50 protein-coding genes, 1 tRNA gene, 1 pseudogene and 1 riboswitch (1 of these 53 running past the window's edge) are annotated in these 57,671 nt (G+C 32.3%); of the genes and pseudogenes, 28 read left to right on the forward strand and 24 right to left on the reverse strand.

Annotated elements, in window-relative coordinates; all coding sequences use genetic code 11:
- Positions 1-45: 45 nt before the first annotated feature.
- A tRNA-Ser gene (locus HMPREF2897_RS09140) sits at positions 46-134 on the forward strand.
- Between the two features lie 390 nt (positions 135-524).
- On the opposite strand, the pseudogene HMPREF2897_RS13160 reads toward HMPREF2897_RS09140, so the two are convergent.
- The 4 genes and pseudogenes from HMPREF2897_RS13160 to HMPREF2897_RS09150 form a co-directional block, all read right to left on the reverse strand.
- Positions 525-720: pseudogene (locus HMPREF2897_RS13160) on the reverse strand (hypothetical protein).
- A 233-nt stretch (positions 721-953) separates the two neighbouring features.
- On the reverse strand, positions 954-1,484 hold the full coding sequence (locus HMPREF2897_RS09145; protein ID WP_070593039.1) for a GNAT family N-acetyltransferase: 531 nt from the start codon (positions 1,482-1,484) through the stop codon (positions 954-956).
- 320 nt (positions 1,485-1,804) lie between these two features.
- Positions 1,805-1,921: an SAR1012 family small protein gene (locus HMPREF2897_RS13290; protein ID WP_002486587.1), complete on the reverse strand. Its 117-nt coding sequence runs from the start codon at positions 1,919-1,921 to the stop codon at positions 1,805-1,807.
- Between the two features lie 103 nt (positions 1,922-2,024).
- Positions 2,025-2,240 carry a TM2 domain-containing protein gene (locus tag HMPREF2897_RS09150; protein ID WP_001831694.1) on the reverse strand — a complete coding sequence of 72 codons (216 nt, stop codon included), beginning with the start codon at positions 2,238-2,240 and terminating at the stop codon, positions 2,025-2,027.
- A gap of 229 nt (positions 2,241-2,469) precedes the next feature.
- On the opposite strand from HMPREF2897_RS09150, the gene HMPREF2897_RS09155 reads away from it, so the two are divergent.
- Positions 2,470-3,027 (forward strand): GNAT family N-acetyltransferase, encoded by a 558-nt coding sequence (locus HMPREF2897_RS09155; RefSeq protein WP_002458045.1) that lies wholly within the window; start codon positions 2,470-2,472, stop codon positions 3,025-3,027.
- 353 nt (positions 3,028-3,380) lie between these two features.
- Here HMPREF2897_RS09155 and HMPREF2897_RS09160 read toward each other — a convergent pair whose 3' ends face one another.
- The gene (locus HMPREF2897_RS09160; protein ID WP_002486594.1) at positions 3,381-4,319 is read right to left on the reverse strand and encodes a 1,4-dihydroxy-2-naphthoate polyprenyltransferase; all 939 of its coding nucleotides are present in this window, start codon (positions 4,317-4,319) and stop codon (positions 3,381-3,383) included.
- Between the two features lie 178 nt (positions 4,320-4,497).
- Here HMPREF2897_RS09160 and HMPREF2897_RS09165 point away from each other — a divergent pair, with 178 nt between their 5' ends.
- From HMPREF2897_RS09165 to menB, 4 genes are read left to right on the forward strand one after another with little or no spacing between them, the layout of a single operon-like run.
- Positions 4,498-5,859, forward strand: coding sequence for an isochorismate synthase (locus HMPREF2897_RS09165; RefSeq protein ID WP_002446132.1), 1,362 nt, complete (start codon positions 4,498-4,500; stop codon positions 5,857-5,859).
- Positions 5,846-7,519, forward strand: coding sequence for a 2-succinyl-5-enolpyruvyl-6-hydroxy-3-cyclohexene-1-carboxylic-acid synthase (gene menD / locus HMPREF2897_RS09170; protein ID WP_002446133.1), 1,674 nt, complete (start codon positions 5,846-5,848; stop codon positions 7,517-7,519). The genes HMPREF2897_RS09165 and menD overlap by 14 nt, the downstream gene beginning before the upstream one ends.
- Entirely contained in the window at positions 7,506-8,309 is an 804-nt protein-coding gene (gene menH, locus HMPREF2897_RS09175) for a 2-succinyl-6-hydroxy-2,4-cyclohexadiene-1-carboxylate synthase (RefSeq protein WP_002490059.1), read from the forward strand. The genes menD and menH overlap by 14 nt, the downstream gene beginning before the upstream one ends.
- Entirely contained in the window at positions 8,302-9,120 is an 819-nt protein-coding gene (gene menB / locus HMPREF2897_RS09180; protein WP_001831706.1) for a 1,4-dihydroxy-2-naphthoyl-CoA synthase, read from the forward strand. The genes menH and menB overlap by 8 nt, the downstream gene beginning before the upstream one ends.
- A gap of 349 nt (positions 9,121-9,469) precedes the next feature.
- Here the strand turns inward: menB and HMPREF2897_RS09185 are convergent, their stop codons facing one another.
- A complete protein-coding gene (locus HMPREF2897_RS09185; protein WP_070593041.1) occupies positions 9,470-10,654 on the reverse strand; it encodes an aminotransferase class I/II-fold pyridoxal phosphate-dependent enzyme in 1,185 nt (394 codons plus the stop codon).
- Between the two features lie 142 nt (positions 10,655-10,796).
- Positions 10,797-11,804 (reverse strand): acyltransferase family protein, encoded by a 1,008-nt coding sequence (locus HMPREF2897_RS09190; protein WP_002486580.1) that lies wholly within the window; start codon positions 11,802-11,804, stop codon positions 10,797-10,799.
- Positions 11,805-11,957: 153 nt separating this feature from the next.
- Between HMPREF2897_RS09190 and HMPREF2897_RS09195 the strand changes: the two genes are divergently transcribed.
- Entirely contained in the window at positions 11,958-12,377 is a 420-nt protein-coding gene (locus HMPREF2897_RS09195; protein WP_001831691.1) for a MarR family transcriptional regulator, read from the forward strand.
- 238 nt (positions 12,378-12,615) lie between these two features.
- On the opposite strand, the gene HMPREF2897_RS09200 is transcribed toward HMPREF2897_RS09195, so the two are convergent.
- The 4 genes from HMPREF2897_RS09200 to HMPREF2897_RS09215 form a co-directional block, all read right to left on the reverse strand.
- A complete protein-coding gene (locus tag HMPREF2897_RS09200) occupies positions 12,616-16,623 on the reverse strand; it encodes an N-acetylmuramoyl-L-alanine amidase (protein ID WP_070593043.1) in 4,008 nt (1,335 codons plus the stop codon).
- A gap of 240 nt (positions 16,624-16,863) precedes the next feature.
- Entirely contained in the window at positions 16,864-17,286 is a 423-nt protein-coding gene (locus HMPREF2897_RS09205) for a GNAT family N-acetyltransferase (RefSeq protein ID WP_002475754.1), read from the reverse strand.
- A 554-nt stretch (positions 17,287-17,840) separates the two neighbouring features.
- A complete protein-coding gene (locus tag HMPREF2897_RS09210; RefSeq protein ID WP_002458054.1) occupies positions 17,841-18,311 on the reverse strand; it encodes a DUF2538 family protein in 471 nt (156 codons plus the stop codon).
- A 47-nt stretch (positions 18,312-18,358) separates the two neighbouring features.
- Positions 18,359-19,597: an LCP family protein gene (locus HMPREF2897_RS09215; RefSeq protein WP_002490056.1), complete on the reverse strand. Its 1,239-nt coding sequence runs from the start codon at positions 19,595-19,597 to the stop codon at positions 18,359-18,361.
- A gap of 806 nt (positions 19,598-20,403) precedes the next feature.
- Here HMPREF2897_RS09215 and HMPREF2897_RS09220 point away from each other — a divergent pair.
- A complete protein-coding gene (locus tag HMPREF2897_RS09220) occupies positions 20,404-21,606 on the forward strand; it encodes a serine hydrolase domain-containing protein (protein ID WP_002446141.1) in 1,203 nt (400 codons plus the stop codon).
- Between the two features lie 156 nt (positions 21,607-21,762).
- On the opposite strand, the gene rihC is transcribed toward HMPREF2897_RS09220, so the two are convergent.
- The 7 genes from rihC to folD all read right to left on the reverse strand — a co-directional run bounded on the left by rihC (position 21,763) and on the right by folD (position 28,934).
- Positions 21,763-22,671, reverse strand: a complete 909-nt coding sequence (rihC, locus tag HMPREF2897_RS09225; protein WP_002446142.1) for a ribonucleoside hydrolase RihC — start codon at positions 22,669-22,671, stop codon at positions 21,763-21,765.
- 180 nt (positions 22,672-22,851) lie between these two features.
- On the reverse strand, positions 22,852-23,142 hold the full coding sequence (gene qoxD / locus HMPREF2897_RS09230) for a cytochrome aa3 quinol oxidase subunit IV (RefSeq protein WP_002446143.1): 291 nt from the start codon (positions 23,140-23,142) through the stop codon (positions 22,852-22,854).
- Complete coding sequence (gene qoxC, locus HMPREF2897_RS09235; protein ID WP_001831738.1) at positions 23,139-23,744, reverse strand: cytochrome aa3 quinol oxidase subunit III; 606 nt, start codon at positions 23,742-23,744, stop codon at positions 23,139-23,141. The genes qoxD and qoxC overlap by 4 nt, the downstream gene beginning before the upstream one ends.
- On the reverse strand, positions 23,734-25,722 hold the full coding sequence (gene qoxB, locus HMPREF2897_RS09240) for a cytochrome aa3 quinol oxidase subunit I (protein WP_002446144.1): 1,989 nt from the start codon (positions 25,720-25,722) through the stop codon (positions 23,734-23,736). Before qoxB ends, qoxC begins: the two co-directional genes overlap by 11 nt.
- Positions 25,722-26,846, reverse strand: a complete 1,125-nt coding sequence (gene qoxA / locus HMPREF2897_RS09245; protein WP_001831736.1) for a cytochrome aa3 quinol oxidase subunit II — start codon at positions 26,844-26,846, stop codon at positions 25,722-25,724. Before qoxA ends, qoxB begins: the two co-directional genes overlap by 1 nt.
- Before the next feature lie 536 nt (positions 26,847-27,382).
- Positions 27,383-27,700 (reverse strand): DUF5011 domain-containing protein, encoded by a 318-nt coding sequence (locus HMPREF2897_RS09250; protein WP_001831741.1) that lies wholly within the window; start codon positions 27,698-27,700, stop codon positions 27,383-27,385.
- A 373-nt stretch (positions 27,701-28,073) separates the two neighbouring features.
- Positions 28,074-28,934, reverse strand: coding sequence for a bifunctional methylenetetrahydrofolate dehydrogenase/methenyltetrahydrofolate cyclohydrolase FolD (gene folD, locus HMPREF2897_RS09255; RefSeq protein ID WP_002457465.1), 861 nt, complete (start codon positions 28,932-28,934; stop codon positions 28,074-28,076).
- 204 nt (positions 28,935-29,138) lie between these two features.
- Between folD and purE the strand changes: the two genes are divergently transcribed.
- Genes purE through purD form a run of 11 tightly spaced genes read left to right on the forward strand, consistent with a single transcriptional unit; the run spans position 29,139 to position 40,370 of the window.
- Entirely contained in the window at positions 29,139-29,621 is a 483-nt protein-coding gene (gene purE, locus HMPREF2897_RS09260) for a 5-(carboxyamino)imidazole ribonucleotide mutase (RefSeq protein ID WP_070593045.1), read from the forward strand.
- On the forward strand, positions 29,608-30,735 hold the full coding sequence (purK, locus tag HMPREF2897_RS09265; RefSeq protein WP_070593046.1) for a 5-(carboxyamino)imidazole ribonucleotide synthase: 1,128 nt from the start codon (positions 29,608-29,610) through the stop codon (positions 30,733-30,735). Before purE ends, purK begins: the two co-directional genes overlap by 14 nt.
- A complete protein-coding gene (gene purC, locus HMPREF2897_RS09270; RefSeq protein ID WP_002486585.1) occupies positions 30,736-31,440 on the forward strand; it encodes a phosphoribosylaminoimidazolesuccinocarboxamide synthase in 705 nt (234 codons plus the stop codon).
- Complete coding sequence (purS, locus tag HMPREF2897_RS09275) at positions 31,440-31,700, forward strand: phosphoribosylformylglycinamidine synthase subunit PurS (protein WP_002446149.1); 261 nt, start codon at positions 31,440-31,442, stop codon at positions 31,698-31,700. Before purC ends, purS begins: the two co-directional genes overlap by 1 nt.
- Position 31,701: 1 nt before the next feature.
- Positions 31,702-32,373, forward strand: a complete 672-nt coding sequence (gene purQ / locus HMPREF2897_RS09280; RefSeq protein ID WP_002475236.1) for a phosphoribosylformylglycinamidine synthase I — start codon at positions 31,702-31,704, stop codon at positions 32,371-32,373.
- Positions 32,366-34,555, forward strand: coding sequence for a phosphoribosylformylglycinamidine synthase subunit PurL (purL, locus tag HMPREF2897_RS09285; RefSeq protein WP_002496507.1), 2,190 nt, complete (start codon positions 32,366-32,368; stop codon positions 34,553-34,555). The genes purQ and purL overlap by 8 nt, the downstream gene beginning before the upstream one ends.
- The gene (purF, locus tag HMPREF2897_RS09290) at positions 34,534-36,018 is read left to right on the forward strand and encodes an amidophosphoribosyltransferase (protein ID WP_002446152.1); all 1,485 of its coding nucleotides are present in this window, start codon (positions 34,534-34,536) and stop codon (positions 36,016-36,018) included. Before purL ends, purF begins: the two co-directional genes overlap by 22 nt.
- A complete protein-coding gene (purM, locus tag HMPREF2897_RS09295) occupies positions 36,011-37,042 on the forward strand; it encodes a phosphoribosylformylglycinamidine cyclo-ligase (RefSeq protein WP_002446153.1) in 1,032 nt (343 codons plus the stop codon). The genes purF and purM overlap by 8 nt, the downstream gene beginning before the upstream one ends.
- Positions 37,042-37,608, forward strand: a complete 567-nt coding sequence (purN, locus tag HMPREF2897_RS09300) for a phosphoribosylglycinamide formyltransferase (protein ID WP_002475231.1) — start codon at positions 37,042-37,044, stop codon at positions 37,606-37,608. The genes purM and purN overlap by 1 nt, the downstream gene beginning before the upstream one ends.
- Before the next feature lie 16 nt (positions 37,609-37,624).
- Positions 37,625-39,103 carry a bifunctional phosphoribosylaminoimidazolecarboxamide formyltransferase/IMP cyclohydrolase gene (gene purH / locus HMPREF2897_RS09305; RefSeq protein WP_002475238.1) on the forward strand — a complete coding sequence of 493 codons (1,479 nt, stop codon included), beginning with the start codon at positions 37,625-37,627 and terminating at the stop codon, positions 39,101-39,103.
- Positions 39,104-39,128: 25 nt separating this feature from the next.
- Positions 39,129-40,370, forward strand: a complete 1,242-nt coding sequence (gene purD / locus HMPREF2897_RS09310; protein ID WP_002486589.1) for a phosphoribosylamine--glycine ligase — start codon at positions 39,129-39,131, stop codon at positions 40,368-40,370.
- 133 nt (positions 40,371-40,503) lie between these two features.
- On the opposite strand, the gene HMPREF2897_RS09315 is transcribed toward purD, so the two are convergent.
- From HMPREF2897_RS09315 to HMPREF2897_RS09325, 3 genes are read right to left on the reverse strand one after another with little or no spacing between them, the layout of a single operon-like run.
- Complete coding sequence (locus tag HMPREF2897_RS09315; RefSeq protein WP_002475234.1) at positions 40,504-41,310, reverse strand: energy-coupling factor transporter transmembrane component T family protein; 807 nt, start codon at positions 41,308-41,310, stop codon at positions 40,504-40,506.
- The gene (locus tag HMPREF2897_RS09320) at positions 41,303-42,706 is read right to left on the reverse strand and encodes an ABC transporter ATP-binding protein (protein WP_070593048.1); all 1,404 of its coding nucleotides are present in this window, start codon (positions 42,704-42,706) and stop codon (positions 41,303-41,305) included. Before HMPREF2897_RS09320 ends, HMPREF2897_RS09315 begins: the two co-directional genes overlap by 8 nt.
- Before the next feature lie 13 nt (positions 42,707-42,719).
- Positions 42,720-43,295: an ECF transporter S component gene (locus HMPREF2897_RS09325; protein ID WP_070593050.1), complete on the reverse strand. Its 576-nt coding sequence runs from the start codon at positions 43,293-43,295 to the stop codon at positions 42,720-42,722.
- 78 nt (positions 43,296-43,373) lie between these two features.
- Positions 43,374-43,476, reverse strand: a riboswitch (TPP riboswitch).
- A 336-nt stretch (positions 43,477-43,812) separates the two neighbouring features.
- Between HMPREF2897_RS09325 and HMPREF2897_RS09330 the strand changes: the two genes are divergently transcribed.
- Complete coding sequence (locus HMPREF2897_RS09330; RefSeq protein ID WP_070593052.1) at positions 43,813-45,588, forward strand: oleate hydratase; 1,776 nt, start codon at positions 43,813-43,815, stop codon at positions 45,586-45,588.
- Positions 45,589-46,004: 416 nt separating this feature from the next.
- Here HMPREF2897_RS09330 and graF read toward each other — a convergent pair whose 3' ends face one another.
- Positions 46,005-46,139 (reverse strand): glycopeptide resistance-associated protein GraF, encoded by a 135-nt coding sequence (gene graF / locus HMPREF2897_RS13060; RefSeq protein ID WP_001831711.1) that lies wholly within the window; start codon positions 46,137-46,139, stop codon positions 46,005-46,007.
- 151 nt (positions 46,140-46,290) lie between these two features.
- Here graF and auxA point away from each other — a divergent pair, with 151 nt between their 5' ends.
- The 5 genes from auxA to ptsP all read left to right on the forward strand — a co-directional run bounded on the left by auxA (position 46,291) and on the right by ptsP (position 51,805).
- Complete coding sequence (gene auxA / locus HMPREF2897_RS09340) at positions 46,291-47,583, forward strand: lipoteichoic acid stability factor AuxA (protein ID WP_070593053.1); 1,293 nt, start codon at positions 46,291-46,293, stop codon at positions 47,581-47,583.
- 307 nt (positions 47,584-47,890) lie between these two features.
- The gene (locus tag HMPREF2897_RS09345; RefSeq protein WP_002446163.1) at positions 47,891-49,063 is read left to right on the forward strand and encodes a class I SAM-dependent rRNA methyltransferase; all 1,173 of its coding nucleotides are present in this window, start codon (positions 47,891-47,893) and stop codon (positions 49,061-49,063) included.
- Between the two features lie 59 nt (positions 49,064-49,122).
- The gene (locus HMPREF2897_RS09350; protein ID WP_001831644.1) at positions 49,123-49,662 is read left to right on the forward strand and encodes a hypothetical protein; all 540 of its coding nucleotides are present in this window, start codon (positions 49,123-49,125) and stop codon (positions 49,660-49,662) included.
- Positions 49,663-49,817: 155 nt separating this feature from the next.
- Entirely contained in the window at positions 49,818-50,084 is a 267-nt protein-coding gene (locus HMPREF2897_RS09355; protein WP_001831726.1) for a phosphocarrier protein HPr, read from the forward strand.
- Between the two features lie 2 nt (positions 50,085-50,086).
- The gene (gene ptsP, locus HMPREF2897_RS09360) at positions 50,087-51,805 is read left to right on the forward strand and encodes a phosphoenolpyruvate--protein phosphotransferase (protein ID WP_002446164.1); all 1,719 of its coding nucleotides are present in this window, start codon (positions 50,087-50,089) and stop codon (positions 51,803-51,805) included.
- Between the two features lie 265 nt (positions 51,806-52,070).
- Here ptsP and HMPREF2897_RS09365 read toward each other — a convergent pair whose 3' ends face one another.
- Positions 52,071-52,307 carry a glutaredoxin family protein gene (locus tag HMPREF2897_RS09365; RefSeq protein ID WP_002446165.1) on the reverse strand — a complete coding sequence of 79 codons (237 nt, stop codon included), beginning with the start codon at positions 52,305-52,307 and terminating at the stop codon, positions 52,071-52,073.
- Between the two features lie 204 nt (positions 52,308-52,511).
- On the opposite strand from HMPREF2897_RS09365, the gene HMPREF2897_RS09370 reads away from it, so the two are divergent.
- Genes HMPREF2897_RS09370 through HMPREF2897_RS09380 form a run of 3 tightly spaced genes read left to right on the forward strand, consistent with a single transcriptional unit; the run spans position 52,512 to position 55,595 of the window.
- Positions 52,512-53,867, forward strand: a complete 1,356-nt coding sequence (locus HMPREF2897_RS09370; RefSeq protein WP_002490068.1) for a cytochrome ubiquinol oxidase subunit I — start codon at positions 52,512-52,514, stop codon at positions 53,865-53,867.
- Positions 53,864-54,880 carry a cytochrome d ubiquinol oxidase subunit II gene (locus tag HMPREF2897_RS09375; RefSeq protein WP_002446167.1) on the forward strand — a complete coding sequence of 339 codons (1,017 nt, stop codon included), beginning with the start codon at positions 53,864-53,866 and terminating at the stop codon, positions 54,878-54,880. The genes HMPREF2897_RS09370 and HMPREF2897_RS09375 overlap by 4 nt, the downstream gene beginning before the upstream one ends.
- A 55-nt stretch (positions 54,881-54,935) precedes the next feature.
- Complete coding sequence (locus tag HMPREF2897_RS09380; protein ID WP_001831652.1) at positions 54,936-55,595, forward strand: potassium channel family protein; 660 nt, start codon at positions 54,936-54,938, stop codon at positions 55,593-55,595.
- Positions 55,596-56,565: 970 nt separating this feature from the next.
- On the opposite strand, the gene rnjA is transcribed toward HMPREF2897_RS09380, so the two are convergent.
- Positions 56,566-57,671, reverse strand: the 3' portion of a protein-coding gene (rnjA, locus tag HMPREF2897_RS09385) for a ribonuclease J1 (protein WP_070593055.1). The gene runs 577 nt beyond the window's last position; the window shows 1,106 of its 1,683 coding nt (coding positions 578-1,683); its start codon lies beyond the right edge, outside the window; it ends in the stop codon at positions 56,566-56,568.

Below are 57,671 nucleotides of genomic sequence, written 5' to 3' on the forward strand. Positions count from 1 at the left end.
TTAACCGATCGGTCGTAGGTTCGAATCCTACCTGCGGAGCCATATGGAAACGTACTCAAGTTGGCTGAAGAGGCGCCCCTGCTAAGGGTGTAGGTCGCGAGAGCGGCGCGAGGGTTCGAATCCCTCCGTTTCCGTTCATTAGTAAAAATCAGTTTAATTCTGATTAACTAAATTACGCTAGAACGTTGATGTATCAACGTTCTTTTTCTTTATACAATAATAAAAAAGACAATTTCTATATTATTTCAATAGAAATTGTCTTTATTTACTTATCCTAGAACTTTATCTTCCGGACTCTTTCTATGCATATCTATGGTTTATATTCTATTGTCTTAAACTTAACCAAAAAATAAACATCAAAAGTAACAATAACAAACTTGATTTTTGTAAAATATAGATATCTTCAAATTTTTTAAATCATTCAAGCTAATATATAAGTATCTATCCTTATTTTAAAAAAGAACGTTATTCCTATATAGGATCAAGTCAAGAAGAAACTCGTTTTCAATCGTTTCAAAACCCTCTTAAATTTTGGGCTTACTTTTATTTATTTTTCCTACTTTTACAACTAAATAAATAGCATTAACAACCATCACAATAGTATATGGAATTAATATATGGATTATCAGATTGATATACAAAAATTAACCCAAGTAAAAAAATGGAATTTAAGATAGTTGCTATAAAATAACCTTTATCTAATACTGTGTTTTTATCCAAAATAAGAACTCCTTTTTTAGGCAATGTCAACATAACTGCTTTATTGACGTTGAGCCTTCGAAAACTCTTAACAAACTAAAAACTTGTTGAATCGTCGGCTTAATAGCTCACGCTATGCGACATTCGTCTTCAAGTTTAGTTAAGAATTCTTCTCAACATCAATAAATTTTCTCGGCATAAATGCCTAGTCTTTATCTATTCAGTAGATTTAAAAACTAAGATAAATAAATTTTTCATTCAAAAAAAGCATCTGAATATTGAATTATCCCAGAAGTTTTATCCAAAGCATTTTTCTTTAATTCAATAGCCATTAAAAATTCGTCTGGTACTTCAAAAGGGGCTTTAATACCCCAGTTAGAAGCTTTTTTAAACCCAAATTTTGGATAATACTCTGAGTGTCCCATCACTATAACCGAATCAAAATTAAGCTTTTCTGCTACTTCTAAAGATTTTTGTATCAAACTTTGACCTACGCCTCTATTTTGATAATTAGGTAAGACAGAAACAGGCGCTAAAGCTAATGATTCTATAGATTTCTCACCTTTAACAATAAAAATTTTAGATAACAATATATGACCTATAATTTTATCTCTATGTAATGCTACTAAAGATAAATCTGGAATAAACTCATCAGAATTTCTCAAACTCGCAACTAATCTATGTTCACTCTGATCACTATATTCTTCATTAGCAAACGCTTCTTTTACAACTTCTTCTGTAATCTTATAATCTTCCTTTTTTTCTTTCCTAATAAAAAAATTCATTCTCTTTCTCCTTATCCTAACTCTTATTTAAGTTAAAAGATTTATAAAATAAATATCGATTTATCCAAGAAATATATCAATTAATACTTTTAGAACTAGAAGATTTATCTAATAAAATTTATTTACATAACCTAGTTTTATTAGATAAATCAACAACTAATATTTTAGTAAATTAAGAATGATGGAAATAAGAAAACGTACCAAAGATGTAGTTCGATAAGTTGAGCAATTCGCATGTGTATCACAAGAAAAAAAGAATATTTTTGGCAACGGACAATATAAAAAAACGGAATTGCTAATCAATTCCGTTTTTAATATTTCTATTTGTGATTGTTTTTATTTCTATCGTTAGAATTTTTGGAAATAAGGTTTCGTATCATTTTGACAATATAACCGGAAACTAAAATTCTAATCACTCTTTTAACAATATTCTGCATGTTAACTCCCCTTATATTTTGTTTGATATCTTATACCCAGTTTTTGTAGGAGCTAAAAGTAAAATTTGTTTTTTTGGAAAATATGAAGAAATATTTTTAGATCTTATTTTTTATCAAAAGTTATGTAGCCGTATTCATCTGCTTTTTTAGTAAAAATAACAATGATAGCGTGAATGATTGCGACAACACTTGGAATGCCAGTCCAGAAAAAGACGAGATGTAGAATACCTTGTCCAACTTGGTCGGCATAAAATTTATGCACGCCCAGACCACCTAAAATCAATGCTACTATAATATAAATTGTTTTGTTAACTTTCATTATGTCTGCCTCCGTATGGTTAATTTAGTTTTTAGTCTTATCTTTATTTTTACAGATAATTATTTAGTTTATCAAAGTAAAAGTATTAAAGAAGATGTTATGATATAAAGTGAAGGTTTAAATTTATAGTGATTGTTTAATTTTAAGATGTCAACATCATGTCGTATTTATTTTTATTTAGAAATTGAGTATAAACTTTAGCTATCAATATCTAAAAGGGGAGTCAAATGTGATTAGAAAAGCGAAAACGAGTGATAATCGACAGATTGCAGAGTTATGTTATCTTATTTGGAGAGATATGGAATTAGATATTACCAAGGAAATAACTAAAGATCGTATTATTGAAGCGATAGAATTAAGTATTGTGAATGTAAGATACCGGTCGTTTTATGAGCATATTTGGGTATATGAGAAAGACGGGGTTGTTGCTGGATGTGTAATTGCTTATCCTGGGAAAGAGGAAATGGATTATGAACAACAATGGCTTAAGTTACCACTTGAAGAAGATATTCTTCAGTTAGGTACACCATTACCTGAAAAAGAATCATACGATGATGAAATATATATAGAAACAGTAGTAACGTCTCCAAAATATCGAGGACAAGGTATTGCAACACAACTTTTAAAGTATGTCATTTCCACTCATGCACATGAAAAATGGGGATTGAATTGTGATTATGATAATAATAAAGCACGCCATCTATATCACAAATTAGGGTTTAAAGAGGACGCGACAATTCATTTATATGGCCATCAATATTTTCATATGACATTGAATAATAAGTAACATCACATCATAATGAAAGGTGTGTGGTGTATATAAATGAGTACCCATTAATTTTGTTTACAGATTGAATTTTTATAAATGGTTTCAGTGGGTTATAAGTTATAAGCGTGTTGTCTAAACCTACTCCGAACCCCAACTTGCTTTGTCTGTAGAATTTCTGTTTGAAATTCTCTATGTTGGGGCCCCGAACCCCAACTTGCCTTGTCTGTAGAATTTCTGTTTGAAATTCTGGGTTTAGACAAATGTTGAAATAACTCGATATTAAGTGGGTTTTTAAATTAAATTGTTGTCTGTGTTTGCAATAAAAAAGCCTGGGGCATTGATTAATGTCCCAGACTCATTCGTGTGAAAGTTTAGATTGCACCTAAAAGTGCACTAATATAGATTCCTAATGCATACAATAAACCAAAGAATGTATTCGTTTTACCTGTCGCAGCCATCGCAGGCATCATTGTTTCAGGCGTATCATTTTTATTAAAACGTCTCACCGCTTTAATAGGCATTGGGAATGATAATAAGACTAACAAGTAAAATAATGATCCCGCAGGTTTAAAAAAGGCTGTAATGATGACAATGATATATGCGACGGCATACATTATTGCCATAAAAATAACTGAAGCACGTTTACCTAAAAGTATAGGCAAAGTTTTTCTACCGCTAGCCTTGTCTTTAATACGGTCACGAATATTGTTGCCCATATTGATTAAACCAATTGTGATGACTATTGGAATACTTAACCAAACGGCATATCCTTGAACATTACCGGTTTGTATGAAAAATGAAAGTAGTATGATAATCATACCCATAAATAATCCTGAAAATAGTTCACCAAAAGGTGTCCATGAAATTGGAATAGGGCCACCGGTATATAGATAGCCAATTGCCATACAAACAATACCTACTGGAATAATCCAGAATGAGCTTTGTATTGCTAAAAAGATACCTAAAAGTGCTGCAATGATGTAAAAAGCAATTGCTAAATTCATTACTTGTTTTGGACTCATACCATTACGTACAATAGCGCCACCAATACCCACAGAGGTATGATCATCAAGACCTTTTTTAAAGTCATAGTATTCATTAAACATGTTTGTTGCAGCTTGAATTAACAAACATGCAACTAACATAGCTAAGAAAAGACTAAATTTTAGATGGTCTTCGCTACCGAGTAAATATATTTTAGCTGCTGCAGTACCAACGAGTACAGGGACAACAGCGGCTGTTAAAGTATGAGGTCTCATCAATTGCCAGTACTTCTTAACAGTGGAATATTGTTGATATTGATCTGACATGATATGCACAACCTCTTATTTATATAGTTTTATCATCAACATTTTAAATGAAACACCAGTAAAGGTCAATCAACGTGAAAAATTGCATGTTTTGTTTAAGCATTAATAACTACATAAAAGATTAAAAATGATACAATGTAATAATGAGTAAAATTCGGAGGAGAAAGAAGTGAAAAAAATGGATGTGAATATAGACGAACAGGCAATCCTCGATAAGTTATATGAAAGTACAAAAGATTGGGTTTCAGTTGAAGTTGAATTAAATAAAACTATGAAACCTAGTGTGTTGTTTCATTTAACTGAAAAAGATGCTGGGGACCGTTTTTACATGCGCTTAAATGATAATTATTCTTCGTATTTTGGATATCATGCTATTCATAGGTTTAAAAACGACTTTGAGAATAAGCAATCCATTTTTAAGGACTGGGAAAAATTAAAAAATAATATTGAACTCATTCATCCACATAATAGATATCATCATCTTAGATTGTGTGGCGGTTTTCAATTTTCGAGTCACAAATCAGATGATGAATGGAGAGAATATGGTTTAAACCATTTTGTTTTACCTAAAGTATTAATTTCTAATGAAGGTACGCGTACTTATCTAACTTATACAACAGAGCGACAAGATTTCGATTTACAAGCTTTTAAAACTTTAGTGGCACATTTTGAACAAACAACCATGGATAATCCAGAGGAAACACTTGGAGATGTGACGCGTATGGAAGATATTTATAAGGATGATTGGCGTGAGCTTGTAAAAGAAGCGATTGATACGATTGACGACAATAAAAAAATCGTTCTCGCGCGTCGTCGTTTAGTTAAATTTGATAAAAAAATCAATATTCCATATGTTTTAAATCGGGCTCTTGAAAATGAAAAAAATAGTTATATATTTTTATTAGAAGCTAATCAGTCAATATTCTTTTCTCAAACGCCTGAGCAATTAATCAAAGTTGAAGATGGTGTTTTATCTACAAAAGCAGTAGCAGGTACCATTAAACGTACACATAATGAGCAAATAGATAATAAGAATATAGAAGCATTTCTTAAAGATAAGAAAAATTTAGGAGAACATCGTTTTGTTGTAGAGAGTATCTTAAATGATATTGAGCCTTTTGTACAGGATGTAGAGTACAATGAAACACCTAATATTTTAAAAAATGATCATATGTATCATTTATATACGGAAATCAAAGCTAATTTAAATGACGAATCATACATTGGTTTAATCGATCGTTTACATCCTACACCTGCGCTAGGTGGCTATCCTAAAGAAGAAGCACTTGATTTTATTGAGAATAAAGAGTTTGGTACTCGAGGTTTATATGGCGCACCGGTGGGCTATATTGATGTTTATGATGATTGTGAATTCATTGTTGCTATACGTTCTATGCTAATTAAAGAGCAACAAGCAACTTTATACGCTGGATGTGGCATTGTTAAAAATTCGAATCCTGATAGTGAAGTTGCTGAAACTGCAGTTAAATTCTCACCAATGATGAACGCCTTAGGAGTAGATAATAATGATGAATCATAGTGAAGCTTTAACTGAACAAGTATTTTCATTTGCTTCAGAGCTTTATGCTTATGGTGTAAGAGAAGTAGTAATTAGTCCAGGTTCACGTTCAACACCATTAGCACTTGCTTTCGAAGCACATCCAAGTATTAAAACGTGGATTCACCCTGATGAGCGAAGTGCTGCATTTTTTGCTTTAGGTCTTATTAAAGGTAGCGAAAAACCTGTAGCAATTCTTTGTACATCTGGAACAGCTGCTGCGAACTACACGCCCGCTATAGCTGAAAGTCAAATTAGTCGTTTGCCACTCGTTGTTTTAACGAGCGACAGACCGCATGAACTGCGCAGTGTGGGTGCACCTCAAGCAATTAATCAGGTAAATATGTTTAGTAATTATGTGAACTTTCAATTTGATTTGCCGATTGCTGATGGAAGTGAACATACAATTGATACAATTAATTATCAAATGCAAATTGCAAGTCAATATTTATATGGACCACACCGAGGACCGATTCATTTTAATTTACCATTTAGAGAACCACTAACACCAGATTTAAATCGTGTCGATTTATTAACATCTGTAACTAAAACGTTACCTCATTATCAGAAATCGATTTCGATAGATGATATAAAAGACATATTACAAGAAAAAAATGGTCTCATCATTGTCGGAGATATGCAACACCAAGCCGTCGATCAAATATTAACGTATTCAACTATATATGATCTGCCAATCTTAGCAGATCCCCTTAGTCAGCTTCGTAAGGAGAAACATCCTAATGTTATAACCACTTATGATTTATTGTATCGAGCTGGTTTAAATTTAGAAGTAGATTATGTCATACGTGTAGGTAAGCCAGTTATTTCTAAAAAATTAAATCAATGGTTGAAGAAAACCGATGCGTATCAAATTATTGTGCAGAATAATGATCAAATTGATGTATTTCCAACACCTCCTCATATATCTTATGAGATTTCAGCAAATGATTTTTTCCGTTCATTAATGGAAGAACCGCTTGTTGAACGAAAAAAATGGTTACAACAATGGCAATCACTTGAACAACAAGCACGCATTGAGATAAGTGATTACTTAAAGCATGCGACAGATGAAGCGGCATATGTGGGGAGTTTAATTCAAAAACTTACAAAAGAAGATACATTATTTGTCGGAAATAGTATGCCAATTAGAGATGTCGATAATTTACTGTTTGATAGTGAGGCATCTGTATACGCTAATCGGGGTGCCAATGGAATTGACGGAGTAGTTTCAACTGCGCTAGGTATGGCGGCACATAAGAATGTGACGTTGCTTATTGGTGATTTATCTTTTTATCATGACATGAACGGTTTATTAATGGCCAAATTAAATGAACTTCATATTAACATTGTATTAGTTAACAACGATGGGGGAGGTATCTTTTCATATTTACCTCAAAAACGATCAGCTACAAAATATTTTGAGCGATTATTTGGAACACCAACAGGCTTAAACTTTGAATATACTGCACTGTTATATGATTTTACATTTAAGCGTTTTGATAATTTGACTGACTTTAAATATGCTGAATTATCCAAAATGGGTTCTCACATGTATGAAGTTATGACCAATAGAGACGAAAATTTACATCAACATCAATATTTATATCAGAAATTGAGTGAGATTGTTAATGTTACATTATAATTTTTATGAATCTAAGAACCAAAGTAAGCAACTATTGGTGATGTTGCATGGTTTTATAAGTGATGCTACTACTTATCATTCACATATAGAACCCCTCGTAGAACATACGAACGTGTTAACAATTGACTTACCTGGCCATGGCTTAGATACCTCAAGTATGGATGATGTGTGGGATTTCCCGTTTATTACACGTCAACTTGATGAGGTTTTAATACAATATCAAACATATGATGTGTTTCTTCTAGGTTACTCTATGGGTGGCCGGGTAGCGCTTTATTATGCCATACATGGTAATGAAACGCTATCAGGGTTGCTCTTAGAGAGTACTTCAGCAGGTATTCAAGATGAGACGGATAAAGAGGAACGTGCCCAAGTAGATGCTGCACGTGCGAAAGTACTTGAAATTGCTGGTTTAGATATTTTTGTGAATGATTGGGAAAAGTTGCCACTTTTTCGTTCGCAGTATAATCTAGCTCCTGAGATACGCCAAAGTATTCGCAATAATCGCATGAATCAAGATGCTCATAGATTGGCCAAAGCCCTTCGTGATTATGGTACAGGTCATATGCCTAATTTATGGCCACATCTATCATCGATACGCATTCCTACTTTAATTTTAGTAGGAGAAAAAGATAAAAAGTTTGTTCAAATAGGACAACAATTAGAGAATCACTTACAAGATAGTCATAAAGTTCAAATTTCTAATGTCGGACATACAATTCATGTGGAAGATAGCACGGAATTTGATACAATAATATTAGGTTTTTTAAAGGAGGAGCAAAATGACTAGACAGTGGGAAACACTTAGAGAATATGATGAAATTAAATATGAATTTTTCGAAGGGATTGCCAAAGTAACGATTAATCGTCCAGAAGTAAGAAATGCATTTACTCCTAAAACAGTTGCTGAAATGATTGATGCATTTTCACGTGCGCGTGATGACCAAAATGTATCAGTAATTGTATTAACTGGTGAAGGGGACAAAGCATTTTGTTCAGGTGGAGATCAAAAAAAACGTGGACACGGTGGTTACGTAGGTGAAGATGATATTCCTCGTTTAAATGTATTAGATTTACAACGTTTAATTCGTGTGATTCCTAAACCAGTAATTGCAATGGTTAGAGGCTATGCAATTGGTGGAGGAAATGTACTTAATGTTGTTTGTGATTTAACAATCGCTGCAGACAATGCTATTTTTGGGCAAACTGGACCAAAAGTAGGATCATTTGATGCTGGGTACGGTTCTGGCTACCTAGCTCGTATAGTTGGCCATAAAAAAGCAAGAGAAATCTGGTATTTATGCCGTCAATACAATGCACAGGAAGCTTTGGATATGGGCTTAGTGAATACTGTAGTTCCATTAGAACAAGTTGAAGACGAAACAGTTAAATGGTGTAAAGACATCATGCAACACTCACCAACTGCTTTACGTTTCTTAAAAGCAGCAATGAATGCTGATACTGATGGTTTAGCTGGTTTACAACAAATGGCTGGAGATGCGACTTTACTTTACTATACTACTGATGAAGCGAAAGAAGGACGTGATGCGTTTAAAGAAAAACGTAATCCTGATTTTGACCAATTCCCTAAATTCCCATAAGCAATAGTTGAATAATAGACTGGTTTTGAAAATGCATATTATAATTACAATTCCAATCTAGTTAATGAATAGCAATTATTTAAAATCGCCTAAGATACGAATTGTGTCTTAGGCGATTTTATTATTTCATTGGAATTAATAAGTATAAGTAACAATTAGCAACATTGGTAGATATAAGTAATCACCAATGTTAAAAATTAAAATGTACTATTTAAAGTGAATGCTCTCGATTTGCAAGTGTAAATCTCAGATTAGCGCACACACTTGATACATTTAAACCTATTGTATTGTTATGTGGGATTGTTACTCTCATAAATTTCACTTCAGGAATAAATGTTTTCCAGACTATTTATATAGTTTGAGTGGTCATTTGATCTGGATAATGTTGGTGTAAATAATTTTCTAATCGATGCATTCCTTTTTTTAATGTTTCCATATCATAAGCATATGAAATTCGAATATACCCTTTGCCAATATCAGTGAATGAGGAACCAGGAACCATAGCTAAGTGTGCTTTCTCCAACACATCAACACAAAATGCAAAATCATTTTCCGTGAATTTTTTAATGCTAGGGAAGATGTAAAATGCACCTTCAGGTTGAGCAGTTAATTCGAAGCCTAATGATTCTAATTTTTTTTTCAGGTAATTACGACGTTCAATATAATCACGATTCATGTATAGAGGGGCATTTATCCCTTCATTTAAAGCGGTAGCACAAGCAATTTGAGCTGGTACATTTGCACAAATACAATTGTAAGCGTGCATAAAGGTTAATTTTTCAATTAAATATTCAGGACCAAGTAAAAAGCCGATTCGAATACCTGTTGCAGAATGGGACTTACTCAAACCACCTATCAGTAATAATTGATCTCGAATTTCTGGAAATTCAGCAAAAGATGTATGTTGTCCTTTAAACGTATTTTCAGCATAAATCTCATCACTGATAATAAAAATGTGTTTGTTTACAAGTGTATCTACTATATTTTTGACCTCGGAGCGTTCGAGTATTACGCCTGTTGGGTTGGTAGGGTAATTGAGAAGTATAGCTTTAGTCTTATGCGTTAGATGCGACTCAATCAGTTCAGGTGTTACTTTAAAATCTGATTGTGTAGTATCTATATATACTGGATTTCCACCTAGAGTTTCTACTAATGGGATATAACCAGCGTATATCGGTCCTGGAATAAGTATATCATCGCCAGGCTCAATAATGCTTCTTAACGATGTATCTAATGCTTCACTCGCACCATTAGTAACGATGATTTCTTCCTCACTATAAAAGAAATCGTATTTTCGTTTAAAATATTGGCTAATAGCTTGTCGTGTTTCAAATAAACCTTTGTTATGAGAATAACTTGTTTTATCGTTTTTGATTGCTTTGATATAAGCATTTTTGACCACATCTGGCATAGGAAAATCGGGTTGTCCAATTGTTAAATTAACACAATCGTCAATCGCTTTAATTCTATTAGAAAATTGACGAATACTAGGGGCTCTTAAAAATTTTGAACTTGAATTTAATGATAATTTCATTTGCTAAAACCTCTCTATATAAAAATACCAAAATGTAGTATTTAAATTGTTTAAATAGTCTCATAATTCTTTCAAATTATTACTATCATAACATATTTTAATCTCTACATTTTGGTGATTTACTGAATTGTTTTATGAAATTTTAATTTTTAAATTGAGAAGGCCTTTTTAAATTAATGAACGGATTCGTCCATTTGCAAACCCATTTTGAAGATAATATTAATACAATCACACTCGCACTGATAAATAAATAAAGATAGGTAAAGATAGAAATCTGATCCTTAAATGGATATAGACCAAACCCGCGAATGACTCCTATAACGATACCGTGTAATAAATAAACAAACATTGTGCGCTGTCCTATATAGGTATAAATACGCTTAGTTTGTGGCATTAGATTTAGAAATGCACACATAGTTAAAAGTATAATGACATAGAGTAATAAGCGTTTAAGAGGACTATAAACATCCTCTCCGTTACTTTCTAAAGAAGTATAAGGTGTACTTCCTAATAACCAATCTCCATTAATAGGATGGATTGTGTATCCTATAAAGAAGGTAATCAGAATGATTATTGAAATGGGAATCCATTTTTTATTTCTAAGTTTTTCGGTATGTGATTGTGTAACCAAATGTCCTATAAAGAAGATAGGGAAGAACACAATGGTTCTTGATATACTCATATAACTGTCGATATTGCCAGAGAAACCAGCTAATACAGAAACAAGTATGGATATGAATAGTACAATATACGGATTATACCTTCTCACTATAACTAAAACAACATGAAAGAAAAAAAGGGTGAGTAAAAACCATAATGCAAAAACTGGATTAAATGGATCTAATTGAATTGCATCTTCTTTACCAGTGAAATAGTAATAAAGTGAGAAAAACGCAAAAAATATTACATAAGGAAGAAGTAATTTTTTTGCAATTTTTTCTAAATAGTTAGGTTTATCTAAATTCTTAGCAAAGTAGCCTGAGATAAATAGAAAGGTAGGCATATGAAAGCTATATATTAATAAATATAAAGCTTGTAAAAATTTATCTTCAGATGTATAAGGTTGTAATAAATGTCCTAATACGACTAGAAATATCAATATTGCTCGAGCATTATCGAAAAAATAATCCCTATCTTTGATGGCTGTCATAAACGCTCTCCTTTTTTACAATTTAGACATACTCTAATGTAGTATAAAAATAGGTAATGATGCAACGAATTTGTGTAATGTGTATATTTGTATTGTATAATTTATAAATAAGGCATATAATATTATTAACTTAATATAGTGGAGTAGAACAACATGTATAAACAACTTGAAAAACTTATCACACTAACAAATAATGATTTGAATTTAGTTAATAGACGCTTTGGTCAACGAACTGACATTACTTCTGAACAATTAGAGTTACTACGTATTTTATATAATTATGATCGTTTATCTCAATACGATTTAACTATGAAGATTAGTAGGGAACAATCAATTGTATCAAGATGGATTAAAAAGTTAGTCCAAAAAGGTTATATCATGAGTCAACAATCTCATGAAGATTTACGATGTAAAGAACTAATATTAACTGAAGAAGCAAGGGCTTTAATTCAGCAAATTAACACGGCGAGATGCGAGTTAATTGAAGCGAGATGTCAATGTTTATCTTCAGACGAAATTGCAAGTTTAAATCAATTATTAAACAAACTTAATAGTAGACATATTTTCATCTGATATATACCAGTTTTTAATTATGATGTTAAGTGTAAAATACATTCAATTATATATAAACATATAAAGCTAAGCAACTGAATTGTAATATTAAATTACATATAAGTGTGCTTAGCTTTTTTTATTTGAAAAAGTTTAATATTTAGCATCTGTCATATTCGAAGTAGTGACATGATAAATAATCATCAAAAAAATAGGCAACTCTACTTTCATTAACTATGAGAGCTGCCTTACTTCATATTTATTTGTATGTTGGAATTTCGAAGTACTTACCGACTTCACCAATTTTATCATAAAATTGTTTTAATACTTGTGCGTTGACATTTGCCCAATTAATATCAGTTGCATATTGATGCGTACCGGGGCTTGCAGGATTCCAACGCATTTTATATAGCGTATTTTGTCCTGCTTTCACGTATGAATTTCCAATGAATTTAGCGCCACCAATGATTGCTTTAGAGACAGAAGTCCATCCAGCATTTTTAGCGTATTTAATACCATCTACAAGTGCATTATTGTCGAATGCACCAATTCCAAAGACATTATGGTATTTGTGATCTGTTTTAGTTGTGAATTTACCTTTTGAAACATCTCCGCCTTTAGCAAGTTGTGAAGTTCCATTACCTGTTTCTACTAAAGCATGTGAGATAAGATAAATTTCATTTAGACCATACTTACGTGCTGCTTGGCTAAATGCAGCACCTTGGTTTTCAAGTACACCTTTGCCTTTTAATAATTTATTGAGAGCTTGTGCTGACAAGTATTGTGGTTGATCTAAACGTAAGAATTGATATTTTAAGGATGAATCATTAGCTAAACGCTTTGTATCCATAGCATTTTTAATTTGACTATAATTGGCATTTGACCATTTCCAAGCCTCATTTTGTACTTGTGGTTTATATTTAAGACGAGATTGGATATTTATCGCGTTATTTAAAGTCATTCCAGTATATGCATATTTAATTTTTTCTTTAACTAAGTCAGTTGATTTTATCCAAACATATTTACCGTCTAAAAGTTGTCCATAGTACCATTTTACGCCATTAATATTTTTTTGCTTAATGACTGTGAAAGTTTGTTCATAATATGGTTTTAAAGAATATCGGTTTGCTTTTGTTGGATCCATATAGAAATAACTTTTACTATTATTGATAACAAAAGTATAGTTATATGGTGTTGCCTGAGCGTCAGTACTGTTTTGGATTAAATCCTTAGCAGCAATCCATCCTGTTCTGTTATTGACTGTTCCGTAAAGATATAAATCTTTGCCAACGTAAACAGCTTTGGAAGCATTAAATGCTTGATTGGCTAGCGTATTAGGTGCTAGTAATTGTTGGTTTTTAGTACCCCAAGCAATAGAATATAGACCATTATTTGTAGGTTTTACTGAATATTTACCTATAGACTGAGTTTGTTTTCCAATATTTTGAGTTGTCACATCATTAATGTTTACCCATCCTAATGGCGTATTACTTGTTCCATCTTGCAGTAGTACATACGTGTTATTACCTTCAGTACGTTGTTTATTGATAAGGAATGTACGGTTTGCGTATTTCGTACCACTTTTGGCTGTTTTATCATATACGGATGCTCTTATTCCAGAATTATTAGCTTTCACTTGAGCAATTTGATTTACAGTTTGTGTAGATGATTGTACTTGTTTAGGTGCTGGTGTTGATTGAGTAGACAAAGTTTGAACTTTTGATGGTGTAGTTAAATAGTATTTACTAATCCAACCAGATTTACCGTTCACTGTACCATAAAGATATGTTGCTTTATCAATTTGTTGTTGTTTAGTTGCTTTAAAAGTTTGATCGCCCTTACCTGAAACTGTTCCAGCCACTTGATTATATGTGCCCCAAGGTACTGTGTGGAATTTAACACCAGGTTTGACGTTGTATGTTTGATTGATTTTTACAGGTGATTTAGCTGTATTGTAAATGACCTCATCTTGTTTTACCCAACCATAATTTGTACCAGTATTATAATCACCAACTAGATAGAATTTTTTATCACCAAGTGTGGCAGCTTTTGTCACTGACAATGTACGTTGGATTTGATCTGTTGTCTTTCCTTTAGTGTCATAAACTGTAGTGTATAAGCCACTATTTTTTGCATTGATTTGAGCAACACCACTATTGTTAGTCACTGTTAATTGGTTATTTGTTGAAGGTTTAGTTGGATTGCTAGGTTTAGATGCTGAAGTTAAGTAGTATTTACTAATCCAACCAGATTTACCATTCACTGTACCATAAAGATACGTCGCTTTATCAATTTGTTGCTGTTTAGTTGCTTTAAAAGTTTGATTTCCAGTACCAGATACTTTGCTAGCAACTTGTTTTGGTGTACCCCAAGGAACTGTGTAAAGTGTTGACCCTGCTTTAACATTATATGTTTGATTCACTTTTACTGGTGCCTTAGCAGTGTTATAAACAACATCACCTTGTTTAACCCAACCGTATTTTTTACCGCTATTGTAGTCTTCAACTAAATAGAATTTGTTATTTCCTAATGTTGCAGTTTTAGTAACGGATAGAGTTTTTTGTACTTGATCAGTCTTATGACCTTTACTGTCATAAACAGTTGTATATAAGCCATTATTTGTTGGTTTAATTTGAGCAACACCACGATTAGCAGATACAGTTAACTTATTATTAGTTCCTCCTGATGGTTTAGAAGGTTGTGACGGTTTTGTAGATGTTGTTCCCCAAGGTGCTACTTGACCCGTTTTAATTAAATATTTTTCATAAATTAAGTCATATAATTCTGCATAGCTATAATTGTGGCTTCTTAAATATTGGTGAGGGTCAGCGTGGTCAGTACCTCCTAAGAAGTTTGAGATAGCAGCATGTGTCCAAACTGTTCCTCTTCCATCGTTTTCAGCGCTATCAGGTTTTAAATTATAATATTGCAATTGTGTTGCAGCATAATCAGCGTAGTTGTTCATTGAACGTGCAAATGAATCATAATCATGTGTATGGACGATTTCAACATTGATAAAACGTTGATTTCCGTAAGGACCTGCACCCCAAGATAAATAGTCTGTCGGAGCTGTTTCTATAATTCTATTGCCATCAACAAATGCGTGTACGAATGCACTGTTGTAATTACGTTTCATGAAGGCAATCTCGCCATCGATTGTTGAGTTATCATTTGCAGTATCATGAACAACGATACCTTCAGGACGTCCTACGCCGTTTCTATAGCCATATTTAGGGAAATATGACGTATAATCTTCTTCAATTCTTGGTGCTTTCATATTCTTTTTACGAATATAGTTATTTATTGAAGAATTAACCTTTGGTGTGTATTTCGGTAATGATGATGTTTTTTGACTAGATACAGAATAAACTGTTCTCGGTTGAGCAGTTGCACTAAATGGGATGAATTGCTTTGTATCTACAGTCGCTTGATTAGATGCCGTTTCTTTTGTTGCAGTATTAGTTGTTACACGTTGAGCTGGCTCTTTATATTTATATGAAGTAGTTTGTTTAGATGTAGCATTCACATTGTTTAATGATATAGGTTCTAAATGGTCTGTTGAGCTATCATCGTCTTCATCATCGTAATCAAAATTATAACCAGATGCGTTTGTATTTGATACTTTAGGTGTAACAGTTTCATTTTGTTCAGAAGTTACTTGCTGACTTTTTTGTTGGCTTTCATTATCATTAGAAGAAGTTTGAGTTTCAATTGCTTGATTTTCGGAAGGTTGACTTGCTGTCATCTTCTTGTCTTGTTGTTCAGTACCCGCGTTAGCTCCTAAATCTTTCTCATTTTCATCTGCTACAGACTGTGTCTCCTGTAATTGATTTGTATCAGTGGATGTTTTATCTTCTTGTGTCAAATGATTTGTTTCTTCTTGTTGATTTTTTGTAGAAGAATTCGTTTGATTTTGATTCTCATCATTTATTGATGAAGATTGTTGCTTTTGATTTGATGAAACTTCATTATAAGTACTCATTTCATCTAATGATGCATCATATGTAGTACTTTGTGTATCTTGGTTTGGTTGAACTTGGGTAGGGTCTTGATATGTTTGTGTACCAGATACATTTGTAGTTGATTGTGTAACTTCGCTTTTAGCTTTTTCTGCTTGCTTGAGGGCAGTTTGATCATCTAATACATTTTTATGATTAGACTGATCTTGTGGTTGTTCAGCTGCATTTGCTTGATGTGCAGTAAAAGCTGTGCCAAATAACGTTAAAGCAACCATAGACGGTAATTTGTAATTGAATTTCTTCGCCATTTATTTCTTACTCCTCGCATTAATATGATTTGTATCAATTATAATCTTTAAGTCTTAACACTGTATGGCTTTTAACATATTTGTAATGTAATTTTAACCTGTGCCTCAAACAGAAATATTGTTTTTTTATGCTGGAAACATTGTCAAATCACTATTTACGTTTATTATAAGCCTATATGTTACATAAAGATTATTACAATTTTAAAAATTGCTAAGTTTGTATATAGAATGTAAACCGATTTATAAAAACTTATTCATACTAATATGTTTTATATTTTCTTCTAAGAATACTTTGCCAAAAGGTGAGTAACCTAGTTTTAAGTAAAAGTCTCGAGCTTGTAATTGAGCATTCATAGTGAGTTTATTATATTGGTGTTTTTTTGCAATTGTTTCAATAGCATGTATTAATTTTTCACCGTACCCTAGACCGCGATACCACTTGATGATTGCTACGCGTTCAATTTTGCAAACATGAGTATTCAAAGATCTAATTCTAGCAGTTGCCATAGGAATTTCATTTATATATCCCACTATATGGAATGAGTAATCTTCATATTGATCAAATTCATTTTCGAGTGGTACGCCTTGTTCTTTGACGAAAACACATTTTCTTATTTCAAAGCAATCCTCTAGCATCCTTTCGTTTTTTGCTATTTGAAACACAGTATCACCTCCATTTTCACTGGTTTTCCCTTTAAAAATTATTTTAACCATATTGAAAATGAAATAAAGCAGGTTCATTATAAATTCATAATTAGTTCATCACAAAAAAAGAATGAGTCCGGTCATGTCGTGAAATATCATTTGCGGGAATAAGTACTGAAGTTTCCTTTGTAAATTAAGTTGAGTCATATTATAGTCTTTATACATTAGGTATCTCGTTAATTTTGTTTAGTGGTATTTATCAAATTATACGAAAGGGCCTTATTTTTTAAGTATTTCAATGTTAAATTACATGGTAAAGGCAAAATATTTTGGCGAGACTCTTAAGGGAACAAGACAAGTTGAAGACTACAGACTGAAGCTGTCCCCTAAGAAAGAGAGCCAACAATACGAAGTATTATAAATAAAGAAGCCAGTAAATGAATTTACAAAAAACTCATTTACTGGCTCTTTTGTTAGGAATTATGTCCTAACCTCATTCTGATAATTAGAAAAATATATAATTTATAAACCAAAGAATTAAAAAACGATACGTTTATTACTAATTGATAGTATTATAAAGCCTCTTTTCTAACGATAGCGCAGTATTGCCAAAAAATACGTAATTGGGCAATATTCCAATTGTTCATGCCCATAGTAAAACCTGAAGGCTTAAATATATTTACATCAGTCACTTCCAAAGCGGCTGCAATAAGATATTGAAGGGGTACACTGATACTCTTCATGGTATCAGTGAGCCCATTTTCATCATAAACCCAGGTAAAAGGTAAATCAGACTCAAACACATCAACCTTATTAAATATTTCAGGTAAAGCAAGAATGTAGCATGCGCCATCTACAACGGGATTATCTAAACTATCCTTGTAGTAGATCAAAAGCGCTTCATAATTTTCTCTGTGTTCATGGTTTACATAGAAAAATTCATTCCTAAATAATGCCATATCTTTACTATGAATGATTTGTTGTTCAAGTACGTTGAACATACCATTTATACTAGCAATTTTTTCATATGTTTTACGACTCATATTTGCGCTCCTTTTAAGTATATTTACCACATAAGTTTATATAGCTTTTATTGTGCGTAAGGATAATTGTCATTATTTATCATACCATTTTCACCATTGTCCTGATTGTTGTATTGTTGATTTGGATACTGCTCGTTCCCGTTTAAAGTATTTTGGTCTGTTTGTTCGTTAGTTTGATCTTCTTCATCATTATTTTGTGATGAAGAATCAGACTCTTTCTGACTATCAGTCGATTCCTTTTGGTTCTTACGTAATAAGTCTTCATCTAATTCTGTTAGGGGTACGAGTGAACCATATCGTTTAATGACTCTTTGATCTAAGAAATCGTTTTTGTTTGTTATTTTAGATAAACCTAAATCATTACGTAAAAGATTTGAATATTCCATAATACTTTTTACGCTTGGGTGGTAATAGTATATATCATTTAAGTAGTCATCCTTACCTTTAAGTTGTGATGTTTTAATTTCAGTGTTACCACCAAGATACATTTTTGCTAGAGACTTAATTTCTTTCTGAGTTAAATTATGTTTAGCATTTTTCCCTACAATACTAATAACATTGTCAAGTTTATCTATAGAATTTAAATTTTGAGCTTTTTGGAACAATATTTTAATAAGTTCCATTTGTCTTTGACCACGTTTAAGGTCTGAATCATGATGTCGAGTTCGAGCTACAGCTAATGCTTGGTCGCCGTTTAGCTTTTGGTATCCTTTTTTGATTTTAATTCTACCAGTATCATCACTGTTAGGTTCATTTAGATTATACGGTACGTCATAATATATACCACCTAATTCATCAACTGCTTCAACAAAGGCTTTCATATTAATACGCACATAATAATCTACCGGTACATTCATTGTTGCTTCAACTGAATCCATAGCAGCAAGAGGTCCACCATATGCATGCGCATGTGTTATTTTATCGTAATAGCCAACTTTAGGTATATAACTGATTGTATCTCTAGGTATGCTTAGCATTCTTATTTGATGCTTTTTCTGATTAAAAGTAGATAATATCATAGCATCTGACCTAGAATGTTCTACACTTTGCCCGTTTTTTTCTCTACCTTCATTATCGTCTATACCTAAGAATAAAATTGATATAGGTTGTTTTTCAGGATCAACTTTTGTATCTCTTAAAGTAGACTTTCGTTGAGAATCTTTAGTGTTTTGAGATGACTCAAATGCAGATTCTGAACTTTGATATAATTGAGTAGCAAAAATAATTGGAACAACGAGGAGACCAAAAGATAATAATATTAAAAAATATTTTAAAAATTTGTTCATTGTTAGTACTCCTAGTTAAATTTTAAATATTTCACAAATGATTGATACATAAAAAGTTATGATTTATTAAGTACACTATAGCCTTAAATTGTATTACTTTATTAATCAAATTACAACTCTCATCAACATTTTATTATTACAAAATATTATTGATGAATGATTATAACATTGAGTTAAACAACTTATTGCTTAACTTAATTTTCATATAGTACCAAAGTACTATAGATTTATTTTTAAATAAGTGTATTATCTAATTAAAGTGATTTGTTTATGGCTTTAAGTTATAATAAACTTTAGCTTAATAGCTATAAACATTGTTATAACAAAGCGCAGACGGATTAGTTGTTCATAAAATATATATGTAAGTAATATACTTTAATTACGAATCTTAAATCTGATAATCAAAAAAGTATTTATTAATTAATATAGTAGTTAGATATATTATAACGTTCTTGAACAAGTATGTGTATTCATTGACGTTATGAATATCATAATATTAGTTGCATTGTAATTATTAAAAGTAACTGGATATGTCAAAGATAACCAGAGAATTATGAATTTACAGTTAAAATATTTAAAACTTTCTAATCGGTTAAGTGTAGTCGTGTGATTAAATAAAAAAGTCATTACCATTTTAGCTAGCAAAATATATAAGCATTTATTTTAGATATCTCATCAGGTAATTATTTATTCAAGTGTTTTGGGGTTTAACCTTAAAAATGATAACGAATAATATAATATATTGACATATGATGTGAATAGTCAACAAAATTTTAAGACATTAAAGTGTGAGGCAAACAATAAAGATGAAATTAAATAAATTTAAAATCGTATTTTTTATTATCGTATTATTAACTTTAGTCGTGTCAATAGGTATATTAGGTGTTGAATGGACAAGACACCTAGAATTAAAAAAACAAACGTTAAGTCAAGAAAGTGGAAATACGAATTATATTGAAAAGAGAGATAAGACAGCTGAGAAGCCTAAAAAACTAAAAACTAAATATGACAAAAAAGATCCCATTTCTAAATCGATAAACAAATATTTAGAAAAAACTCAATTTAATGGAACTGTAGCTGTATTTGATAATGGAAAAGTGAAAATGAATAAAGGATATGGTTATCAAGATATAGAGAAAGGTAAAAAGAACACTGCAAATACAATGTATTTAATAGGATCAGCGCAAAAATTTACAACAGGTTTAATGCTAAAGCAACTTGAAGTCGAAAATAAAGTGAATTTGCAAGATTCAGTCACTAAATATATTCCTTGGTTTAAAACAAATAAAGAAATTACAATTAAAGATTTAATGTTACATAAAAGTGGACTATATAAATATGAAGCTTCAACTAATATCAAAAATTTAGAACAAGCTGTTAGAGCAATTCAAGCTCGAGGTATTGATGATACAGTTTATCATAAGCATCAGTATAATGATGCTAATTATTTAGTTTTAGCTAAAGTTATTGAAAATGTTACTGGAAAACCATATGTTAAAAATTATTATGAACGATTAGGTAATAAATATAATCTCAAACATACTGCTTTTTATGACGAAAAACCTCTTCAAAGTGAGATGGCAAAAGGTTATAAGTTTAAAAATAATACTTTTTCATTCCTTAAACCTAATATATTAGATCAATATTATGGAGCTGGTAATTTATATATGACGCCACATGATATGGGCAAATTAATTTATACATTGCAACAAAATAAAATCTTTAATGCGCGTCAAACTCGACCTATTTTACATGAATTTGGGACTCAAGAATATCCAGAAGAATATAGATATGGTTTTTACATAACTCCGTATTTAAATAGAGTCAACGGGGTATTCTTTGGTCAAATTTTTACTGTTTACTTTAATGATCGTTATATTGTCATTTTAGGGACGAATGTAAGTAATACACCTGGATTAGTAAGTAATGAAAACAAAATGAGACATATTTTCTATAATATTCTTGACCAGAAAAAGCCTTATAATACAGCAGGTGTTAAAGTTGAGTAATTGTAATTTTGTTAATAATGGATTAGACTCGTTATTTTTTATTTACAAGGTTAGTCTTCAATAAATTATATATAACGAATGCCCGGGACTTCAATGTGAAGTGTAACCGGGCATTTGTTATATGATTAATAAAATAACATTCAAATTGCAATTTAATTATTTACAATAAGAAAGGGCGTTTAAGAATAAATCCTCATACTGTCTTTCAACAGGACTTAAAACAACTGTACAATTGGGATACTCCGTATTAAAATCTACCACTGTGGCTCCTCTTGTAAAGTTGCCACTTAATTCTATTTGAGTATACGCCTCCTTGACATTAAAGGCTTCTGGATCCAACAAATATAATATAGTGAATACATCGTATAATTTGAATCCTATATCAAAATCTTCACTCTTATAGTGCTGAAATAAATTATATAACATGCTTGAAGTTGCATTTGTATCTTTGAAGTCTTTTACAAAATGGTGAGTAAACAATGCTTCACGAGCCAAATCAAGACCAATCATAGTCAAAGGTAATCCAGAGTTAAATACAATTTGAGCAGCTTCTGGATCACAATATATATTAAATTCAGCTAAAGGCGTTACATTGCCTCTACCGGTACTACCACCCATTAAAACAATTTCCTTAATAAATGGTTGAACTTCAGGATAACTAGTTAAAAGAATAGCGATATTTGTAAGTGGACCTATGGCAATCAAGGTTAAAGGTTCTTGAGTATTTACTAATAGATTTCTCATTGCTTCAACTGCATGAATCGATGTTAAATCATCTTGATTTATTTGTGGAAAATTGTAACCATCCATACCAGACTCACCATGAATTGATGTAGCTCCAAAAATGTCATTAATCAATGGTTGGGATGCGCCTCTATGTACAGGAACAGAACTATTAAAAAACTTTTTAAGCTTTAGTGCATTTGCTGTCGTTTTCTCAATACCTACATTACCATTCACAGTTGATATCATTTTAACGTCAAATTGAGGGTGTGACAGTGCGATACTAATTGCTGTAGCATCATCTATACCAGGATCTGTATCAATTATAATGGGAATAGACATATCATCATCTCCGTATATCGTAATAATTAAAGCATAACATGGTATGGGATTGTTACGATATAAAAAGAGCCTGAGACTTAAAAGTCTCAGGCTCTTTGCATATAAGGTGGAAATGAATCAATAAAGAACAAATATATTCAAATTCATTCTTTATTGAAATCAACCTTGGGAAACTCATCTTTATAAGTGAGAAGAGTGTCCACCTTGCATTACCCAATATGTTCCAATAACAGTTATTAAAGTAATGATAATTGCAAAGATAACTTTGAACGATTGTAAACGTCCATCTTTACCTTCAGTTAAATGCATGAACATTAATAATTGAAGGGCAGCTTGAATGAAAGCAAAACCAAAGATGATAGTTACCTTAGCATGGAATGTCATATTAGTGTATAGAGTTACAAAAACTGCTAAAAGCGTTAGTACGATAGAAGCAATAAAACCTACTGTATGTTTTACGATTGTATTCATCCGCTATACACCATCCCTATCATATATACGGCAGTAAAGATGAAGACCCAAACAACATCTAAGAAGTGCCAGTATAAACTTACTATAAATAATTTAGGAGCATTGTATGAATCCAAACCACGAGTTCCGATTTGAATTAACAAACAAATAACCCAAACAATACCTAATGATACGTGTGCACCGTGCGTACCTAGTAATATAAAGAAACTAGACCAGAAGGAGCCAATAGTTGGGTTAACACCTTCAGAAGCATAGTGTGCGAATTCGTAAATTTCAAAACCTACGAATACAAGACCTAGGATAACTGTGATAATCATCCAAAACATCATTAAGTTTTGCTTTTCTTGTCGCATGTAGTAAATTGCAATACCACAAGTATATGAACTAATTAATAATGCAAAAGTCATTATTAAAATCAAATGTAATTCGAATAAGTCGGTAGTTAATTTACCACCATATCCGCCACCATGTTGTAACGTTAATAACGTTGCAAATAGGGTACCGAATAACGCAAATTCAGCTGTAAGGAAAATCCAAAAGCCAAGTTTATTTAATTCGCCTTCGTGTGTACGAGAATCAATAGTATTTGCATCATGACTCATGACTTACAGCCTCCCTTTCTTTAATTCGAGCTTCTCTTAAACGAGCTTCAGTTTCTGCAACTTCTGAAGCAGGGATGTGGTAACCATGATCAATTTGGAAACTTCTCCAAATCATAGTAATGAAAATACCTGCTAAACAGATAAGTGCTGGAACAATAGATTCGAAGATTAAGAAGAAACCACCAATAGTCATAAATATACCCATCCAGAATCCTACTGGAGTATTGTTTGGCATATGAATATCTTTGTAGTTATGGTTGTCTAAATAATGACGACCATGTTCCTTCATATCAACGAATGTATCGTAGTCATTCCAATCAGGAGTGATAGCAAAGTTGTATTTAGGTGGAATAGCTGATGCTGTAGACCACTCTAAAGTACGACCAAGTCCATCCCAGTTATCTCCAGTAGCTTCACGTGGAGCTTTGATATGACTATAAACGATACTTGCAACTAGGAATAAGAATCCAATTGCCATCAATAATGCACCGATAGTTGAGATGAAGTTTAGTAACCACCAACCATCAGAAGGCATGTAAGTGTATAGACGACGTGGCATACCATCTAAACCTAGAATGAATTGTGGTAAGAAACAAACGTTAAATCCGATCATGAAGAACCAGAAGCACCATTTGTTTAATGTTTCATTTAACTTGTAGCCCATCATTTTTGGATACCAGAAGATTAAACCAGCTAAGCAGGCAAATACTACACCAGTAACCAATGTATAGTGGAAGTGAGCTACTAAGAAATAAGTATTGTGATATTGATAGTCAGCTGATGCCATTGCAAGCATTACACCAGTAACCCCTCCTAATAAGAAGTTAGGGATGAATGCTAATGAGAATAGCATTGGTGACTCAAATGTAATTCTACCTTTATACAATGTGAGCAACCAGTTAAATAGTTTAACTCCGGTTGGAACACCGATTAACATTGTTGAGATAGAGAAGAATGAGTTAATTAACGCACCATTACCCATAGTGAAGAAATGGTGAACCCAAACTAAGAAACTTAAGAATGCGATACCTGCAGTTGCCCAAATCATACTTTGATGACCGAATAAACGTTTACGGGCAAAAGTAGGGATGATTTCTGAGTACATACCGAATGCTGGCAAAATAACGATATAAACTTCAGGGTGCCCCCATACCCAGAAGAAGTTTGCCCAAAGCATTGGCATACCGCCATTTGCTACAGTGAAGAACTGAGTTCCAAAAATTCTATCAGCAGTCATTAAAGCAAGTGCTACAGTGAACACTGGGAATGCTAATATAACGATTAATGTTGTAATGAATGTTGTTACACTGAACATTGGCATTTGCATAAACTTCATTGTTGGTGTTTTACATCTTAGAATCGTAACAAAGAAGTTGATACCAGTCATTAACGATCCGATACCAGATATTTGAATTGCAATTAAATAATAGTTAACACCTGGACCTGGACTGAATTCACCAGCAAGAGGTGCGTAGTTAGTCCAACCAGCAGCTGGTGATCCACCTACAATAAATGATAGGTTGAATAAAATCATACCAGCGAAGAATAGCCAGAAACTAACGTTATTCATTACAGGAAAGGCAACATCGCGTGCACCAAGTTGTAATGGAATAACAACATTCCATAAACCAAAGATAAATGGCATAGCCATAAATATAATCATAATTACGCCGTGCGTAGTAAATACTTCATTATAGTGGTTTGCTTCCAAGAATTTATTATCTGGAATTGTTAATTGAGTACGTAACATTAACGCATCGATACCACCACGAACGAACATTAATACGGCAGAAATTAAATACATGATACCGATTTTTTTATGGTCTACGGATGTGAACCATTCTTTATATAGATATTTCCATAATTTGAAATAAGATATAACTGCTATAAGGCCGATGACTAAGAATGGCGCAGCAATTTGTGCTGAGATAATCATCCAATTTCCTTTAACTAGTAGTTGATCCCATGGAAAATTCATTAATGTCCACCTCCATGATCATCGTGTTCTTTTTTGTGAAGTTTAGACGCATTTTCGTCTTTTGCTCCCTTAGAAATTTTTTCCATTTCTTTAGAGTTATGATCCTCTTCTTTTTTGAACTCATTATCGTATTTTTCATTGTTGCCGAGAATCATAGGTTTCATACCATGACGTTCATAGTTAGGGTTTGTTATATGAACCTTACGAGCAGGTTTGATTGGTTTATCTTTTACATCTTTGTATAAATCCTCTTCAGCTGTGAAGTTAGGATCTTTTTGTTCAAAGTTGTAACGTTTGTAAGCGTAGAAGATATACTCTGGATCAGCCGCAGGGTCAACAAACGCCATATGTGTACCACTGAATGTTAATTCTTTGTTAGAAGTGCTTGGTAAGAGTTGCTTATCAAAAGTATCTTGACTTAAAGTTTTCTTACCTTTAGCTTCTTTTACCCACTTATCAAAATCATTTTGACTTACAGAGTGAACTTTAAATGTTTGACGAGAGAATCCCTCACCATTGAAGTTTGAGTTACGACCTCTGAAAGTACCTAATTGATCAGCTGTTAAAGTCCAATTCATAGTCATACCAGTCATGGCATATTTCTGACCACCTAATTGTGGAATCCAGAAACTTGTCATTGTATCCATAGATTGAAGCTTGAATACAACTGGTCGATCTTTAGGAATTGTTAATGTGTTAACAGTTTCAATATGTTGATCAGGGTAGGCAAAGAACCATTTATAGCCAGCACTTACTGCATAAACGACAAGTGGATCTTTGTCTTTTTCTGGTGGTTTTTCATAATCGTATAAAGTTTTAACTGTAGGAATAGCTAAAGCAATTACGATTAAAATAGGTACCACAAACCAAATTGTTTCAATTAAAGAATTGTGGTGCATCTTACCAGATTCGCTATTCTTTTTGTAGCTATATTTAAAAATAAAAATAGCGAACATGGAAAGCACTACAGCAACAATAACAAGCATGAAGATTATTGAATAGATAATCAAGAATTTCTGACTGCTTGCTACTGGCCCTTTTGCATTAAAAACTTCTATATTTGAACAACCACTAAGTAAAATTAGTGTGCCAAATAATAGAAGCAAAGACTTAAATTTTGACACTTTTTTTGACCTCCTAATACTACAAATGTAGGGCTTACCAATAATTTTAGTTTATTACACAATATTTACAAGAGTATGTTCAAAAAAAATTACTTATTAATATAATTGAGGTCTGTTAGTCCTAGATATGACGGGGTTTGTAAGATTTGTTAAAATTATGTGTACATTTTGTGAAAATAGACAAATTTAGCAAAATTACATGTAATACAACACATTATTGATAAATCTTATCAATTAGATACAAAAAAGGAATATTACTTATAGAAAAATATAATCTTATATAGAAAGAATTAAGTAGAAGAATTTGTCTATAAGATGTGTCTGATTTTAGGTAGGCTAATATTTGGATATATCGTTTTAGTTTATTGATTGAATGTTCTCTTAAGTGATGCATAGTCATATGAAATAATTTCTAATTACAAAAATAAACGCTTATACAATTCATTTTTGTATAAACGTTTTCGTAATTTATATTTCATTAAAATGTATAATAGGTAGAAATTAAACAAAGATTATGTGTGATTAAGAGGAGAGGTTCATTTTACTTCAATATTTCTTATAGAAGTTTTTTCAGCACCATCAGAATCGGTAACTTGGTATTTCACTTTATACTTACCTGCTTTGGATGTATCAACTTGACCATCAATTTTGATTTTATGAGTAAGATCGCCGTCTTCTTTATCGTAAGCACTTATGCCTTTAAGTAAATTATATTCTTGTCCTTTTTCAATAACGATATCGTTAACACCTTTTAATTGAGGTTCAGTATTAGTAGTGGCTTCTGCATTTAAATTGGGTGTCACTAATGTAGCTGAAACTCCAAGTGCTGATAATGACTGTAGTAATTTGTTCATAACTTAACCTCCGTGTATTGAATCATCTATAATTTAAGTTTAATATACCCTATTTTTATTTTGCCGACATCATACTATGGTCTTAATATAACTTAATCAACATAAAAATTAAATCCTTTTTTATGAAAATTTGATAAAGATTATGTAAATTGTGAATTGTTTGAAAACATTTACTGAAATTGAATTCGAAGTTTAGTGCTCAATTAATAAGTATTGTGAATTAGACGAAAATTCGTTGTTATATTAAATGATTGATAAAGAAAAAATAGAATAAAATTAACTCATAAACTTATGTTCAACACATTTATGAGTTGGAAGTAAGACAGAAAAAGTCCATGACTACGTATTCATGTCACGGGCTTTTTCACTGATATTATTTTGTTAAGCCACGTCTTAATTTCTCTGCAAGAAGTGTGTTATTAAGTACCATTGTAATAGTTAAAGGACCAACACCACCTGGTACCGGAGTAATTGCACTAGCTATTTCTTTTACTTCATCATATGCTACATCTCCTTTTAATTTACCATTTTCATCAGGTGTATTACCAACATCTATAATTACTGCGCCTGCTTTAACATTTTCTTTAGTAACTAAACCAGGTTGTCCTACTGCGCTAACAATCACATCTGCTTGTTTTAAGTGTGCATTCATATTTTTTGTACGTGAATGTAAAATCGTAACAGTTGCGTTAGCTTGCAACAATAACTTTGAAACAGGTTGGCCAACAATATGACTACGACCAATAACAACTGCATTTTTTCCTTCTAAATTAATATCTGCGTGTTTTAAAATTTCCATAATACCTAGGGGTGTACATGGTACAAAGGTTTGCTCATCAATATACAATTTTCCAATATTTATTGGATGGAAACCATCTACATCTTTGTTCGGATTGATAGTTTCAAGTACTTTTTGTTCGCTTACCTGTTTAGGTAATGGCACTTGAACTAAAATACCACTAACAGTATCGTCATTGTTTAATCGATTAAGTTCGCTTAAAACTTCTTCTTCTGACGTGGATTCGTCTAAGTGAACAATTTCAGATATCATTCCAATTTTTTCTGCTGCTTTTTTCTTTGATTTTACATAACTTTGGCTTGCACCATCATTACCAACTAATATGACTGATAATTTTGGAGTAAAACCATGTTCTTTTAATTCATTGACTTGATTTTTAAGTCTCTGTCTATATTCTTTTGCTATTTGCTTACCATCTAAAATTTTAGCAACCACCTTAAATTCCTCCTAATTGTTAATTAATATCTTAACTTTAACATTAATCAAAAAGAAAATGATAGTCAAAATACGTAAATTAATATTTAAATAAGTGTTAAAGTTCGATTTTTGATTGAAAAATACCGAATGGATTGTTATGCTATATGTGTAATATACAACTATTCCTAATAACAATCCAAAAGTTTCGAAAGGGTGTACAAAGTGAAAGTAGCAGTCATTATGGGCAGTTCCTCAGATTGGAAAATTATGAAAGAAAGTTGTTCGATGCTTGAAGAATTTAAAATACCGTACGAAAAGAAAGTCGTTTCAGCTCATCGTACGCCTCAAATGATGTTCAATTTCGCTCGTCAAGCACGTCAAAATGGTTTTGATATCATCATTGCCGGTGCAGGGGGAGCAGCACACTTACCTGGAATGGTAGCTTCCATGACAACATTGCCTGTGATTGGTGTACCAATCGAATCTAAAAGTCTAAAAGGTTTAGATTCATTACTATCTATCGTCCAAATGCCTGGTGGTATACCAGTTGCAACCACAGCAATTGGAAAATCAGGTGCTAAAAATGCTGGGATATTAGCGGCAAGAATGTTAGGAATAACAAATGAATCAGTTCAAAATAATTTGGAAAATTATGAAAAATCTTTAGTCGCAAAAGTGGAGGAAATGCAAAATGAACTTCAGTAAACTTAAATTTGGCGCGACAATAGGAATCATTGGCGGAGGGCAGTTAGGAAAAATGATGGCTCAGTCGGCTCAAAAAATGGGTTATAAGGTGATTGTCTTAGATCCTAATGAAAGTTGCCCATGTCGCTATGTCGCACATCAGTTTATTCATGCAAATTATGATGATGAGCAAGCCTTAAATCAGTTAGGTGAAAATTCTGATGTTGTTACTTACGAGTTTGAAAATATTTCGTCTGAACAATTAAAAAAACTCACTCAGTTATATCATATTCCTCAAGGTTACCAAGCTATTGAACTATTACAAGATAGGCTAACCGAGAAGCAAACATTACTAGAAGCAAATACTCAAATTGTTCCCTTTATACAAATTCAAACAAATCAAGACTTATTAAAAGCCATAGACAAATTAGGCTTTCCGTTCATAGTGAAAACACGTTTTGGTGGATATGATGGTAAAGGACAAATTTTGGTAAGAGATGATTCGGAATTAGACGAAGCATACCAGTTAGTTGAGAAGCAAGAATGTGTTGCTGAACAATATCTCGATATTAAAAAGGAAGTATCTCTTACAGTAACAATTGGAAATGAACAACAAACAACATACTTTCCTCTTCAAGAAAATGAGCATCAAAATCAAATATTATTTAAAACAGTCGTTCCGGCAAGAACTGATAAAGAATATGAAGCACGGAAGGAAGTTGAGAAAATCACTCGCGCAATACATTTTGTTGGAACCTTTACAGTAGAATTCTTTATTGATAAAGAAGATAACTTATATGTAAATGAAATTGCACCTAGACCACATAATTCTGGACACTATTCTATAGAAGCTTGTGATTACTCACAGTTTGATACACATATTCTAGCCATAACTGGTCAAAAACTTCCGCAAGCTATTGAATTATTAAAGCCAACAGTAATGATGAATTTATTAGGTCGGGATTTGGATTTGCTTGAAAATGAATTTAGCAGACACCCAGATTGGCATATTCACATTTACGGTAAGAAAGAAAGAAAACCTGATAGAAAAATGGGACATATGACTATACTGACGGATGATGTCAATCAAACAGAACAATATATGTTAATGAAATTTGAAGGGAGAGACAAGTAAGTGTCATTGTTATATGAAGGTAAAGCTAAAAGAGTATTCACGACAAATATTGATGGTCAATTACGAGTTGAATATAAAGATGAAGTAACAGCAGGAAACGGTGCAAAAAAAGATACTATGATTGGCAAGGGTAAGTTAAATAATCAAATTACTTCTATTATATTTGATTATTTAACTCATAATCATATTGACAATCACTTTATTAAACAACTATCACAAACAGAACAACTCGTCCAACAAGTTGATATTATACCTTTAGAAGTAGTTGTTAGAAACATTGCCACTGGTTCGATAACAAAGCGTCTTGGTTTTAAAAAAGGGCATAAATTTGAAGAACCTTTAGTAGAATTCTTCTACAAAAAAGATGAACTTAATGATCCGCTTATTACTGATGACCATGTAAAATTACTCGGCATAGCGAACGATGAAGAAATAACACAACTTAAACAAATGGCTAAAGACATTAACCAAGTACTGATTCAATTGATGAATGAAATGAGTTTGAGACTTGTAGATTTTAAGGTTGAATTTGGTAAAACCAATAGTGGAAAAATTTTACTTGCAGATGAAATCTCTCCCGACACTTGCAGAATATGGGATAAAAATACGGATACTAACTTTGATAAAGATGTATATAGAAACAACACTGGCTCGCTTATTGAAACTTATCAAACATTTTTAAATAAATTGGAGGATCTTAAATAATGAAAACGATTGAACTACATATCACTTTACAACCACAGGTTTTAGATACACAAGGACAAGCTTTAAACCGAGCAGTTCACGATCTTGGTTATGAACAAGTGAATGACATTCGAGTAGGTAAAGTTTTGTATATGACAGTTAATGAACCAACTGACGAAGCTGTTGATAATATTATTACGACACTAAGTGAAAAGTTATTTGCCAATACAGTCATTGAAGAATATAGCTATAAAGTTATTGATGAAAAGGAGCAAGCATAATATGAAATTTGCAGTTCTTGTGTTCCCTGGTTCAAACTGCGATAGAGACATGTATAATGCAGCTATTAAATCAGGTGTTGATGCAGCATATGTCGATTATCGTGAAACGACTTTAGATGGTTTTGATGGTGTTTTAATACCTGGTGGTTTTTCATTTGGTGATTATTTGAGATCAGGAGCTATGGCAAGTGTTGCTCCGATTATTAAAGAAGTTAAGCGATTTGCGAAAGAAGGTAAGCCTGTTTTAGGAGTATGTAATGGGTTTCAAATTTTAACTGAGATTGGATTGTTACCAGGCGCATTACTTCATAATGACTCACATTTATTTATTAGTAGAAACGAAAATTTAAAAATTACTAATAATCAAACACCTTTTACGCATTTATATATGAAAAATGAGAATGTTGTTTATCCTGTAGCACATGGTGAAGGTCATTATTATTGTACTGATGAAATATATCGTGAACTCAACGACAACAATCAAATTATCCTTAAATATACGAATAACCCTAATGGATCTTATGAAGATATTGCAGGAATAGTTAATAAAGAGGGTAACGTTTGTGGGATGATGCCACACCCTGAACGCGCACTTGAAACATTGTTAGGAACAAATAGCGGTGTGAAATTGTTTGAATCAATGGTGAAAAGTTGGAGGGAACAAAATGTCTAAATTTATTGAACCAAGTAATGAAGAGATTAAACTTGAAAAACTTTATCAAGATATGGGATTAAGTGATAAAGAATATGACAAAGTGGTTGAAATTCTTGGTAGAGAACCCAACTTCACAGAAGTAGGAATTTTCTCAGTGATGTGGAGCGAACATTGCTCATATAAACATTCTAAACCATTTTTAAAACAATTTCCTACGACAGGAGAGCACGTATTAATGGGACCAGGAGAAGGTGCAGGTGTTGTAGATATAGGCGATAATCAAGCCGTAGTATTTAAAGTCGAGTCTCACAATCATCCATCTGCAATTGAACCTTATCAGGGTGCGGCAACTGGAGTTGGAGGTATTATTAGAGATATTGTTTCAATTGGTGCTCGTCCAATTAATTTACTAAATAGTCTTCGTTTTGGTGAGTTAACTGTAAAACAAAATCAACGATTACTTAAAGGTGTTGTAAGTGGTATTGGGGGATATGGAAACTGTATTGGCATTCCTACTACGGCTGGAGAGATTGAATTTGATGAACGCTATGATGGTAATCCATTAGTCAATGCTATGTGTGTAGGAATTATTGATCATGATATGGTCCAAAAAGGAACAGCTAAGGGTGTTGGTAATTCCGTTATATATGTAGGTTTAAAAACTGGGCGTGACGGTATTCATGGCGCAACATTTGCATCTGAAGAACTTACTGAGGAAAGTGAAAGTAAAAGACCTTCAGTACAAATTGGTGATCCATTTGTAGGCAAAAAGCTAATGGAAGCAACATTAGAAGCAATTACCTTTGATGAACTAGTAGGTATACAAGATATGGGAGCAGCTGGTTTAACTTCATCTTCATCTGAAATGGCAGCTAAAGGTGGTAGTGGTTTACATTTAAGACTTGATCAAGTTCCAACAAGAGAACCAGGAATTTCCCCATATGAAATGATGCTTTCTGAAACACAAGAAAGAATGCTGTTAGTTGTAGAAAAAGGTACAGAACAAAAGTTTTTAGATTTATTCAATAAACACGAACTAGATAGTGCAGTAATAGGCGAAGTAACAGACACTGACAGATTCGTGCTTACATACGATGATGAAGTGTATGCAGACATTCCTGTGCAACCTCTTGCTGATGAAGCACCAGTGTATATTTTAGAAGGGGAAGAAAAGGAATACAATACATCTAAAAACGATTACAGCGATATAGATGTACATGATACATTTATCAAGTTATTACAACACCCAACAATAGCATCTAAACATCACTTATATGAACAATATGATCAACAAGTAGGGGCAAATACAATTATTAAGCCAGGTTTACAAGCTTCAGTTGTGCGCGTAGAAGGAACACAAAAAGCTATTGCTTCAACTATAGATGGTGAAGCACGTTATGTTTTCAACCAACCTTATGAAGGTGGAAAAATGGTTGTTGCTGAAGCCTATCGAAATTTAATTGCAGTCGGGGCGACACCATTAGCTATGACTGATTGTCTAAACTATGGTTCTCCAGAGAAGAAAGAAATCTATCAACAATTAATAGATTCCACTAAAGGGATGTCAGAAGCTTGTAAAGTGCTTCAAACTCCTGTAGTTTCAGGAAATGTTTCATTATATAACGAGACACGTGGAACCTCTATCTTCCCTACACCTGTCGTAGGAATGGTTGGTCTTATTGAAGACGTGAGCTATCTAAAAGAGTTTAAACCTAAAGCAGGAGATAAAATTTATTTAGTTGGTGAAACACGTGATGACTTTGGTGGTAGTCAATTGGAAAAATTGTTGTATGGATCAGTTAATCATGAGTTCGAATCTATTGATTTAAGTGATGAAGTTTCAAAAGGAAAATCAATCAAACAGGCTATTCGTAATGGCATTGCATCTCATGTACAAACGGTTGGTAAGGGAGGCTTATTAGTTACTTTAGCTAAAATTAGTGCCCATTATCATTTAGGTATGCAAGCTCAATTAGATGTGACCAATGCACAATTATTTAGTGAAACTCAAGGACGATATATTGTGATTGTTAAAGAAGGGCAAACGTTGGATATAGATCAAGCTCAAGAAATTGGGCAATTAACTCATCAGCAGTCATTTGATATATCAAACTCAGACGTAAAAATAAAAGAAAACGTTTCAGATATCAAACAAAAATGGGAAGGGGCTATAGTTCAATGTCTAACTACTCAGGATTAAATGAAGAATGTGGCGTTTTCGGTATTTGGAATCATCCTGAAGCAGCACAGTTAACATATATGGGTCTACATAGTTTGCAACACAGAGGTCAAGAGGGTGCAGGTATTGTAGTTTCAAATCACGAAACGCTAAAAGGTGAACGAGGATTAGGCTTATTAACTGAAGCAATTAAAGACGAACATATGTCAAATATAAAAGGTTATCCACATGCGATAGGACATGTTCGTTACGCAACCTCTGGTAATAAAGGCATTGAAAATATCCAACCATTTTTATATCACTTTTATGATATGAGCGTAGGTATATGTCACAACGGTAATTTAATTAATGCTAAATCACTACGTCAAAATTTAGAAGAACAAGGTGCGATTTTCCATTCTTCTTCTGACACTGAGGTCATTATGCACTTAATTCGTCGCAGTAAGGCGCCGACATTTGAAGAAGCATTGAAAGAGAGTTTGCGACTCATTAAGGGTGGATTTACTTTTGCAATCCTAACAAAAGATGCATTGTACGGTGCAGTAGATCCTAATGCTATTCGACCATTAGTAGTTGGAAAAATGGAGAACGGTGCTTATATTTTAGCAAGTGAAACATGCGCGATTGATGTTTTAGGTGCTGAATTTGTACAAGATATCCATGCAGGTGAGTATGTAGTTATTACGGATGAAGGTATAGAAGTTAAGACATACACAAGACAAACGACAACTGCAATATCAGCTATGGAATATATTTATTTTGCGAGACCTGATTCAACGATTGCTGGAAAAAATGTTCATGCAGTACGAAAAGCATCAGGTAAACGTTTAGCACAGGAAAACCCAGCAAAAGCAGATATGGTAATAGGCGTACCTAATTCATCATTATCTGCAGCAAGTGGCTATGCTGAAGAAATAGGACTGCCATATGAAATGGGACTAGTTAAAAATCAATATGTTGCTCGAACTTTTATACAACCCACTCAGGAATTAAGAGAGCAAGGTGTACGTGTAAAACTGTCGGCTGTTAAGGATATTGTTGATGGTAAAGATATCGTACTTGTAGATGATTCGATTGTTCGAGGTACAACGATTAAACGCATAGTTAAAATGCTTAAGGATTCAGGAGCTAACCGTATTCACGTAAGAATTGCTTCTCCCGAATTTATGTTCCCTAGTTTTTATGGTATTGACGTATCTACAACAGCTGAACTCATCTCAGCAAGTAAGTCTCCAGAGGAAATTAAAAATCATATTGGTGCAGATTCTCTTGCTTATTTAAGTGTTGATGGCTTAATCGAGTCTATAGGACTTGATTATGATGCGCCATATCATGGCTTGTGTGTAGAAAGTTTTACAGGTGATTATCCAGCAGGACTTTACGATTATGAAAAAAATTATAAAAAGCATTTAAGTGAACGTCAAAAATCATATATAGCTAATAATAAACATTATTTTGATAGTGAGGGAAATTTGCATGTCTAAAGCATATGAGGAATCTGGTGTAAATATTCAAGCAGGATATGAAGCAGTTGAGAGAATAACAAGTCATGTTGAACGTACATTGCGTAAAGAAGTATTAGGTGGTTTAGGTGGATTTGGTGCAACATTTGATTTGTCCCAATTAAATATGAAAGCGCCAGTTCTGGTATCAGGTACTGACGGTGTGGGTACAAAGTTAAAATTAGCAATTGACTATGGAAAGCATGACACAATTGGTATTGATGCTGTCGCAATGTGTGTAAATGATATTTTAACAACAGGTGCTGAGCCTTTATACTTTTTAGACTATATTGCCACGAATAAAGTAGTGCCAAGTACCATAGAGCAAATCGTTAAAGGTATAAGTGACGGTTGTGAACAAACCAATACGGCACTTATAGGCGGTGAAACTGCTGAAATGGGAGAAATGTATCATGAAGGTGAATATGATATTGCTGGTTTTGCAGTAGGCGCTGTAGAGAAAGAGGACTATATTGATGGTTCGAATGTTGAAGAAGGACAAGCAATTATTGGTTTAGCTTCAAATGGTATTCATTCCAATGGTTATAGTCTAGTCAGAAAAATGATAAAAGAGTCAGGAGTTCAATTACATGATCAATTTAATGGTCAAACCTTTTTAGAAACCTTCCTTGCACCAACAAAATTGTATGTAAAGCCTATTCTTGAATTAAAGAAACATGTTGATATCAAAGCGATGAGCCATATTACCGGTGGAGGTTTTTATGAAAATATTCCGCGTGCCCTTCCTAAAGGTTTATCAGCAAAAATAGATACACAATCATTCCCAACGTTAGAAGTCTTCGATTGGCTTCAAAAACAGGGCAACATTTCAACGAATGAAATGTATAACATATTTAATATGGGCATTGGATATATAGTTATTGTTGACAAAAAAGATGTTCAAACAACATTAACAACGTTACGTGCAATGGATACAACTGCATATGAAATTGGTGAAATTATAAAAGATGATGATACACCTATTCATTTATTGGAGGTAGAATAGTGACCAATATCGCGATTTTTGCCTCAGGATCAGGTAGTAACTTTGAAAATATCGTAAAACATATTCAATCAGGGCAATTGTCTGGTATCAATGTAACGGCATTGTATACAGATAATGAAGGGGTACCCTGTATTGATAGAGCTAAAAATTTAAATATTCCAATTCATATTAACAAGCCAAAAGACTTTTCATCCAAATCTTTATATGAACAGCATCTACTTAAATTATTATCCAGTGAGGAAGTTCAGTGGATTGTATTAGCTGGTTATATGAGATTAATTGGACAAGACTTATTACAAGCTTATGAAGGACGGATATTAAATATACATCCCTCATTATTACCTAAATTCAAAGGTTTAGATGCCATAGGACAAGCGTTAGAGAGTGGAGATACTGTCACTGGATCAACTGTCCATTATGTAGATAGTGGGATGGATACGGGAGAAATTATTGAACAACAGCAATGTGATATAAAACCGGACGATACTAAAGAACAATTGGAAGATAGAGTAAAACATTTAGAATATGAACTTTATCCAAGAGTTATAGCTAAAATCATTAAATAGAGGAGTATCTTATAGAATGAAAAAAGCAATATTAAGCGTTTCTAATAAAAGTGGAATTGTCGAGTTTGCAAAAGCATTAACTAACTTAGACTATGAACTGTATTCTACGGGTGGTACAAAACGTGTATTGGAAGATGCGAATATCAATATTAAGTCCGTGTCAGAGTTAACACAATTTCCAGAAATTATGGATGGTCGTGTTAAAACACTACATCCAGCTGTCCATGGTGGTATTTTAGCTGATCGAGATAAGGAACGTCATTTAGAGCAATTACGAGAACAACATATTGATTTAATTGATATGGTAGTGGTCAACCTATATCCTTTCCAACAGACTGTTGCTCAACCTGAGGTAACAGAAACTGATGCAATAGAAAATATTGATATCGGTGGACCTACAATGTTAAGAGCAGCTGCTAAAAACTTTAAACATGTTACAACTATCGTACATCCTTCCGATTACAACGAGGTTATTGAGAGAATTAAAAATCAACAATTGGACGAAGCATATAGAAAATCGCTAATGGTTAAAGTTTTCCAACATACAAATGAATATGATCATGCTATTGTTAACTATTTCAAAGATAATAAGGAAACACTAAGATATGGTGAAAACCCTCAGCAATCTGCATATTTTGTTAGAACATCTGATAGCAAACATACGATTGCTGGTGCAAAACAATTACATGGTAAACAATTGAGTTTTAATAATATTAAAGACGCAGATGCAGCGCTCAGTTTAGTAAAAAAATTCAACGAGCCAACTGCTGTAGCAGTAAAACATATGAACCCGTGTGGAGTAGGAATTGGACAGTCGATTGATGAAGCATTTCAACATGCTTATGAAGCGGATAATCAATCAATATTTGGTGGTATTATAGCATTGAATAGAACAGTAGATGTTAAATTAGCTGAAGCATTACATTCTATCTTTTTAGAAGTAATTATTGCACCTCAATTTACTGAGGAAGCTTTAAAAATATTGACACAAAAGAAAAATATTCGTTTATTACAAATAGATATGACAATTGATAATGCTGAACAAGAATTTGTTTCCGTTTCAGGTGGTTACTTAGTACAAGATAAAGATAATAAAGATGTGACTCGAAACGACATGACTGTTGCTACCGACACTCAACCTACAGAAGCACAGTGGGAAGCTATGCTGCTAGGTTGGAAAGTTGTAAGTGCCGTTAAGAGTAATGCAGTGATATTGAGTAACAACAAACAAACAGTTGGTATAGGTGCAGGACAAATGAATCGTGTAGGTTCCGCTAAAATTGCAATCGAAAGAGCAATAGAAATTAACGATAATGTTGCGCTTGTTTCAGATGGTTTCTTCCCAATGGGAGATACAGTTGAATATGCGGCCGAACATGGTATTAAGGCAATTATTCAACCAGGTGGTTCAATTAAAGATCAAGATTCTATTGATATGGCTAATAAATATGGCATTACAATGGTTATGACAGGTATGCGTCATTTTAAACATTAATTTTTGAAAAGAAAGGGGTAATCTATTGAAAGTTTTAATAGTTGGAGCTGGTGGACGTGAACATGCATTAGCTTCTAAAATCAATCAATCTCCAATTGTAGATAAGGTTTACGCGATTCCAGGAAATGATGCAATGGTCAATATTGCTGAAGTGCACGGTGAAATTGCTGAATCAGATCATCAAGCTATTTTACATTTTGCTCACCATAACGCAATTGATTGGGTAATCATTGGCCCTGAACAACCTTTAATAGATGGGTTAGCTGATTTATTAAGAAATGCAAATATTAAAGTGTTTGGTCCAGGACAAGATGCGGCTCAAATTGAAGGTTCAAAATTATTTGCCAAGCAATTAATGGACAAATATCATATTCCTACAGCAGAATATAAAGAAGTAAGTTCACGTAACGAGGCGTTGCAATATGTTGAAACTTGTGATTTACCAATCGTAATAAAGAAAGACGGTTTAGCAGCAGGTAAAGGGGTTATTATTGCTTTTACAAGAGAAGACGCATTAGAAGGGGTCAAAACAATTTATCAAGAAGAAAAAGGGAAAGTCGTTTTCGAAAGTTATTTAGAAGGAGAAGAGTTTTCTTTAATGACTTTTGTAAATGGAGATTATGCGGTTCCTTTCGACTGTATTGCTCAAGATCATAAGCGAGCATTTGATAATGATCAAGGACCAAATACTGGTGGAATGGGCGCATATTGCCCAGTACCACACATTGATGCATCTGTTCTTGAGCAAACTAATAAGGAGATTGCTCAACCTATTGCTAAAGCTATGGCACAAGAAGGTCATGACTTCTTTGGATTACTATACATTGGTGCAATTTTAACAAAAGATGGACCTAAAGTTATCGAGTTTAATGCACGTTTTGGTGATCCTGAAGCACAAGTATTATTAACACGTTTAGAAAGTGACTTAATGCAACTCATTATCGATTTGGAAAATTGTAAACCTATTCATTTTAACTGGAAAGATGAAGCTGTTGTAGGAGTAATGCTAGCATCTAAAGGATACCCTGGTACATATGAAAAAGGGCATGAAATAAGTGGTTTTAATCTAGATTCTCATTATTATGTGAGTGGATTAAAGAAAGAAGGTCAATGTTTTGTGAATTCTGGCGGACGAGTTATCCTAGCTATAGGGGAAGGTCCAACAGTTGAAAAAGCACAAGCAAACGCATATGAACATGCACGACAAATAAAAAGTGACAATCTTTTTTATCGTAATGATATTGGCAATAAAGCCATTACTAAGTAAAATTGGTTGTTCAATTCGAAATAAAGTCCTTCGTTGATTGGATATGATCAACGAAGGACATTTTTTTATGATTTCTATTTACATTGGAATAAAATGAATATTTACTTTTAATTAAATATTGGGTGTGTAATTATTAGTCTAATTGTCCAAAACGGACATCATGAATACCGGTAATTGGAAGGTATGATGATAAGACAAATGACAAAGTAATGATAATTAATATACAAGCAACAAAGATGATATCTTTATATGAAAATGGAACCCGATAGTAGTATGTTCTTGGACCATCTTTAAAGCCTTTAGACTCCATTGCAACAGAAAGTTGATGTGCACGTCGAATATTTTGACTTAATAAAGGTATGACCAAGTGGTTAAGACGCTTGATTCCTTTATAGTTAGATGCATCTATCATTTGATAACGCATTTTTAGGGACCGTCTTAATTGAATAAGAGAACTTATTATAAGTGGAACCATTCTAATCGCTGCCATAAAAGCATAAGCAAATTTAGGCTTCACCTTTAAATGTTGCATTAAACTATAAAAAATCATTACAATTTGTGAAGTCAGTGCGATTAGTATACCAAACATTGAAACGGTAATTGTTCTCATAGATAGATGAAGACCTCGTACAATACTTTCTGTACTTATTTGCAAAATACCAAATTTTACAAGCATATGTTCTCCATCACCATATAAAATCATAAATAATGACGACATCAAGGCAAAGAGTGTTGTGACTAATATAAAAATGGCAGTTATTTTAAATTCTGTACCGTTAAATAAAAGTAAGAACATAAACATTAATATAACGATATAAATCATAAAGTCAAAGTTATGGATAAATATAATGAAAAAGAATAATGCGATACCTAAAAGTAACTTAGTAATGATATTTACATCATCAACGAAGGTGTGGCGTTTTTTCCATCTTTCAAACAATGTGTTCACCTTCCATTTCTTTAAGACACCCATCTTCCACGCGTAATCGTCTTGTTGGATATCGTTTAATAATTTCTGGATCATGTGTCACCATGATAATTGTTTGACCTTGATTAACGCGTTCTTGAAATAACTTGATAAGTTGAAATGTATTATGACTATCTAGGCCGAATGTTGGCTCATCTAATAAAATAATCTCTGCCTTTGAACTTAATGCTGTTGCAACACTTAAACGACGCTTTTGACCTGTTGATATTTCAAAAGGATGATGATCCTTAACTTGATCTAAATGTAATAATTTTAATAAATCCATAGTTTCATCATTCGCATGCTTAGGATCTAAGTGATTATAATGAATATACACTTCATCATAAACAGAATTCGTAATAAATTGTAATTCAGGATTCTGATATACCAAATACATATGCTTTGCCGCTTGTTTAATTTTAGATAATAATTGGTCGCGATAAAACATGTTACCTTCATATTTAATTAGTTGTAACATAGCTTCTAGTAAAGAGGTTTTACCAGCGCCATTTTTACCAGTGATTGTTAACCATTCACCTGAATACAGTTTAAGCTCCTTGGATGAAAAAAGTGTCTTTTTACCTCTAATAATTTGCCCGTCGTCAAAATGAAATAAGAGATTCTTTGTTTGATTAGGTAATGGGATGGGGCGTGGTGCACTCTGCCATGCTCTAGGGTGCCAAACTCCGTATTCAGTTAATAGCCCTTCATAATGATTTAAGATTTGTTCAGGGGTGTCGTCAGCAACAATTTGACCATCATAATTTAATAACAATACGCGGTCAACATGTTGCCAAATATGTTCAACCTTATGCTCAACAATTAAAACTGTTTGATCTTCCCAAAGATTGATTAATTTCTTCCATAAATCTTCAGTTGCTTTTACGTCGAGCATTGCAGTAGGCTCATCTAAAAAAAGTGTCTTTGATTTTTGTAGTATTGTTTCAACAATAGCTAACTTCTGTTTCATACCACCACTTAGATTGTTGACATATGTTTTATGAGTAACATTGAGGTCTACAGACTTTAACGCGTCTTCGATTTCTTGATCCATCTCACTTCTAGGAATATTTCTATTTTCTAAAACAAATGCAAGTTCCTCATATACTTTTGGCATACAAAATTGATTATCTGGATCTTGAAATATAACGCCACTATCATGATCAATATTCAATTCATCATATTTCATCGGAAGTTCAATTAAATTAGGTACTATTCCACTTAATACATTAAGTAATGTGCTTTTACCTGATCCGGAAGGACCGAGTAAAAGCACTTTTTCTTTATTTTTAATCTCAAGATTTAAGTTGTTGAATATTTTCCTATCTCCATTCGGATACTTTAAACGTAAATTTTTAACACGTAACAATTAAAAAATCCCCTTATAGGTTATCGTAATCTTGTTGTGATGCTGGTCTGAGGAATTTAGTTACACCAGTTTTATCTAATGCTTTGACAATCCAGTATGAAACTAAACCAGCTAATACAATTCCGCTAATTGAACGGAAAATGATAAATAGTAGTAAGTTCCATCCAGCAACTTCGTTTAGGTAACCATAGAAGTAATCCACTGGGAAAGAGATTAAAGCAGTTGCTAATCCAGCAAGCATTGCTACAGCAGCAGAACGTGATTTATATTTAAAAATAGCAAATATAATTTCACAAGCCAGTCCCTGTAATATCGCATATATGATAGTAGGGATATCAAATTTTCCCATGACAATCGTTTCACCAGCTCCAGCTGCGATTTCTGCTAATAATGCTATACCTGGCTTAGGAATGATTAAGTAACAAACGACTGCTGCCATAAACCATACACCATATGTAAGTTGTTCTAAGTGAATACCCGCAACTTGTACAATATTGTAAACAAACCACCATAAGTTATAAATGATGGCAAATACTACTGAAATTAAAACTGTCACAAGAATTTCAGATAGTTTTAAACCTTTTGACATAAAAACATCCTCCTAAAAAACGCACAACCATCTCTAGGAAAGTTGTGCGTCAGAAGCAACATCTAATCATAATTCATTAGATGTATAACAACACTTTCCTACGCTAGTAACTAGCTAGATCAGGTTCGAAGGGTTTGAGGTTGGCCTCATCTCAGTAAAGAATACACCCCTAGTGCGTTCAATTATTTAATTAACTTAAATGTATGATTTTTATTATATATTGTCAAGGTTATTTCAAGTATTGTTATTTAAACAAGAAATATATTTACTATTTTAGAGATGAATTGCAATAAATGTGTATCATGATGAAGTTTATAGAATTAACGATTTAAATTTTTCTAACAAATCTTTAATTTGATGTTAAAAATAGCTAAATAAAAAAGATTAGTATAGTTTTAAGTGAATTAAATTAAAAAATAACCAATTGTTTGTGTTATTACACAAAGAGGGGTAAAATATACTTGAAAGCGATATCATACAGATTTTCAAACTTTTATTTAATTGGAGTGATGTTTCTATGTATTATACAAATAGTAATTACGAAGCGTTTGCTCGACCTAAAAAACCTGAAAATGTTGATAGTAAATCAGCCTATTTAATAGGGTCTGGATTAGCTTCTTTAGCTGCAGCATGTTTTTTAATTAGAGATGGACAAATGAAAGGCGAAAATATCCATATTTTGGAAGAGTTAGATATCTCAGGCGGAAGTTTGGACGGTATTAATATGGAGCATCATGGCTTTGTCGTACGTGGTGGTAGAGAAATGGAAAATCATTTTGAATGTTTATGGGATTTATTTAGAAGTATTCCATCATTAGAACAACCTGATGCATCCGTGTTAGACGAATTTTATTGGTTGAATAAGGAAGATCCTAACTATTCTAAATGCAGAGCCATTAATAGTGGTGGTAAACGCATTGATACTGATGGCGATTTTACATTGTCTAAAAAAGCTATTAAAGAAATTTTAAGTTTATGTATGAAAAAAGAAGAAGATTTAGAAGATGTTAAAATTTCCGAAGTTTTCACTGAAGATTTTTTAAATTCTAATTTTTGGTTATATTGGAAAACAATGTTTGCTTTCGAACCCTGGCATTCAGCAATGGAAATGCGTCGATATCTTATGCGTTTTGTTCACCATATTGGTGGTTTGGCAGATTTTAGTGCTTTAAAATTCACTAAATATAACCAATATGAATCTTTAGTATTACCAATGGTAGAATATCTAAAATCACATAACGTGAACTTTGAATTTGGAGTACAAGTGAATAATATTTTAGTTGATGCAACATCAGCTACTAAAATTGCTAGAGAAATCATTTTAACTAGAGATGATAAAGAAGAATCTATCCCGTTAACAGTTAATGACTTGGTATTTGTTACTAACGGAAGTATTACTGAAAGTTCAACCTATGGTGATAACGACCACCCTGCTCCTATAACACATTCTTTAGGTGGTAGTTGGACATTATGGAAAAACTTAGCTAATCAAAGTCCAGAATTTGGTAGACCTGAGAAATTTTGTGATCACATTCCAGCTAAAAGTTGGTTTGTATCAGCAACGGCAACAACAGATAATAAAAAGATAATCTCATATATCGAACAATTGTGTAAAAGAGATGTTTTATCTGGTCGGACAGTCACAGGTGGTATCATTTCTGTAGCTAATTCGAGTTGGCAACTTAGTTTTACAGTAAACCGTCAGCAACAATTTAAGAAACAACCTAAAAATCAAGTTAGTGTATGGATTTACGCATTATACTCTGACGAAAAAGGAGACTTCATTAAAAAGCCAATCACGGAAAGTACTGGTAGTGAAATCTGTCAAGAATGGTTATATCATATGGGTGTTCCACAAGAGGAAATTGTTGAATTAGCTCAATCGGAATGTAACACGATTCCTGTTTATATGCCGTATATAACTGCATATTTCATGCCTAGAGCATACAAAGATCGACCGTTAGTAGTACCGAATGGCTCTAAAAACTTAGCATTTATTGGAAACTTTGCAGAAACAGAACGAGATACGGTATTCACTACAGAATATTCAGTTAGAACAGCTATGGAAGCTGTTTATCAATTATTGGATGTTGATAGAGGTGTACCTGAAGTTTATGCTTCTGAATTTGATGCACGCGTACTGATGGATGCATTTTATGAATTAAATGATCGTAGATCTTTACATGAACTTGTCAATAAAAACTTTATCAAACGATCAGTATTAAATACAGTGTTGAAGAAAATACGTGGTACTTTTATTGAAGAATTGTTACGTAAACATAAATTACTATAGTGCAATTAAGTGATAAATATAACTGTCCTACAAGATATAGGATTTTGGCGACAGTTTTTATTTATAAATGATATTAGTCATGATTTAAGAACTATGATGCAAATCTTTCGAAAAAGTAGTCGTAAAATGGTTATGTTATTTCTTTAGAATAAATAAGTGTTCTAAAGAAATTTACATAAATGTTAACTATGAAATAAAAAAGGTTAAATAATAACGTAGATTTGTATTAAAAGATAATATTATAATGATAATCATAGATGAACGCCTTATGTATTATTACGAAAAAAAGACAATTTCTATCAAAAATTTTAATAGAAATTGTCTTTTTATATTACTTATGAACTCAATGATTCAACGATTTAAATGCTAACAAATCTTTTTATTATCTAGCATAACCACTTATATCATTAGTAAAATTAATCTAGTGTATCTTGAATATCTTTCTTAGTTTGTTCGATATCATCTGTTTTTTCTTCGTTTTGTTCTTTAAGCTTTTCTTCTACTTCTTTGGCTTTTTCTGCTGATTTTTTTTCAAATTCTTTATTTGTCATAAAAATTCACCTCTTTAATAGGATTTCTGTTTACACAAATGGTTTACCCCGTTATTCTATTAATAAACGTTTGTAGGTCTATAGATGTATTTCATGATATTTTAAAGACAATTAAACAATCTTCATATATAATAATTTTGAGGTGAACAGTATGTCTTTTCTTAGGAAACACACCGAAATTATATTTAGTTATATTATCGGTATCGTTTCACTTTTTACAGGTCTCATTATTTTTATTAACTTACCTTTAATCAAACAATTTAAAGGTGACAAAAAGGTTGATACGCATGTGCATAACGTATGGGAATTCCTAAATGCCTTTTTTGCCGAGATTATAAAAGTGATGAGCAAATTTATTGGTGGCTTTCCAATTACAAGTGCCATAGTAATCATCGTATTTGGTATTTTAGTGATGTTGTTAGGTCACACTTTATTTAGAACTATTAAATACGATTATGACATTTCAATTTTCTTTTTAGTTATTGGCATTATGTACTTTATCATTACATTATTGCTAATGACACAAGTGTATGGCTTTTTTGCAATCGTCTTTATTATTCCTTTTACAGTTCATATTGGTTACATAGTTTATAAAGATGAGTTGAACCAAGACAATCGTAAGAACCATTATATGTGGATTATTGTAACTTATGGAATGAGTTATCTTATTACACAAATTTCGCTATATGGACGTATTGACGCAAATGAAATTGAATCAATTGATATTTTAAGTGTGAATACATTCTTCATTATTATGTGGTTATTAGGTCAAATGGCTATATGGAATTTCTTATTCTTAAGACGTTCATTACCACTTACTAAAGAAGAGTTAGGCGAAGAGGAACCTGAACTTTCAAGAACTAATAAAGGCAATGTATCTAATCAAACTAAAGTTCACTTAAAACAACTACAAGATAAGACAACCGAGTATGCACGTAAGACCAAAAGAAGTGTTGATTTAGATAAAATTAGAGCCAAAAGGGACAAGTTTAAGCAAAAAATTAACAGCATAGTAGATATACAAGAGGACGATATTCCAAATTGGATGAAAAAACCTAAATGGGTTAAACCTATGTATGTTCAATTGTTTTGTGGTGTAATTATTCTGTTTTTTGCTTTTCTAGAATTTAATAATAGAAATGCATTATTCTTAACTGGTGAATGGGAGTTATCACAAACGCAATATGTAGTTGAGTGGGTAACGTTATTGTTGCTACTTTTCATTATTATTATTTATATTGCAACTACATTAACTTATTATTTAAGGGATAAATATTATTATTTACAACTCTTTATGGGCAGTATTTTATTCTTTAAATTTCTTACAGAATTTATCAATATTATGGTACATGGATTATTATTATCAATTTTCATTACGCCAATCTTGTTATTAATGCTTATTGCAATGATTGTTGCTTATTCTTTACAGTTGAGAGAAAAATAAATGGGTTAAATTTGATTTATAAACATTAATCATTGGTAAAAATACTTAACTTTTCAAATCAATGATTGTATTTATCTAGCTTTATATTCAATGAACAGTAAGAAATATTCACAGAAAAATTTCTATGTGAGCAATACATTTCATGGGTGGGATAGTGAATTCAGAATGAATTTCGTCCCACTCTTTTTTTGTGTGATTCCCTAAAGTTATTTGTTAAAATGATGATGAAATTATATGGTGTTAACTGGATTTACGAAACAAAATTATCATAACTAACAGTGATAAAAATTAAGAGAGGTATTCATTTATGAAACTTGCTACGCTAAATAAAGGCAAAGAAATAAAGTATTTAAACCACTATCCATTAATAGATGAAGAAGATTTATTTGAACATGATCATCTTAAAGAAGGTGATTTGATAACGCTGGTGACAGAGCAACAACAATATATAGCTACTGGATATATTGGAAGACAACATAAAGGATTAGGGTGGGTATTGAGTTATAATCAAAATGAAGAGATTAACACTTTGTTTTTTAGACGTTTATTTGAAGCTGCATTAAAAGAGCGACAATACTATTTCAATATAGAAGGTACAAACGCATTTAGATTATTTAATGCTGAAGGTGACGGTGTAGGTGGTCTGACAATTGATAATTATAATGGACATCTTTTAATTCAATGGTATTCGAAAGGCATATATAAATTTAGATTTCCTATCTTAGAAGCAATCAAAGAAGTATATGAATACACTTCAATTTTTGAGAAAATGCGTTTTAAAGGTTCTTCCTACACTGGTGGCTTTGTAGAAGGTAATGCTCCTGAATTTCCTATCGTTATAGAAGAAAATTTTACTTTTTATAACGTAGACCTAAATGATGGTCTTATGACTGGTATATTTTTAGATCAAAAAGAAGTTAGAAAAAAATTAAGAGATCAGTTTTCAGAAAGAAGACATGTACTTAACTTATTCAGTTACACTGGAGCGTTTTCAGTAATAGCAGCTGAAAATGCAAACTCAACAACAAGTGTAGACTTAGCAAATCGCTCTAGAGGGCTAACTGAAGAAAATTTTGGTTTAAATGGTATCAACCCTAAATCTCAATATATTTATGTTATGGATACGTTTGATTTTTATAATTATGCAGGACGACATGGGCATCAATACGATACAATTGTTATTGATCCACCTAGCTTTGCGAGAAATAAGAAAAAAACTTTTTCAGTTCAAAAAGATTATAATTTATTAATTGAAGGAGCCCTTAACATTTTATCGCCTGGAGGTACTTTACTATTATGTACCAATTCAAGTGCATTTTCTCTTAAGGCATTTAAAAATGTAATAAAGAAAACACTAGCCCAAAATAATATTGAATATGAAATAAATGAAGTAATGGGGTTACCTAAAGATTTTAAAACTCATCCTCACTACAAACCTTCAAAATATTTAAAAGCAGTATTTGTAACAATAAAAAATTAATTTTCTATAAATATGGGTATAAATCACTGTTAAAGTATTATTTGAAAGGATGTCATTAAATGGGAATTAGAAGTAAACTAACTAATAATATTACAAATAAAGTAGGGAACTCATTATTGAACATAGAGGAAATTAAAGAGAAAGGTGATTTGCCAACTACACAGGAAGAACTTAGACAACGTAGAGAGAGAGCTGAAACTTTAGTTAAAAAGAAATCGCTACTTTCCTCCGGTGCTAGTATAGTTCCTATTCCAGGACTTGATTTTGGAGTAGATCTTAAACTAATGAGAGATATTATAGAGGATGTAAATAAAATTTATGGTTTAGATCACGATCAAGTTAATTCACTAAGTGATCAAGTGAAAGAAAGAATTATGTCTGCAGCAGCAATTCAAGGAAGTCAATTTATTGGACGTAAGGTATCAGAGGCGTTGCTTAAAGTTGTGATTAAAGATGTAGCTAAACGAGCAGCTGCCAAACAAACAAAATGGTTCCCGTTTGTTGGGCAAGCTGTATCTGCATCCATTAGCTATTATTTTATGAGCAAATTGGGTAAAGATCATATCAATAAATGTGAAAAAGTTATCAATAACTTATAGAAGTGTTATAATCGTCTCGAGGTGCAAAATTTATATGCTGAAAACGATTTTAAACGAATTGAATTTAGCTATAGGTTTTGGTAAAGTTAAGTTGTAAATATTTTGTTAGATTGTAATAATATTGAAGATTCTAACTGTACAAAGGAGAGTTTAATATGGAACAAAAATCATATGTAATCACAGACGAAACAGGGATTCATGCTCGCCCTGCTACAATGCTAGTACAAACTGCATCAAAATTTGATTCAGATATTCAATTAGAATATAACGGGAAGAAAGTTAATTTAAAATCAATCATGGGTGTAATGAGCTTAGGTGTAGGTAAAGATGCTGAAATAACTATTTATGCTGACGGTAGCGATGAAACTGACGCAATTCAATCTATCACTGATGTCTTATCAAAAGAAGGTTTAGCTGAATAATTATGTCTAAATTAATTAAAGGGATTGCTGCATCAGATGGTGTTGCAATCGCAAAAGCTTACTTAATTGTAGAGCCAGACTTATCTTATGACAGTAACGAAAAAGTTACTGACACAGAAAGTGAAGTTGATAAGTTTAATGACGCTATCGAAGCTTCAAAAATTGAATTAACTAAAATAAGAAATAATGCCGAAGCTCAATTAGGTGCTGATAAAGCAGCGATTTTTGATGCACATTTACTTGTTTTAGATGATCCAGAATTAATACAACCCATTCAAGACAAAATTAGAAATGACAAAGTCAATGCTGCAACTGGTTTGGATGAAGTAACGACACAATTTATTTCTATTTTTGAGTCAATGGATAATGAATACATGAAAGAACGTGCAGCTGATATCAGAGATGTTTCTAAACGTGTATTGGCTCATATTCTAGGTGTAGATTTACCTAATCCTAGTTTAATCAATGAAAGTGCTGTCATTGTAGGTAATGACCTCACACCTTCAGATACAGCACAGTTGAATAAAGAATTTGTTCAAGGTTTTGTAACTAATATTGGTGGTAGAACCAGCCACTCTGCAATTATGAGTCGTTCTTTAGAGATTGCAGCTGTTGTCGGTACTAAATCTATCACTGAAGAAGTTAAACAAGGTGATATGATTATTGTAGATGGTATGTCCGGAGATGTTATCATTGATCCTACAGAAGATGAGTTAATTGCTTATCAAAACAAACGTGAGCGTTTCTTTGAAGATAAGAAAGAACTTCAAAAATTGCGTGATGCTGATACAGTAACAGTTGACGGTGTCCATGCTGAACTAGCTGCTAATATTGGTACTCCAGATGACTTATCAGGAGTTATTGATAACGGTGCACAAGGGATTGGTTTATACCGTACAGAATTCTTGTACATGGGTAGAGACCAAATGCCTACTGAGGAAGAACAATTCGAGGCTTATAAAAAGGTACTTGAAACTATGGACGGTAAACGTGTAGTTGTACGTACTTTAGATATCGGCGGAGATAAGGAGCTTCCATACTTAGATTTACCTAAAGAAATGAATCCATTCTTAGGTTATCGTGCGATACGTTTATGTTTAGCACAGCCGGAAATCTTTAGACCACAATTACGTGCATTACTACGTGCTTCAGTTTATGGGAAATTGAATATTATGTTCCCTATGGTAGCAACAATTAAAGAATTCCGTGACGCTAAATCAATACTTCTTGAAGAGAAAGAAAATCTTCTTCGCGAAGGTTACGAAGTTTCAGATGATATTGAATTAGGTATTATGGTTGAAATTCCAGCTACCGCGGCACTTGCTGATGTATTTGCTAAAGAGGTAGATTTCTTTAGTATAGGAACGAATGACTTAATTCAATACACATTAGCTGCTGACCGTATGTCTGAACGAGTTTCATACTTATATCAACCATATAATCCTTCAATTTTACGATTAGTTAAACAAGTTATTGAAGCTTCTCATAAAGAAGGTAAATGGACTGGTATGTGTGGTGAAATGGCTGGAGATCAAACAGCTGTGCCTTTATTATTAGGTTTAGGTTTAGATGAGTTCTCAATGAGTGCGACTTCTATCCTAAAAGCTAGAAGACAAATCAATGGTTTAAGTAAAAATGAAATGGCTGAACTTGCTAATAGAGCTGTTGAATGCTCAACGCAAGAGGAAGTCGTTGAATTAGTTAACCAATTGGCTAAATAATTGACTTTAAAAAGAATATTTTAAGAGTATAAGACATAAAGTTCTTAGACTAGAAAAAGACAATTTCTATTAAAATAATATAGAAATTGTCTTTTTATAATGGTTTAAATCATATTAGTTTGTTAAATTCTATTTTTCTGCAAAATATGTCCTAGAATATTTTTTTAATATATTATATTGATTTAATAAATTACTTGAAGATGACAATATTTGTTTAGCTAGTTTGAAAATTTGAAATTAAACACGCGAAAATTAAAAATAGAAATTAAGGTGTAATATTCAATTCATAATTCAATTTTTCCATATCTACTTGATACATAGGTATCCCTTTAAGCAAAATAAAAGGTGTTGCAAATGCATCGTAATTCATCATTTCATTTTTATATTTTTGATTTTTGATATTTTTTTCTGTAAATTTGATATTTTTATTTACTAAATAATTTTTAATAAAAGCACAAGGTGGACAGTCATCTTGTGTATAAATAATCACTGTATCAGTCATACATTACATCCTCTCATGATTTATCTTACAACACTATATAAAAAAAGAGACGTCATTTCAACTTTGTGAACGTTGTGTGAAAAGACATAAAATCGTCACAATGATTTAAAGCAATTTAATTTAGTTCAATAGTACTAAGGACTTATAATTTTAATCACTTGTCACTCCAATAACTAAAAAATAAAAATGAAGGGTGATTTATAGATGGATTCAGTTGAAATAGCTCGATTGTTGACGGGTATGACACTTGCAGTGCATATCATATTTGCAACAATTGGTGTTGGTATGCCACTTATGTTTGCAATAGCAGAGTTTATTGGCATAAAGAAAAATGATGCGAATTATATTACATTGGCTAAAAGATGGTCGAAAGGCTACACAATAACCGTTGCTGTTGGCGTCGTTACAGGTACCATTATTGGTTTACAACTTTCACTTGTCTGGCCAACGTTTATGAAAATGGGCGGTCATGTTATTGCTTTACCACTATTCATGGAAACTTTTGCATTCTTTTTTGAAGCAATCTTTTTAAGTATTTATTTATATACTTGGGAAAGATTTAAAAATAAATGGACACATTTTTTCATATCTATACCCGTCATTATAGGAGGTTCATTCTCTGCATTCTTTATTACATCAGTCAATTCATTTATGAATACCCCAGCGGGTTTTGAAATTAAAAATGGTCGAATGGTAAATGTTCAACCATTAGAAGCAATGTTTAATTCATCGTTTATGGTTCGTGCTTTACATGTAGTTGCAACTGCAGGTATGACGATGGCGTTTATATTAGCTGCCATCGCAGCGTTTAAATTATTACGTCATAATCATAAAGAAGATAGAATATACCATACAAAAGCTCTTAATTTAAGCATGATTGTTGGATTCATCAATACCGTTCTTTCGATGATTGCAGGAGATTTATCTGCTAAATTTTTACACAAAGTTCAACCAGATAAGCTTGCAGCATATGAGTGGCATTATGATACGCAATCACATGCGAATTTAGTTCTTTTCGGTGTATTAAATGAAAAAACACATGAAGTTTCAGGAGCACTAGAGATTCCTGGATTACTTAGTTTTTTAGCAGATAATAGTTTTAATACAAAAGTTAAAGGTTTAAATGAATTTCCTAAAAATGAATTACCTCCTATGATAGTTCATTACTTTTTCGATTTGATGGTATCAATGGGAATATTCTGTTTTATCATTTCAGGACTCTATATGTTATTTTTAATTGTTAAAAAGTTACGTAAATATGTAACTAGTAGTGTGATGTTATACGCTATCTTGTTAACTGGTCCCGCATCAATGTTAGCGATAGAATTTGGTTGGTTCTTAACTGAAATGGGTCGTCAACCGTGGATTATACGAGGATATATGCGCGTATCAGAGGCGGCTACCCAGGCGGGGGGAATCACATTAGTAACGACGTTATTCGGTTTACTATATCTTTTATTACTAGTTACTTCGGCTTATGTACTAATTAGAATGTTTAAAAATCAACCTGCTTATAAAGATGTAGAAAAAGTGATTGAAGAGAGAGGTGAAACAAAATGATTTACGCTTATATCGGTATAACAGTATTATGGGTATTTTTATTTTGTTATATTATCATCGCCTCCATTGATTTTGGTGCAGGATTTTTCGCATTGCATTCTAAAATGACAGGTAATGAGAAAAAGGTTAATCATTTAATCCATAGATACCTCAATCCAGTTTGGGAAGTTACAAATGTCTTTTTCGTTTTCTTTTTTGTAGGATTTATTGGTTTTTTTCCTGATTCTGCTAAATACTTAGGAACAGTTTTATTAGTTCCTGGATCAATAGCTTTAATTCTTATTTCTATACGAAGTAGTTTTTATGCTTTTGAAAATTATGGTCAAGATACTAAACTGCCCTGGATTGTATTATATGGTTTAACAGGTCTATTAATTCCAGCCTCTCTAGCAACTGCTCTAACAATTTCAGAAGGTGGTTATATCTATGAGCATGGCACACATATTGATTTAGACTGGATACAATTATTATTAAGTCCATTTGCATGGTCTGTAGTATTCTTAGCCATAATTTCAGTTCTCTATATTTCATCAGGTTTTTTAACATATTATGCTCATAAAGCAAATGATCAACCAGCTTATGATATGACACGACAATGGCATATTTTTTGGGGGCCACCTATGATTGTGATTTCATTATTTGTTTTCTTATCTCTTAGAATTCAAAATTCTGATCACTTTAGAACTGCTATTTTTAATTATTGGTGGATGTTTGCAATCAGCTTTATATTTTTTATAATAGCTGGATTACTGACTATATTTAAAAAGAAACACGGTCTAGCTTTTATCATGGTTATATTGCAAATGTTATTTGCATTCTTTGGCTACGGAATGAGTAAACTTCCATATTTACTTTATCCGTTTATTAAAATTACAGACTCTCATGTCAATCCGGAAATGGGATTATCATTAGTTATTGTTTTTGTTTTAGGTTTACTTTTATTAATTCCATCGTTAATATTATTATTAAGATTATTTGTTTTCGACAAAGCATATGTGGAAGGAAAGAAATAATAAGACTCTGAGGAATGTTAGTAATCATTCCTCTTTTATATAGTGGAGGACGAATATGGATAAAGAGTATGTCGTAATTGGACTAGGGCGTTTTGGCGGTAGTATTGTTAGAGAACTTAACGCATTAGACATGGATGTTATGGCTATTGATAGAGACGAAAATCGTGTTAACGAATATAGCGATATAGCAACACATGCTGTTGTTGCTGATACAACTGATGAGGCAGTAATGAAGAGTTTAGGAATACGTAATTTCGATCATGTTATTGTCGCTATTGGTGAGAATATACAATCTAGTACACTAACGACGTTAATTCTTAAAGAATTAGGTGTCAAAAAGGTTACTGCTAAAGCTCAAAATGATTATCATGCTAAGATTTTAAATAAAATAGGTGCTGACACTGTTGTGCACCCTGAAAGAGATATGGGAAGACGTATTGCTCATAACGTTGCTAGTGCTAGTGTACTTGATTACTTAGAACTTGCTGATGAGCATTCAATCGTTGAATTAAAATCTACAGAAAAAATGGCAGGTCAAACAATTATTGAATTAGATATTCGAGCGCAATATGGTATTAACATTATAGCAATTAAAAGAGCTAAAGAATTTATAGTTTCTCCGGATCCTAACATCAATATTGAAATAGGGGACATTTTAATTATGATTGGTCATGATAATGACTTAGGTCGCTTTGAAAAAAATATAAGTAAGTAAATGTTTGCATAATCCAATTTTAAATTGATGTATCTGTACAGCATAAGTGAATTGTTGAAAAGTGAAATTTGTTTCTTTTTGTTTTTAGAATATCGTAAATGAAAATCTAGTTTATAATGTTGAATCTTTTTAAGTATTTAAATAGATTAATAAAATTGTATTATTTTAGGCTTAAACATAATAAAGTACACTTAATTATTTGTACTTCTATTAAATGTTATTCCTGTAAATAAATATTTCAAAATTATAAAAAGTAAACTGGGACATTAATCCCAAAAAAGCAGTAAGATATTTTCTGATTGAAAATTACCTTACTGCTTTTCTCTATTTATACAATACTAAGTATTGTATGACATACTTTGTGAATAAAGGTTATAACATGACTCAATTTACCATACTAATAGAAACTTCAGTACTCATCTCCATAAATGATATGTTTAGCATGTGAATGATATTATTGAAACAATTATAGATCCCGAGTTAAATGAAATTGAACACCATTGTGATACAATCCATTATATCATCGTAAAATGTTGTTAAAAGTAGTTTTATATGTTCTATACATAATCAGTATTTTCTGATTGGAATATAGAGACATTACTTTAAGAAATTTTCTGAACCTAAACCATAAAACAATTAGCTAGTCAAAGAAGGAATAGGATTTGTATTAAAGGAACTTATATAAGTAAGATAGTATCTCAACAAGCTTATTATAGTTTGAAAATTATAAAAGAGACAATTGCTATATGAAATAATATAGCAATTGTCTCTTTTTACTAGTTTAAGAACTTTAAGTTCTATACTTCTTTTTTTATAAGAAATTCAAAGATAGAAGATATAATCTCAAATCGTATTAAATGAATAACTCAAAATAATTAATTACTACTAAAAATATCTAATATTATTAGAGTGATGGAAACATTTAAAGTAGTATAAATTCATTGTAACTTGACTAAATATATTTAAGTGTTTATTTATCTTCATTTACTTTCATTATCACAGGTAAAATCATAGGTTTTCGAGCTGTTTTTTCATAAAGATAAGGATGTAATGTTTCGATAATTGAAGATTTAATTTGATGCCATTGAATATCTTTATTGCTGTTAAGTTTAGAAATGACATCGCCTTTAATTTTACGTTGAGCATCATAAATTAATTGACCAGATTCACGCATATAAACAAAACCACGTGAAATAATATCAGGGCCAGATAGTAATTTGTTAGTATTAAAGTCAATGCTCACAACAACAATAACTAACCCTTCTTCTGAAAGTAATTTACGATCTCTGATGACAACATTGCCAATATCACCTATACCACTGCCATCAACGAGTACATTGCCGGAAGGAATTCTTCCTGCTTTTCGTGCAGAATTATGAGTTAAGGCAAGTACATCACCGATATCGAAAATAAATACATTATCTTCATCAACACCGCATTGAACACCAGTCTCGCCATGAGCTTTAAGCATACGATATTCACCGTGAATTGGCAGGAAGTATTTAGGTTGAATCAGACGTAACATTAATTGTTGATCACCTTGAGAACCGTGTCCAGAAGTGTGAATGTTTGATATTTTACTATGAATCACATCTGCACCAGCTTTGTACAACGCATTAATTGTACGATTAATACTCTTAGTGTTACCTGGAATAGGTGAAGAACTAAATACTACAGTGTCTTCCGGTATAATTTTTATTTGCTTATGTGTACCATTTGCAATTCTTGATAATGCAGCCATAGGTTCACCTTGAGAACCAGTACAAAGAATGAGTAACTCGTGTTTAGGTACACTATTTATTTTATTAGGCTCTATAAACGTTTCTGGTGGCGCTTTGATATATCCTAGTTCCATACCAATTTTGATATTGTTTTCCATTGAACGTCCAAATGTAACGATTTTACGATTATATTTAATTGCTGCTTCAACGGCTTGTTGAACACGATAAATATTAGAAGCAAAAGTTGCAAAGATAATACGACCCTTACAATTTCTGAAAATTTTATCGACATTTTGTCCAACTTCACGTTCACTTAAAGTGAAATCTGGAACTAGTGCATTTGTTGAGTCTGATA

Source organism: Staphylococcus sp. HMSC065D05, from assembly GCF_001813195.1.
Taxonomy (GTDB): domain Bacteria; phylum Bacillota; class Bacilli; order Staphylococcales; family Staphylococcaceae; genus Staphylococcus; species Staphylococcus epidermidis.

Excerpts from the sequence above, each read along its gene's own strand:
- ptsP (WP_002446164.1), top strand. The coding sequence starts at position 50,087 with ATGTCTAAATTAATTAAAGGGATTGCTGCATCAGATGGTGTTGCAATC.
- HMPREF2897_RS09215 (WP_002490056.1), bottom strand. The coding sequence starts at position 19,597 with ATGAACAAATTTTTAAAATATTTTTTAATATTATTATCTTTTGGTCTC.
- HMPREF2897_RS09375 (WP_002446167.1), top strand. The coding sequence starts at position 53,864 with ATGATTTACGCTTATATCGGTATAACAGTATTATGGGTATTTTTATTT.
- qoxC (WP_001831738.1), bottom strand. The coding sequence starts at position 23,744 with ATGAGTCATGATGCAAATACTATTGATTCTCGTACACACGAAGGCGAA.
- HMPREF2897_RS09220 (WP_002446141.1), top strand. The coding sequence starts at position 20,404 with ATGAAATTAAATAAATTTAAAATCGTATTTTTTATTATCGTATTATTA.
- HMPREF2897_RS09160 (WP_002486594.1), bottom strand. The coding sequence starts at position 4,319 with ATGTCAGATCAATATCAACAATATTCCACTGTTAAGAAGTACTGGCAA.
- HMPREF2897_RS09380 (WP_001831652.1), top strand. The coding sequence starts at position 54,936 with ATGGATAAAGAGTATGTCGTAATTGGACTAGGGCGTTTTGGCGGTAGT.
- graF (WP_001831711.1), bottom strand. The coding sequence starts at position 46,139 with ATGACAAATAAAGAATTTGAAAAAAAATCAGCAGAAAAAGCCAAAGAA.
- auxA (WP_070593053.1), top strand. The coding sequence starts at position 46,291 with ATGTCTTTTCTTAGGAAACACACCGAAATTATATTTAGTTATATTATC.
- HMPREF2897_RS09190 (WP_002486580.1), bottom strand. The coding sequence starts at position 11,804 with ATGACAGCCATCAAAGATAGGGATTATTTTTTCGATAATGCTCGAGCA.
- purQ (WP_002475236.1), top strand. The coding sequence starts at position 31,702 with ATGAAATTTGCAGTTCTTGTGTTCCCTGGTTCAAACTGCGATAGAGAC.
- HMPREF2897_RS09365 (WP_002446165.1), bottom strand. The coding sequence starts at position 52,307 with ATGACTGATACAGTGATTATTTATACACAAGATGACTGTCCACCTTGT.
- HMPREF2897_RS09200 (WP_070593043.1), bottom strand. The coding sequence starts at position 16,623 with ATGGCGAAGAAATTCAATTACAAATTACCGTCTATGGTTGCTTTAACG.
- HMPREF2897_RS09330 (WP_070593052.1), top strand. The coding sequence starts at position 43,813 with ATGTATTATACAAATAGTAATTACGAAGCGTTTGCTCGACCTAAAAAA.
- purS (WP_002446149.1), top strand. The coding sequence starts at position 31,440 with ATGAAAACGATTGAACTACATATCACTTTACAACCACAGGTTTTAGAT.
- HMPREF2897_RS09250 (WP_001831741.1), bottom strand. The coding sequence starts at position 27,700 with ATGAACAAATTACTACAGTCATTATCAGCACTTGGAGTTTCAGCTACA.
- qoxB (WP_002446144.1), bottom strand. The coding sequence starts at position 25,722 with ATGAATTTTCCATGGGATCAACTACTAGTTAAAGGAAATTGGATGATT.
- HMPREF2897_RS09145 (WP_070593039.1), bottom strand. The coding sequence starts at position 1,484 with ATGAATTTTTTTATTAGGAAAGAAAAAAAGGAAGATTATAAGATTACA.
- HMPREF2897_RS09210 (WP_002458054.1), bottom strand. The coding sequence starts at position 18,311 with ATGAGTCGTAAAACATATGAAAAAATTGCTAGTATAAATGGTATGTTC.
- HMPREF2897_RS13290 (WP_002486587.1), bottom strand. The coding sequence starts at position 1,921 with ATGCAGAATATTGTTAAAAGAGTGATTAGAATTTTAGTTTCCGGTTAT.
- HMPREF2897_RS09185 (WP_070593041.1), bottom strand. The coding sequence starts at position 10,654 with ATGAAATTATCATTAAATTCAAGTTCAAAATTTTTAAGAGCCCCTAGT.
- menD (WP_002446133.1), top strand. The coding sequence starts at position 5,846 with ATGATGAATCATAGTGAAGCTTTAACTGAACAAGTATTTTCATTTGCT.
- HMPREF2897_RS09350 (WP_001831644.1), top strand. The coding sequence starts at position 49,123 with ATGGGAATTAGAAGTAAACTAACTAATAATATTACAAATAAAGTAGGG.
- purM (WP_002446153.1), top strand. The coding sequence starts at position 36,011 with ATGTCTAAAGCATATGAGGAATCTGGTGTAAATATTCAAGCAGGATAT.
- HMPREF2897_RS09345 (WP_002446163.1), top strand. The coding sequence starts at position 47,891 with ATGAAACTTGCTACGCTAAATAAAGGCAAAGAAATAAAGTATTTAAAC.
- HMPREF2897_RS09165 (WP_002446132.1), top strand. The coding sequence starts at position 4,498 with ATGGATGTGAATATAGACGAACAGGCAATCCTCGATAAGTTATATGAA.
- purL (WP_002496507.1), top strand. The coding sequence starts at position 32,366 with ATGTCTAAATTTATTGAACCAAGTAATGAAGAGATTAAACTTGAAAAA.
- HMPREF2897_RS09150 (WP_001831694.1), bottom strand. The coding sequence starts at position 2,240 with ATGAAAGTTAACAAAACAATTTATATTATAGTAGCATTGATTTTAGGT.
- purK (WP_070593046.1), top strand. The coding sequence starts at position 29,608 with ATGAACTTCAGTAAACTTAAATTTGGCGCGACAATAGGAATCATTGGC.
- HMPREF2897_RS09195 (WP_001831691.1), top strand. The coding sequence starts at position 11,958 with ATGTATAAACAACTTGAAAAACTTATCACACTAACAAATAATGATTTG.
- HMPREF2897_RS09370 (WP_002490068.1), top strand. The coding sequence starts at position 52,512 with ATGGATTCAGTTGAAATAGCTCGATTGTTGACGGGTATGACACTTGCA.
- purH (WP_002475238.1), top strand. The coding sequence starts at position 37,625 with ATGAAAAAAGCAATATTAAGCGTTTCTAATAAAAGTGGAATTGTCGAG.
- menB (WP_001831706.1), top strand. The coding sequence starts at position 8,302 with ATGACTAGACAGTGGGAAACACTTAGAGAATATGATGAAATTAAATAT.
- HMPREF2897_RS09355 (WP_001831726.1), top strand. The coding sequence starts at position 49,818 with ATGGAACAAAAATCATATGTAATCACAGACGAAACAGGGATTCATGCT.
- purF (WP_002446152.1), top strand. The coding sequence starts at position 34,534 with ATGTCTAACTACTCAGGATTAAATGAAGAATGTGGCGTTTTCGGTATT.
- menH (WP_002490059.1), top strand. The coding sequence starts at position 7,506 with ATGTTACATTATAATTTTTATGAATCTAAGAACCAAAGTAAGCAACTA.
- qoxD (WP_002446143.1), bottom strand. The coding sequence starts at position 23,142 with ATGAATACAATCGTAAAACATACAGTAGGTTTTATTGCTTCTATCGTA.
- HMPREF2897_RS09325 (WP_070593050.1), bottom strand. The coding sequence starts at position 43,295 with ATGTCAAAAGGTTTAAAACTATCTGAAATTCTTGTGACAGTTTTAATT.
- rihC (WP_002446142.1), bottom strand. The coding sequence starts at position 22,671 with ATGTCTATTCCCATTATAATTGATACAGATCCTGGTATAGATGATGCT.